This window comes from Arthrobacter sp. Cza30, from assembly GCF_059090765.1.
Map to the genome: position 1 here is coordinate 518,425 of NZ_JBNHGA010000001.1, position 56,526 is coordinate 574,950.

The following is a 56,526-nucleotide window of genomic DNA, read 5'->3' on the forward strand; positions in this document are numbered from 1 at the left end:
CCGACTCTTCGCGTGGATCGGCCGAGCCCTCGGTAGCCTGAGCGCATGATCAGGCAGCGACAGCATCCGGACGCCACCCAGGCGACCACGCGGCTGGAAGCGTTCACCGACGGCGTCTTCGCGATCGCGGCGACGCTGCTCGTTCTCGACCTGACGACGCACGAGCTCGGAAAGGTCGATTCCGACGCGCAGCTGTGGAGCAGGCTCGGCGGGATGGGCGAGCTCTTCCTCAACTTCGCGCTGAGCTTCGTGCTGCTGTGCCTGCTGTGGATGGTGCATGTGCAGCAGTTCGCGCACATCGCCCGGGTGGACGCGACGCTGACATGGCTGAACAGCGCGCGGCTGCTGTTCATCGTGCTGGTGCCGTTCGCGACCGGCCTGACGACGCAGTACTCCGAGTACGTCGCGGGGCGCCTCGCGATGCCGGTGGCCTTCTTCCTCGCGATCCTGTTCAGCTGGGTCCAGTGGCAGTGGGCCCGGGCGCACCGCGAGACGCTGATGCCCGACATGGGCGAGGCGGAAGCCGTGGCATCCGGTCGGGGGGCGCTCAGCGCGCTGCTGATCGCCGGCGTCGTCGTCGTGCTGGCCCCGTGGGTGGGGTCCGTGGCGTTCCTGCTGTTCGCCCTCGACGGCCTGCTCACCCGCGCCCTGCAGGGGAAGAGCGCCTAGCCTCCGCGACGGGTCTTCCGCGCGTCTGCGGCCGGTCGTATGTTGGCGGCATGTGCCGGAACATCCACACGCTCCACAACTTCGAGCCCGCCGCGACCTCGGATGAGGTCCACGCCGCCGCGCTCCAGTACGTGCGCAAGATCGCGGGCACGACGAAGCCCTCGAAGGCCAACGAGGAGGCGTTCAACCGTGCAGTGCATGACATCGCGCACGCCACGCAGCACCTCCTCGCCGACCTCGTGACGACGGCGCCGCCGAAGAACCGCGAGGAGGAGGCGGCGAAGGCCCGCGAGCGCGCCATCAAGTCCGGCCGCTACGCCGTCGCCTGATCCCGCGTTCCGGGAACCCGGATTCGGATCACCGCCTCGGATTCGGATTCCCCGCGCTGAGGCATCCGAATCCAGACATCCCATCCGAATCCGTGACCCCGATCCGGATCCGCGCCGGTGACCCTGTCGCTGAGGACAAGCGCGGCGACGAGAGGTCGCTCGCGCCTGACCCGCCCGACCCGCTAGTCTGGTCGGCTCCCTCGGCGACCCCGCCAGTGAGCAGACAGGGATCACCGTGGGGTACATCGACATCGCCGCCGTCTCGTTCGTGCTTCCGGACGGGCGGCCACTCCTCGACGACGTCTCGTTCCGCGTCGGCGAGGGCACCACGACGGCGCTCATCGGCCAGAACGGCGCCGGCAAGACGACGCTGCTGCGCATCATCCGCGGCGAGATCGCGGCGCACGGCGGCGTCGTGTCGATCGACGGCGGGCTCGGCGTCATGGACCAGTTCGTCGGTCACGGCGAGGCGGGACAGACCGTCCACGACCTGCTCATCTCCGTCGCGCCGGAGCGCGTCCGCCGGGCCGCTCGCGAGCTGGAGGATGCCGAGGCGGCGATCATCGAGCACGACGACCTCGATACGCAGATGCGCTACGCCGGCGCGATCGCCGACTACGCCGAGGCGGGCGGATACGAGTACGAGACCGTCTGGGACACGTGCACGACCGCGGCGCTCGGCATCCCGTTCTCGCGAGCCCGCTTCCGGGAGCTGACGAGCCTGTCCGGCGGCGAGCAGAAGCGTCTCGCCCTCGAGGCGCTGCTGCGCGGACCGGACGAGGTGCTGCTGCTGGACGAGCCGGACAACTACCTGGATGTGCCCGGCAAGCGCTGGCTCGAGGAGCGTCTGCGGGAGACGCCGAAGACGGTGCTGCTGGTCTCTCACGACCGCGAGCTGTTGGCGCGGACGGCGGACCGCATCGTGACGCTCGAAGCGGGTGGGGCCGGCAGCACGGCGTGGGTGCACGGCGGCGGCTTCGCGACGTATCACCGAGCGCGGGACGAGCGGATGGCGCGCCTTGACGAGCTGCGCCGGCGCTGGGACGAGCAGCACGCCAAGCTCAAGGCGCTCGTCGCCGACCTCAAGGTCAAGGCGGCCGCCAACGACGGATTCGCGTCCCGGTACCGCGCGGCGCAGACGCGACTGCGGATGTTCGAGGAGGCCGGTCCGCCTCTCGAGCGGCCGAAGGAGCAGGAGCTGGACGTGCGTCTGCGAGGCGCTCGCACCGGACGCCGCGCTGTCGTCGCCGAGCAGCTCGAGCTGACGGGGCTCATGCGACCGTTCGACCTCGAGGTCTGGTTCGGCGATCGCGTGGCCGTGCTCGGCTCCAACGGCTCCGGCAAGTCGCACTTCCTGCGGCTCCTCGCGCGAGGTGGAACCGACCCCGACGGCCGCCTCGGGCACGTCACGACCACAGGAGCGGGGCTCGAACCCGTGACGCACTCCGGCCGGGCGGTCCTGGGAGCGCGCGTCGTGCCGGGATGGTTCGCCCAGACGCACCGGCATCCCGAGTTCGCCGGGCGGACTCTCCTGGACATCCTGCACCGCGGCGAGGACGCGCGGCAAGGACTGCCGCGGGATGCCGCCAGCAGCGCCCTGGACCGCTACGGACTCGTCGCGCAGGCCGAGCAGGTGTTCGACAGCCTGTCCGGAGGGCAGCAGGCGCGGTTCCAGATCCTGCTGCTGGAGCTGTCGGGAGCGACGCTGCTGCTGCTCGACGAGCCGACCGACAACCTCGATCTGGTGTCGGCCGAGGCGCTGCAGGACGCGCTCGCCCGGTTCGAGGGCACGGTGCTCGCCGTGACCCACGACCGGTGGCTCGCCCGATCCTTCGACCGGTTCCTCGTGTTCGGCTCCGACGGCCGGGTGTTCGAGTCGGATCAGCCGGTCTGGGACGAGGCGCGCGTCGTGCGCCAGCGGTGACCCCTGCTCGCCTGATCCCGCGTGAGTCGCGCGCGCGTCCCGCCCACTCCGGGGTTCGGATCACCGCCTCGGATTCGGATGCCCCGCGCTGAGGCATCCGAATCCACGCATCGCATCCGAATCCGAGTGCGCTCACTGGGCGCCGTACCAGCGCCGCCGCGCCGCCGCGCCGTCGCGCCGTCGCGCCGCGGCCCAGTCCTGGATTCGGATCATGGCCTCGGATGCGGATGCTGCACGCCGGTCTGTCCGAATGCGCGGACCGGGTCCGAATCCGTGTGGAGGAGGGCGCACGGACGCGCCGCGGCATCCGAAACCCCGGCCGGTAGGCTGGGGACGTGAGCATGGACATCGAACTCGGTCGCGCCAAGCGCGCGCGTCGCGCCTACACGTTCGACGACATCGCGGTGGTGCCGTCGCGGCGCACGCGCAACCCCGAGGATGTCTCCACCACGTGGACGATCGACGCGTTCAGCTTCGACATCCCGGTGCTGGGCGCCCCGATGGATTCCGTCGTAAGCCCTCGCACCGCCATCATGCTCGGTCAGCTCGGCGGCCTGGGCGTCCTCGACCTCGAAGGTCTGTGGACGCGCTACGACGACCCCGAGCCGCTCCTGGACGAGATCGCCCGTCTCGACAAGGGCGACGCGACGCGACGCATGCAGGAGCTCTACGCCGAGCCGATCAAGCCCGAGCTCGTGCGCGACCGGCTCGCCGAGATCCGCGCGGCGGGCGTCACGGTCGCCGGCGCGCTCACCCCCCAACGCACGCAGGAGCTGTACGAGACGGTCGTCGCGGCGGGCGTGGACCTGTTCGTCATCCGCGGCACGACGGTCTCGGCCGAGCACGTCTCGAGCGTCGACCAGCCCCTCAACCTCAAGAAGTTCATCTACGACCTCGACGTGCCGGTCATCGTCGGCGGCGCCGCGACGTACACCGCCGCGCTGCACCTCATGCGCACCGGCGCCGCCGGGGTCCTGGTGGGCTTCGGCGGAGGAGCGGCCTCGACCACCCGCGCCACGCTCGGCATCCACGCGCCCATGGCGACCGCGGTGGCCGACGTCGCCGCGGCGCGCCGCGACTACCTCGACGAGTCGGGCGGGCGGTACGTGCACGTCATCGCCGACGGCGGCGTCGGCACCTCCGGTGAACTCGTCAAGGCGCTCGCGATGGGCGCCGACGCGGTCATGCTCGGCGTGGCGCTCGCGCGCGCGACGGATGCCCCGGGCCAGGGCTACCACTGGGGACCCGAAGCCCACCACGCCAAGCTCCCGCGGGGACGCCGCGTGAAGGTCGACCAGGTCGCGCCGCTCGAGGAGATCCTCTACGGCCCCGCGCCTGTCGCGGACGGCACCGCGAACCTCATCGGAGCCCTCCGCAAGTCGATGGCGACGACCGGGTATTCCGACCTCAAGGAGTTCCAGCGCGTCGAGGTCGTCGTCGCGCCGTACTCCGCGGGATGACGCAGCCGTGACCGACCCTTCCCCCGGCAGCGGCGGCGGACTCGCCGAACCCGAGGTCTTCCCGCCGACGCTGCGCGAGGTGATGCTCCGGCCGCAGTGGATCGGGCTGCTGCTGCTGTGCCTGGTGGTGGCAGGAGTCTTCGCGTGGCTGGGGCAATGGCAGCTGTCGCGGGCGATCGACACGAACCCCCCGCCTGCCGGCGCGACGGAGGAGGTGCGCCGGCTCGCCGACGTCGTGGAGCCGGGAGCGTATCTCCCCGGCCCCCTGGTCGGGCAGCGGGTCGAGGCATCCGGCTCGTGGGTGCCCGGCGACTTCCTCATCGTGGCGTCGCGGTTCAACGACGGCGTCGAGGGCTACTGGGTCACCGGCCAGCTCCGGCTCGCGGGCACCGACCGGCCGATCTCGCTCGCGGTCGCCCTCGGCTGGGCGGCCAGCGAGGCCGAGGCGCGTGCGGCGGTCGAGCGATTGGATGTCGAAGATGGCGGCGTCGTGGAGGTCACCGGGCGGCTGATCTCCGACGAAGGCCCGCAGCCGCCGCCGGCCGGCGCCGATCCGCAGACCATGACGCGGATGTCACCGGCGGCGCTGCTCGGCCGCTGGCATGACGTCGAGGGCCTCGAGGTGTACCGGCCGTACCTGGCCTCGACGGAGCCGTTCGGCGGGCTCACCGCGATCTCGTCTCCCGCGCCCGAGGAGCAGTCGAACGTCAACTGGCTGAACATCTTCTACGCCGCCGAGTGGGCGGTGTTCGCCGGCTTCGCGTTCTATCTCTGGTACCGCCTGGCGCGGGATGCCTGGGAGAAGGAGGTCGAAGACCTCGAGGACCTCGCGCGCGGCGACGAGCTCGAACCCGGCGAGGAGCCCCGTCCCGAGGCATCCTGACCCGGCGCCGCAGCCGCGGCGAGGGCATCCCGACGGGAAGGCGCCCGGAATCCCGCGGGTAGACTGGTCGCATGCCCCGCGAACCCAAGCTCGCCTCGTTCCCGGCGATCCGCGGAGCCCTGAAGTTCTACCAGATCTGCTCGATCATCACCGGCATCGGTCTGCTGCTGCTCGTCGCCGAGATGATCCTCAAGTACACGCCGCTGCACGTCGAGCTGTTCGCCGGCGGATCGGGCGGCATCCTCTGGCTCGCGCCGGTCATCGCCGGACCCACGTGCGAGTGGTGGTCGCTGTTCGCGCCGATGACCAATGACTGCGAGATGATCTCCACCGGCGACGGGTTCAACATCTCGCTGTTCATCCTCGTCGCGCACGGCTGGTTCTACGTCGTCTACCTCTTCTCGTGCTTCCGGGTCTGGAGCCTCATGCGGTGGCCCTTCGGCCGCTTCCTGCTGCTCGCACTCGGCGGCATCGTCCCGCTGCTGTCGTTCTTCATGGAGGCCCGCGTCGCCCGCGACGTCCGCGGCTACCTCCAGCGCCGCGAGGCCGACCGCGTCGGCCGCGGTGCCCCCACCGACACCCCCGCCCCCCCTATCCCGACGGAGACCCCGCGTTGACCGAACAGACCGAGACCTCCCAGCGCCCCGTCCTGGTCGTGGACTTCGGCGCCCAGTACGCGCAGCTGATCGCCCGACGCGTGCGTGAAGCCGGCGTCTACAGCGAGATCGTGCCGCACACCGCCAGCGCCGAGGAGATCGCCGCCAAGAGCCCGGTGGGCATCATCCTGTCCGGTGGCCCGTCGTCGGTGTACGAGGACGGCGCCCCGTCGCTGGACACCGGCGTGTTCGACCTCGGCGTGCCCACGCTGGGCATCTGCTACGGCTTCCAGTACATGGCTCAGCACCTGGGCGGCGAGGTCGCACACACCGGGCTTCGCGAGTACGGCGCGACCGACGCGACCATCGTCACCGAGGGAACGCTGCTGGAGGGGCAGCCGGCCGAGCAGAACGTGTGGATGAGCCACGGCGACCAGGTCGCGCGCGCCCCCGAGGGGTTCGACGTGCTGGCCCGCACGGCCGCCACCCCCGTCGCCGCGTTCGCCAACGATTCCCGCCGGCTCTACGGGGTGCAGTGGCATCCGGAGGTCAAGCACTCCGACTACGGCCAGCGCGTGCTCGAGAACTTCCTGCACAAGGCCGCGGGTCTTCCCGCGGACTGGAACAGCGGCAACGTCATCGCCGAGCAGGTCGAGCGCATCCGCGCGCAGATCGGCAGCGGCCGCGTGATCTCGGCGCTGTCGGGCGGCGTGGACTCCGCTGTGTCGACCGCGCTGGTGCACAAGGCGGTCGGCGACCAGCTGACGGCGATCTTCGTCGACCACGGCCTGCTGCGGAAGGGCGAGCGCGAGCAGGTCGAGAACGACTACGTCGCCTCGACCGGCGTGCGCCTGATCACGATCGACGCGCGCGAGCAGTTCCTCAACGCTCTCGAGGGGGTCAGCGACCCCGAGCAGAAGCGCAAGATCATCGGACGCGAGTTCATCCGCGCGTTCGAGGCCGCAGAGCGCGAGCTCGTCGCGGAGGCCGAAGCCGACGGCGAGCCGATCCGGTTCCTCGTGCAGGGCACCCTGTACCCCGACGTCGTCGAGTCCGGCGGCGGTGCCGGCACCGCGAACATCAAGAGCCACCACAACGTCGGCGGCCTCCCCGAGGACCTGCAGTTCGAGCTCGTCGAGCCGCTGCGCACCCTGTTCAAGGACGAGGTGCGCGCGATCGGCCGCGAGTTGGGCCTGCCCGAGGCGATCGTCGGCCGCCAGCCGTTTCCGGGCCCCGGCCTCGGCATCCGGATCGTGGGTGAGGTCACCGCTGACCGCCTCGAGATTCTGCGTGAGGCCGACGCCATCGCCCGGGCCGAGCTGACGAAGGCGGGACTGGACGCCGAGATCTGGCAGTGCCCCGTCGTGCTCCTGGCCGACGTGCGATCGGTCGGCGTCCAGGGCGACGGCCGCACGTACGGCCACCCGATCGTGCTGCGCCCCGTGTCGTCCGAGGACGCCATGACAGCGGACTGGACGCGACTGCCGTACGACGTCCTCGCTCGCATCTCCAACCGCATCACCAACGAGGTGCGCGAGGTCAACCGGGTCGTTCTCGACGTCACGTCGAAGCCACCGGGCACCATCGAGTGGGAGTGAACGTGAGGGATGCCTCGGACCGTCGTCCGAGGCATCCGTCGTTCCCGCTCCCTTCGGTCTTCGGCATCGGGGAAGCAGCGACCGGAGGCTCAGCAACGCGCGCAGCAAGGTGTACGGGAGGATGGGAGGCGTGACGCAGTTTCCGGATGCCGAGTACCTGATCCTCTCGAGCCGGCTCATCCCCGATCATGACGGGGGCTACGGCCTCGCCGTGCTCGCGCGGGCCCGCCAGATGGCGGCCGCGGGTGCCCACGACGGGCGCGGGCCGCTCATCCTCACCTTCGATCCGGGCTCGGCGGCGGACCACGCCCGTCACCGCAGGGCCTTCTTCGAGCGCGAGCTCATCGTCGATCCGGAGCGCATGCGGAACCTCTTCGACGAGGCGGCGGCGCCCGGCGGCGGTGCCGCGGACTGGCTGCGCGCCGCGGCGGCACCCGGAACGCCCGACCCCGCGCTGGAGTATCGTCGCGTCGACGATGCGGACGGCCGACCGGTCGTGGGCATCCCGGTCATCCACGGCGATCCCGACTGGCACATCACGACGGCCCCCGTCGCGGTGTACGACGCGGGCGGCGGCGTCGTCGGCGTTGTGGCCGGGTTCGGGGCGCTGTACCGGGCGTGGCTCGAGCACGTGGTGGCCGAGCTGCATGCGGCGAACGGCGACAAGCCCGTCGTCGTGGTCTGCGAGTCGCGGCAGCTCGGCGAGCTGATCGCGGGCTGGAGCGATCCCGGTGTGCGGCTGATCCACGCGATCCACACGATCCACCTCGAGCCGCCGTACACGCCGGATGCCCCGGTGAACGCCCTGTGGGATCGCTGGTTCAGCATGGCCGAGCGCTTCGACGCCGTGCTGTGGCTCAGCGAATCGCAGCGGACCGATGTGGTGCAGCGCTTCGGCGGCGAAGGCGTCCACCTCGTGATCCCGGCGGGCGTGCCGGCGGCCTCGTCGGTGACGCCGAGCTCGGAACGGGACCGCGGGCGGGTCGTCATGCTCAATCGCCTCGCGCCCGGCAAGCGCGTCGACCACGCGATCCGTGCGTTCAAGACGGTCCTCGAATCGGTGCCGGAGGCGACGCTCGACATCTACGGCGGCGGCGCCGAGCACGACCGCCTGCAGGCCCTCATCGACGAGGAGCACCTCGGGGCGCACGTGGTGCTCCGCGGGATCACCGACACCCCCGGGAAGGTGCTCGACGAGGCATCCGCGTTCCTCACCACGTCCGCGTTCGAGGGCCAGGCGCTCGCGATCGTCGAGGCGATGGTGCACGGGTGCCCGGTCATCGCGTACGACGTGCGCTATGGGCCGCGAGACCACCTGGCAAATGGCGGCGGGGTGCTCGTCCCCGACGGCGACATCGACGCGCTCGCCGCGGCGATCGTGCGGGTGATCCAGGACCCCGAGGAGCACGCGCGCCTCTCGCGCGAGGCCGCCCAGATGGCGCGGCGAGTCGACCCGGACCGCGTCACCGAGTCGCTCGCACAGGCCGTGCGGGACGTCCTCGCCGCGCCGTCCCGGCGGGCCTAGGCCCGGGGCGCGGCTCGGGAACCGGCGGCCGTGCATAACGCAGGCTCGGGGCGGCATATCGGCGGCGTGCCGCGCGTGACGGCTCGATCTGCCTGAGTTGCGCGCACCCGAGGTCGGCGAGGACGGCGCGCTCCGCTGAGGGCGGAGCCGCCCGGAGCGGAAGCGGATGCGGCCGCACGGCAGGCGGCGCAGGCTGGGCGCATGGCAGAAGAAGGTAAGATCCCCCAGTTCGGCGCCGAGGAGCGCCGCGAGCTCTTCCGGCAGCGGGTCCTCGTGCTCGATGGGCCGCTGGACGACGACAACGGCACGCTGATCGCGACCCAGCTGCTGGCGCTGGCGGCCGAGGACGAGGCATCCGACATCGCGCTGTGGATCCACTCGCCGGGCGGCTCGGTGCCGTCGATGCTCGCGATCCGCGACATCATGCGACTGATTCCCAACGACGTCGCGACCCTCGCCCTGGGCCTCGCCTGCAGCGCCGGGCAGTTCCTGCTATCGGCGGGCACGAAAGGAAAGCGGCGGGCGCTGCCGCACGCCCGCATCCTCATGCACCAGGGGTCGTCCGGCATCGCCGGTTCCGCCGTGGACGTCGAGGTGCAGGCCGACGACCTCCGGTACACACGCGACACCGTCCTCGGGCTCGTCGCCGAGGACACCGGCCAGAGCATCGACCGGATCTTCGAGGACTCGCTGCACGACCGCTGGTACACCGCAGCGCAGGCGCTCGACTACGGCTTCATCGACGGCATCGTCGACGACTTCGCGCAGGTCGTGCCCCGCCGCCGGCGTCCTGCGGGGCTCGGCGTTCCGGCCGAGCGCACCAGCGAGGTGGCGGCATGAGCTCGTACACGATCCCCAACGTCGTCGCGCAGCATCCGCGCGGCGAACGAATCATGGATGTCTACTCGCATCTTCTCGCCGAGCGGGTGGTGTACCTCGGCACCGCCATCGACGCCGGCGTCGCGAACGCCCTCATCGCCCAGCTGCTGCATCTGGATGCCGACAGCCCCGAGCGCGACATCCAGCTCTACATCAACTGCGAGGGCGGCGACCCGGCGGCGATGCTGGCCGTGTACGACACGATGCAGCACGTGCGCCCGGATGTCGCGACGACGTGCGTCGGGCAGGCGATCGGTGTCGGCGCGGTGCTGCTGGCGAGCGGGGCCGCGGGCAAGCGGTCGGTGCTGCCGCATGCGCGCGTCGTGCTGCATCAGCCTGCCGGGCAGGGGCGGGGAGCCATTCCCGACCTGATCCTGCAGGCCGACGAGCTGGTGCGCGTGCGAGGGGACGTGGAGGCGATCCTGGCACGGCACACCGGACAGGATGCCGCGAAGCTGCGGGCCGACACCGACCGCGATCGAATCTTCACCGCTGCCGACGCGGTCGCATACGGCCTGGCGGACCACGTGCTCACCGCGCGCTGAGCCGGCGCCGCTGCGCACAACTCAGGCTGGATGCCGCACGTGGCCGCATCCGCGACACGCCGGGACCGTTCTGCCTGAGTGATGCGCACGTGCCCGCGGGTGATCCGGCGAGGGTCCGTGCCGCGGCTCAGCCTTCGCGGTGGCGGGGACGCGGCAGCCGCCTGCGACTGCGGCGTCGCCGCCTCGTCGGCCGCCGCTTCGGCCGAGTTCGGGCATTCGGTTCACGCGTGAGCGGCGGCGCGCACGGCGGCGGCGACCTCGGCGGGCGAGCCGCGCCAGGGTGCGCCGTGGCCGGGCAGCACCCACTCGGCATCGAGGTTGCCGAGCCGGTCGAGCGACGCGAGAGCCTCGTCCGGCTCGTCGGTGAACGGCGCCGGCTGCAGCCCCTGCCGTCCGGTGAGCACGTGGCGCGTGGTCAGTGCGTCGCCGACGAACACCGCCCGCGCGACCGGCAGGTGCACCGCGATGCTGCCGGGGGAGTGGCCGGGAAGAGCGATGACCCGGGGCGCCCCCGGAAGGTCGAGCACATCCCCGTCGCCGGTCTCGACGACCTCGGAGAGATACCGCGGACGCATCCCGCCCTTGCGCAGCGCGTACGCGAAGAACCGGGCGGTCGCCCCGAACCGCATGGGGCCGATCGCCGTCTTCGGCTTGTCGCCGCCCCGTGCTCGATCCGCGTCGGCGGCGTGCACGTACACCGGGATGCCACGCTCGAGACGCAGTCGCTCGGCGAAGCCGATGTGGTCGCTGTCGCCGTGGGTGAGGACGATGCCCTTGACGTCGTCGAGCGGGCGGCCCAGCTCCGCGAGCTCTCGTTCCAGCTCGCGCCAGTGGCCCGGCAGGCCGGCGTCGATGATCGTGATGCCCTCGGGCAGCACGACGAGATACGCCGCCACGATGTCGTTGCCGATGCGGTGCAGGTGCGGTCCGAGTCGCATGTGGTTCCCTCCGGTTGTGCATGGCTATGCTACGTAGCTATGATGGCTTACGTCAATAGCCATCGGAGGGACTCGGATGCCGACGCCAGAGCGCACCACCCTGCCCGAGATCGTCGCCGCCGGTCGGGCGCTGCTGGAGTCGGGCGGTCTCGGGCGGATCACCATGCAGGCGGTCGCCGAGCGCGTGGGCGTCCGTGCGCCGTCGCTCTACAAGCGGGTGCGCGACCGGGACGCCCTCGTGCTCTTGGTCGCGGAGGCGACGGCGGACGACCTCGCCGGCCGGCTGGCGGCATCCGATCGCTCGCTCGCGTCGCTCGCGCGGGCGTACCGGGCCTTCGCGCATGAGTTCCCGGAGGGGTTCCGCCTGCTGTTCGCCGTGGACGGCGCCGCCGATGCGATGGGCCGCGCGGCTGCTCCGGTGCTCGAGGCGGCACGCACGCTCGTCGGCGAGGAGCGTGCGCTGGATGCCGCGCGCCTGGTGACGGCGTGGGCGACGGGGTTCCTCAACATGGAGCTGGCAGGCGCGTTCCGTCTGGGCGGCGACGTCGACGAGGCCTTCGAGTACGGGCTGGAACGGCTCGAGGCGGGCCTGCGCGGCTGACGAGCGCCGGCCGCAGCCCGGTCAGCGCGCTCCCGGCCACTCCCGCCCCGCCCATGGGTCGTAGTCCGCGATGAGCTCCTCCTGCGGTGGGCGCTTCGACTCCGGCACGTGCTGCAGGTTCACGCGAACCCGGTACCAGAGGGAGCTCGACCCGCGCATGCCGTCCACCAGCACATCGGCGGGATGCAGCTGCTCGGCGACCGCGCGGTGACGTGACTTCCACTCCTCGAGGGCGTCGAGCGCCTCGGGCTTCGTCTTCGTTCGGGCGACCTCGATGAGCGGCATCGTCGATCGGCGCCGGCCATCGCCGGCGCCCTCCCCGCGCGGCGGCTTCTCGGCGGGACCGAGCTCATCCGCGAGCCGGAGCAGCCCCTCGAGCGTGCCGACCGCCTCGTTGATCCCGGCATGCGGGTCGCCCACGTCGGCGAAGCGCTCGGGCACGGTCAGCACCGTGAACTCCTCCGGGTGACGCAAGCGCACCTCGTCCCAGTCGAGCGGAGTCGATACGCGGGCGTCCGGCAAGGGGCGGATCGAGTACGCGGATGCCACGGTCCGGTCCTTCGCGTTCTGGTTGAAGTCGACGAACACGCTCTCGCCGCGCTCCTCCTTCCACCACCGCGCAGTCGCCAGCCCCGGGGCGCGGTTCTCGACTTCGCGCGCCAGTGTCTCGGCCGCCAGGCGCACCTGCTTGTAGTCCCAGTGCGGCGCGATGCGGACGAGGATGTGGAGCCCGCGCGATCCGCTCGTCTTCGGCCAGCCGACGAGCCCGACATCGTCGAGCACCTCGCGCGCGACGAAGGCGACGTCGACGATCTGCGACCAATCGACACCGGGCATCGGGTCCAGGTCGATGCGCAGCTCGTCAGGGTGATCGAGGTCCTCGGCGCGCACGGGGTGCGGGTTGAGGTCGAGGCATCCGAGGTTGACGACCCACGCCAGGCCCGCCGCATCCCGGATGACGGCTTCCTCGGCGGAGGTGCCGGAGGCGTAGTGCAGCGTCGCGGTGTCGATGAAGTCGGGGTGGTTCTCGGGCACGCGCTTCTGGAAGAAGGGCTCGGCGTCGATGCCCTTCGGGAAGCGCTTGAGCACCATGGGGCGACCGCCGGCGCCGCGCAGCGCGCCGTCGGCGACCGAGAGGTAGTACCGGACGACGTCGAGCTTGGTGATGCCGGGCTCGGGGAACACGACCTTGTCGGGGCTCGAGATGCGCACCTCGTGCCCGCCGATGTCGAGCGTCTCGGCCGGAGTCTTGGATGGGCTCATGGCGCCGAGGCTAGCCGCGCGGTCCGCACGGCTGCCAGAGCTTGATCCGAAGTGAGGATCGTGTCAGGACGCCAGTGCGTACACGTTCGTGGCCTCGGCCCGCGGCGCTGCGGCCGGTGCCGCGACCGGCTGAGACGTGACCGACGTCAGCTCGACGGAGCCACGGAGATCCTCGGCGACCGCCACGGTCAGATCGACCAGCGTCACGCCGAGGGCGCCGGCGATGGCGGCGATCATCTCACTCGAGGGCTCCTTGAGGCCCCGCTCCACCTCGGAGAGGTACTGCGGCGAGACGCCGGCGCGGCGAGCGGTATCGGCCAGGCGTTCGCGCCGCTCATGCCGGAGTCGCCGCAGCACGTCGCCGAGCGCGTCGCGCCAGAGCGGCTCGGGGTCGCGCGCGGGACGGGACGGCAGGGGGATCAGCTCGGCCATGCGCTCACGCTAGAGCGGATGCCGCCGCATCCGCCACGCGTTCCGCCCACAGCAGAACGGATGCCGCACGTCACCGGGTGAGGTCGGCGAAGTCGGCGAGCGGCACGATCCCCTCCGCCACCCGACGAATCGCCGGATCGGAGGCGACGAGCGCGTCGGCCTGCAGCTTCGCCACCGCCAAGTACTCGGCATCCGCCGTGTCGTCCCACCCGAGCTGGTCGGCGAGCTGCCACGCCACGGCACGCGAGACGCGGTCGCCGAGCAGACGGATCTTCAGCCCGGCGAGGCGTTCGAGCAGCAGGCGCCCCTGCTCGCGGGAGCGTTCGCCGGAGCGCACACTGCGGTACAGCGCCGACAGCGCCTGCGACCGCAGCAGGTTCGGGCCGACGAGGCTGTGCTCGTCGGCGATCCGGATGTCGTCTTCGAGCAGGCGCATCGCCACAGGCAGGTCGATCGCGAACCGGGTCATGCAGCGATGGTGGCACCGGCCGCCGACATCGCACACCTGCATCCCGGAAACGGAAAGGCCGCCCGGCGAGCCGGACGGCCTTTCTGCGGTTCTTCGCGTCAGTCGCTGCCGCGCAGGATGGCGAGGATGCGGAGGATCTCGATGTACAGCCAGACGACCGTCACCATGATGCCGAACGCGCCCAGCCAGCCGTATGCGCGGGGAGCGCCGTTGCGCACGCCCTGCTGAATCTGGTCGAAGTCGAGCACCAGCGAGTACGCCGCCATGATGACGACGAGAACGCCGATGATGACACCCAGCGGGATGCCCATGAACTTCTGGCTCAGCAGGCCGAAGGCGCCGCCGGCGATCGGCGCGTTGAAGAGCATCAGACCGACGTTCACGAGCGAGAACACCAGGTAGCCGACCATCGCGATCATGAAGATCTTGGTCGCACGCGCCGAGGCGCGGATCTTGCCGCTGGCGAAGAGCGCCAGGGTCACACCGACGACCGACAGGGTTCCCAGGGTCGCCTGGAAGACGATGCCGGGCCAGATGAACTCGAAGAAGGCCGAGATGCCACCGACGAAGAGACCCTCGAACGCCGCGTAGGCGAAGATCAGCGCGGGGCGGACCTTCTTGCGCGACGTGAAGATCACGGCGAGGGACAGGACGAAGCCGCCGAGCGCGCCGAGGAGCCACGGAACGATCGAGGGGTTCGGGTTGGCGGCGGTGACGCCGGCCATCGTCCACACCCAGCCGACGCCGGCGGTCACTAGCAGGATGGCGAAGAGGGAGACGGTCTTCCAGACCGAGTCCTCCACCGTCATGCGGTCGGTCTCGATGGCGCCGGCCGGCGGGGCGGCGTACATGCCTTCCAGGTGCGCCTGCGTCGCGGCATCCGTTCCGGCGTGCTGCGCTGCCGCGAACTGCGTCGGCGCAGCGGGCGGAGTCAGCCCGGCAGCCTGCCGACCGCCCGGGTAGGTCTGAACGGCCTTCGGGTCTTGGAAGGCCGGGTTGCTGAACGCGGGGTTGTTGAGGGCCACTGCTCTCACACTCCAAAGTCACGGAAATCCCAGCACGGTGCTGTAAACCCACGATATCGGACCGCCGTGCCGGACGAGAGAGTCTCCTGCTGTGAGACGTCTATGGATTCGTTCGCGCGGGCGGTCAGCACCCCGGATGCCTGCATCCCCGCGGCTACCCTGAGACGGTGCCGCGCCGATCTCCGCTCGTCATCGGGCATCGCGGTGCGCCCGGATATCGCCCCGAGCATTCGCGGTCGTCGTACGAGCTCGCCTTCGCCATGGGCGTGGACGCGGTCGAGCCGGACGTGGTCGTGTCGCGGGACGGCGTGCTCGTCGTGCGGCACGAGAACGAGATCTCGGGGACGACCGATGTCGCGGAGCGGCCGGAGTTCGCCGAGCGCCGCACGACCAAGACGGTCGACGGGGTCTCGATCACGGGGTGGTTCACCGAGGACTTCAGCTGGGCCGAGCTCGCATCGCTGCGGTGCCGCGAGCGCCTGCCCGAGATCAGGCCCGCCAGCGCGAGCTTCGACGATCAGCAGCCGGTGATGCGACTGCGCGAGGTGCTCGATGCGGTGCGCGAGGCGTCGCTCGAGCACGGACGTGAGATCGGCGTCGTGCTCGAGATCAAGCACGCGACCTACTTCGGCTCGCTGGGCTGGGACGTCGCCGCGCTCGTCGAGGCCGAGCTCCGGGAGGCCGGGTGGGCTTCGGGAGAGCTGCCGCTGACCGTCGAGTCGTTCGAGTCCACGGTGCTGTTCGCCCTGCAGGAGCGCGGCATCCCGGCGACCTACGTCTATCTGCTCGAGGCGAAGGGGCGCCCGTCCGATCTCGTCGCGCAGCGGGGCAAGGCCGCGCCGACGTATCGACGGATCGTCTCGCCTGCCGGCCTCGACGACCTCGCCGGCCGGATCGACGGGATCAGCGTCGACAAGCGCATGATCCTCGCGCCCGACCGCCTCGGCCGCCTCACCGGTCCGTCGTCGCTCGTCGCCGATGCGCACGGGCGGGGCCTCGCCGTCTACACATGGACCGCGCGGCCCGAGAACCACTTCCTCATCGGGCAGTTCCGTGGCCGTGGCGGCCCGTCGGCGTTCGGCGACTGGGAGGGGGAGTGGTCGGTGCTCCAGGAGTGCGGCCTCGACGCCGTCTTCGTCGACCACCCCGATCTCGGCGTCGAGTTCTTCCGCAGGTGAACGGCGGGTGACAGCCCGGCGCGCCGTAGGAAGGAAGTCGGGCCGCCCCCTAGGGTGAGGCGTGTGACCGCGCAGAGCCTGATCACCGCCGGAATCGTCGCCGACGGCGTCCGTCGCTCGTTCGGGAACGTGCACGCGGTGCGGAACGTGACGCTGCGAGCGCAGGCCGGACGTGTCACGGGACTGGTCGGACCCAACGGCTCGGGCAAGACGACCCTGCTGCTGATGCTCGGGTCGCTTCTTGCGCCCGACGCGGGCACGATCCGCATCGAGGGCGTCGACCCGGTCGCCGAGCCGCAGGCGGCCCGCGCCCTGCTCGGCTGGATGCCCGACGCGCTCGGCGCATGGGGCAGCCTCACCTCGCGCGAGACCCTGATCGTCACGGGACGCCTGTACGGGATACCCAAGCCCGAGGCATCCGCTCGGGCCGACGCGCTGCTGGCCGAAGTGGGCCTCGCCGACCTGGCGGGAGCGCCGGCCCGGGTGCTCTCGCGCGGGCAGAAGCAGCGGCTGGGGCTCGCCCGCGCGCTCGTCCACGACCCGCGCGTGCTGCTGCTCGACGAGCCGGCATCCGGTCTGGATCCGCAGGCGCGCATCGATCTGCGGCGACTGCTGCGACGCCTCGCGGCCGAGGGGCGCACGGTTCTGGTGTCGAGTCACATCCTGTCGGAGCTCGAGGAGGTCGTCGACGACGCGGTCTTCCTCATGGCCGGTCAGACGGTCGATCCCGCCCGCGTCGAAGCCGCCGCGCGCCGAGCGCGTCCGTGGCGCGTCCGGGTGGCGGGAGCAGAGCCGGCCGACGCCCGCGGCCGCGTGGCACAGGTGCTCGCCATTCCGGCCGACACCGTCGGCATCGATCGCCGGGACCTCGTCGTGTCGTTCGATGATGAGGATGACGCCGCCCGCGCGCTGCGCGCCCTGGTGTCCGCGGACGTCGAGGTTGTGGAATTCGCCGCGGCGCAGGGCACGCTCGAGCGGGCGTTCCTCGATCTGGGTGAGGGCAGACCTCCGCAGGCGCCGGCCCCACCGGATGCCACCCCGCCCGGCGCCTCGCCGGCGGCTCCCGGAAGCGAGGGTGCATCGTGAACACGCAGCGTCTCGGCACGATCGTCGGCCTCGAGCTGACGCAGCGCACCCGCAGCATCGCCTGGTACGTCCTGCTCGGCGTCTTCGCCCTGCTGCTGGTGATCATCACACTGCTGTCGTTCGTCGCGTGGGGCTTCGCCGACGAGCCCGGTGCCGCCATCTACTCGACCATCGTCTACATCACGCTGCTGCTGGTGGTGCTCGTCTCGCCCACCTTGAGCGGCAACGCCATCAACGGCGACCGGGATGCCGCGACCCTCGCGCCTGTGCAGGTCACCCTCGCCACCACCGGCGAGATCCTGATCGGCAAGTTCCTCGCCGCGTGGGTGACAGGGCTGGCCTTCCTCGCGGTCGCGGTGCCGTTCCTCCTTCTCGGGACGATCGCCGGCGGTGGGAACCCGGCGACCATCGGGGTGTCCCTCCTCGTCCTGATCTTCGAGGTCGGCGTCATCGCGGCGATCGGCGTCGCACTCAGTGGCATCCTGTCGCGCCCGCTGTTCTCCGTGGCGACGACGTATCTCGTCGTCGCCGCGCTGGCCGTCGGCACCCTTATCGCGTTCGGGCTCGGCGGAATGACGGTGCGCTCGGAGGCGACCAGCCATCACCGCGCCTACGACTACGACGACTATCGGGGCGACACGTTCCCGTGTCTGCCCGGCGAGGAGCCGACCGGCGATTACCCGTGCGACGAGGATGCCGAGATCTCGTGCGGCCCGTGGCAGGTGACGACGTACGAGGTTCCGCGGTTCGACCGGGTGTGGTGGCTGCTCGCCGCCAACCCGTTCGTGATCCTCGCGGACGCCACGCCCACGACGTTCGACCGCAACGGCTACCCGGTCGACCTGTTCGGTCAGATCAAGACCGGCGTCCGGATGGCCCAACAGCCCCCGCCGCTCGAGCAGCGCTGGGACGACTGTTCCCGAATGCCGATCGTGGACCAGCCGACACCCGAGGAGATCACGGCGCGGACGGCGCCGAGCTGGTTCGTCGGCATGGCACTGCAGGCGCTGCTCGCCGCGGGACTGCTGTGGTGGGCATGGGCGCGCACGCGTACGCCCGCCGGTCGTCTGCCGTCGGGGACCCGCATCGCCTGATCAGATGCGCGCCGCCGCCCTCGGCTCCAGGCGCTGCGGCCAGGTGGCGATGGCCGCGTGCAATTGCTCGATCGCCGCACGGGACAGTGGTGAGTGAGGCGGTCTCACGTCACCGACGTCGGTCCCCGCCGCGCGGAACAGCTCCTTCAGCACGGCGACGTTGAACTTCCCATTGCCGTCGGCCCTCAGCCGCTCCACCGGCTCGATGAGTGCGAGCATGTCGGCGAGCGCCGCGGCATCCCTGTCCACCAGTGCCCGGTGCACGGCCAGCGAGAGGTCGGGACGGACGTTGGCGATCCCGGACGTGAAGCCGGTGATGCCGAGCGGCAGGAACTGGGTGCCTCGCATCTCGGCCGCTCCGTTCACCCAGATGCAGGCGTCGACGGCTTCCGTGCCCAGCAGGCGCGACAGCGTGTCGAGATCGGCGCGGGCGTACTTCACTCCGACGATCGAGGGCTCGGATGCCAGGGATCGAAGGGCGTCGAGATCGAGCCGCTCGGTACGCAGGTAGAGCACGATCGGCAGCGCCGACCGCCCGGCGACGTACCGGTAATAGGAGAGGAGTCCCTCGCTGTCGCCGAAGGGATCGGCGGGCTCGTGGAGCATCGCCAGCTCGAAGCCGAGATCCGCGGCTCGCTCGATCTCGTCCAGCACGGATCTCGCTGCCCCGGAGAACCCGGCGATGCGCAGGGCCGGGATGTCGGCGTGTGAGACGGCGCGCAGGTAGGACCGCTGCTCTTCCGGTGTCAGCTGGAACACCTCGGCCGTGTTGCCGAGGGCGGCGACGGCGTGGACTCCGGAGGTCCCCACCGTGCGAGCGATCTTCTCCGCAGACGACGCATCGAGATGACCATCGCGGTAGGGCGTCACCATGACGGCGATGACACCGCGGAGTCCTTCCGTGATGCGGGTCGTCCCGGCGGGAGTCATCGGCCCGCTCGTTCCGCGGCGTCGATCACGATCTCGGCGGACGCCTGGCGTGCCTGGGCGGTGAGTCCACCGTCGATGGTCAGAACATGCCCGGTGATGTACGAGGCTTCATCGGAGGCGAGGAACGACACCGCTGCAGCGATCTCCGCTCCCGTCCCGGCGCGGCCCAAGGGGATCGACTGCACCTCGTCGCGCTGGGTCGACGGTGCGAGAGCCTCATAGCGGTCGTTGGAGATCGCGCCGGGCGCGATGGCGTTGACGCGGACATCAGGAGCGAGTTCGAGCGCCAGTGCCCGGGTGAACGACTCGATCGCACCCTTGGTGGCGTCATAGGCCACGGCGGAGCGATGCGCCTTGGAAGCCCCGATCGACGAGATGTTCACGATCGATCCGCCACGCCGGCGCAGCAGCGGCGCCGCCGCCGCCGCGCACAGGAATGTCCCCCGCGCGTTGACGGCGAAGATGCGGTCCCAGTCCTGGAGCGTGAGCCTGTCGAACGGCACGCGGCCCTGCATGGTGAGCGCGGCGTTGTTCACGAGGACGTCGACGCCACCGAACCGGTCGACGATCGCGCTGAACATCGCCTCCACTTGCTGCGGCTCCGAGACGTCCGCGTCGAAGCCGCTCGCATCGAGTCCCTCTTCCCGCAGGGCGGCGGCGACCTGCTCGGCCTCGCCGGGAACCACCCCGTTGACGGCGACGCGGGCGCCGTTCTCGGCGAAGCGCCGACAGATGGCCAGCCCGATGTTGCGGCTGCCTCCGGTCACGATGATCGTGCGCCCCCGCCATCGTCCTTCGCTCGAGATGGTCACGTCGGGCTCCCCGTTCGATCGACGACAGCGGTGGTGTCGACGGCGTCCCAGCGCAGCGGCTCGGCCGCCGCGCGCAGCAGATCGGGCGAGATCGTCAGACCGACTCCGTCGCCGTCGGGCGGAAGAAGCGACGACGCCCGGAATTCCAGGGGACGGGCAACGACATCCCGTCGGTACAGCAACGGGCCCACGGGGTCACTGGCCAGCACCTCGGCCGAAGTGGAGACGCCGACGTGGGCGGCAGCAGCCGTCCCGATCGACAGTTCCTGCGTCGTCCCGATGACGACCGACAGGCCCGCCGACTCCGCGATCGCGAGCACGCGTTGTGCGGGCGTGATGCCGCCGAGGACGAAGAGCCCGACGTTGACGATGTCTACCGCTCCGTGGGCGGCGAGGGCCAGCGCCGCGCGAGGGCTGGTGGCGTGCTCGCTCACCGGCACGAGAGTGCGCTCCCGGACGAATCTCAGCCCGTCGAGATCGCCCGCCTTTGCCGGCGCCTCCACGAAGTCGTAGCCGAGATCGCGTGTGGCCTCGATGAAACGGGCGGCTGCGCGGGCGTCGAGGAGGTTGGAGAAGTCCAGGGACTTGATGGAGACCGTCTCTCCGAACTCCTCGCGGGCTCGCACGAGGAAGTCCTCGTCCAGCGCCAGGTTCCGCCCGACATAGACCCGGAAGCGGTCGAAGCCCCGGTCGACCATGCGTCGAACCAGCGCCAGGTTCTCGTCCACGTCCTCGGGGGACTGCTGCCGGAAGATCGGGAACGCGATGGGGAGCGCCGGGCGGACCCGCCCGCCGAGCATGTCAGCGAGATTCAGCCCCAGCGCCTTGGCACGCAGATCCCACAGAGCGATATCCACGCCGCAGCGGATGACGCCCGCCTTGTCGTACAGATAGTCGGAGGAGGGGAAGCTGCGCTCCAGAAGGCCCGTCAGCGCCGTCGCCTCGCGCGGGTCACGGCCGACGAGCAGTCCGCGCAGCGTGGCCTCGAGCCCGGCGACATCGACGTGGTACATCGGCAGGTGCTGGAAGTCCGACATCTCGCCGATGCCGATCGCGCCGTCGTCAGAGACGAGCTCCACGATGACGTGGCCGCACACGATGCCGGCCCGGGCCGACGAGACAGGCGTGAGACGGACGTCCGAGATACGCGGACTCACGCGTTCTGCCCGTGCTGGGGCACCGCGTCGCCCTCCTGTTCGAGAGACGAAAGGAGGGCTCGGGAGGCGCCGTGGATATGCGCCTGCAGCAGATCGCGCGCGCGGTCGGCGTCGCCCGCTTCGACGGCTTCGAGGATCTCGGTGTGCTCGGCAGCCTCGCCGGCGAACGCCGGCTCGACCTTCCAGCCGGCCGTCGCGATGAAGGTAGCGAGCACCTGCAGCTTGTCGAGGAAGCTGATCAGCCACTCGTTCCCGCTCAGAACATAGAGCTCCCGGTGGAATCTCCGGTTGGCCAGCCCCAGCTGCGCAGGCTGCTCGCCGTCGAGGAGGGCGGCGGCCGCCTCGAGGGCGCGGCGGGCCGAGGGAAGCGCGCCGGCGCCCCGGAGCTGGACTCCGAGATGCACCGCCTGCGGCTCGACGGCGTAGCGGGCCTCGTCGATGGCGCGCACCGTCGCCTCATCCAGCCGACGCACGCTCACGCGCTGGTACGAGCTGGCCACGACCAAGCCGCTCGACTGCAGCTGCTTGAGCGCCTCACGTACTGGCGTCTTGGAAACGCCGAGCATCTCGGCGATGTCTCGTTCGACCAGCGGGGCCCCTTGAGGGAGGACGCCGTCCAGAATGGCCTGCTGCAGAGCATCCCTCACGCGGTCACCGCGAGAAGCAGGCTCCTGCATGATCAGCGTTCTGAACGCGTCAGCGGATGCATCCAACGACATGATGCCATCGTAGTATCTTGGTATACCAAAAGCAATCACCTCTGCACGCCTGTCTTGCCGGGTCTTCGATGGCCGGATGGCTCCGGCGGTGTCGGTTCGAGAAATACTGGTGCATTGGTATACCACGATGCTAGAGTGCCAACGTCGGGCTCGAATGAGGACGGAACGCCTCCACTTCGACCGCGTGGGACGCGATGCGGCGTCGGGGCCGATACGAGGTCCGAGTGAGGAGCCTCGTCACGCATCAACTGTGAAGGGAAATGCTCAATGAGGACTTTTTCTGCCCGTGCGAGAACGGCTGCCGGTGTGACCGCGGTCGTCGCGCTGGGGGCGTCGCTCGCGGCCTGCAGCAGCGGCTCGGGGAACGCCGAATCCGACGAGGTGACCCTCCGTGTCGCCTGGTGGGGCTCACAGGAGCGCCACGACAACTTCCTCTCGCTGATCGAGGAGTACGAAGCGGACAACCCCAACGTGACCATCGAGGCGGAGTACTCCGACTCCGGCGGGCACTGGGACCGGCTGGCCACGACGACCGCCGGCGGCGACGCGCCGGACGTCATCTCCTTCGACAAGGAGCACCTCTTCCAGTACGGCGGCCGCGGCGCCCTTCTGGATCTGAACACGCTGGACATCGACATCTCGAACTTCCCGAAGGCCTCCATCGAGCAGGGCAGCCTCGACGGCGAGCTGTACGGCCTGCCGTTCTCGCAGAACGCCTACACCGTGATCGCGAACGAGGATCTCTTCGCGCAGGCGGGCGTGGAGCTGCCTGACGACACCAGCTGGACGTGGGAGGACTTCTACGAGGTCTCCGGTCAGGTCGCGACCGCCCTCGGCGGAGACGTGCGTGGAAGCGACTACGGCGAGGCCGGCAATGCGACCCTCGAGATGTGGCTCGGGCAGCACGGCGAGTCGCTGTACGCCAGCGACGGGTCCGCGGAGATCGGCTACGACCCGGCCACCGCCGCCTCCTGGTTCGCCCACCTCGAGCACATCCGCGACGCGGCCAACGGGCCGAGCCCCGACGAGTTCATCGAGGAGATGTCCGGGGTCTTCGAGGAGGGGCGGTTCCTCACCAACCGCTCGGCGCTGGCCTTCTACTACGCCAGTCAGCTGCCGGCGCTGGAGACCGCGTCGGGAAGCAAGATGGAGCTGCTCCGGCCGCCGTCGCCGGACGGTGACGTGAGCGAGAACGGACTGGCCCTGATCCCCTCGTGGTTCTGGGGCATCTCGAGCCGGACCGAGCACCCCGAAGCGGCGGCGAAGCTCGTGGACTTCCTCAGCAACGACGAGCGAGTCGCAGAGACGATGCTCGTATCGCTGGGCGTGCCGGCCAGCAGCGCGAACCAGAAGGTCATCCTGCCGTCGCTGGATGAGACAGGGCAGGAAGTGGTGTCGTTCATCAGCGAGACCGAGCCCGAGGTGACGTTCGTGCCGGCGCCCGCGCCGCCCGGTTCCGGCGCGGTGGGCGAGGTCGTCATCCGCTACATGGAGGAAGTGCTGTTCGACCGCCTGACGCCCGAGGAAGCAGCCGAGCAGATGACCACCGAGATCGAGGATCAGCTGGCGCGCGGCTGACATCCCCTCCGACGGCCGAGCGCCCCGCGGCGCTCGGCCGTCGCCACGCCGAACCCCGCACCCCAAGGAGCCCCGCATGACTCCCCGCCCGACGATTCAGCCCGCCACCGCGCACCGACCGCAGCTCGGCCTGCAAGGTCCGGTCATGGCGTGGCAGGACCCGTGGGCGGGGCAGTCGTCCGATGCGATCAAGCGCACCGGAACGGGCGTCCTGCTCGCGTCGCAGGACGGCCGCTCCACGGCTGAAGGCTTCACCACGGCACTGCGACGGTTCGGCGCGGACTTCTACGTGCACCACGCCTTCCCGGGCGATCCGAACGATCACGTCCTGCTGAGCGACATCGCCCGTGCGGGATTGGGCCTCGTGCTCGGGAACGAGTACGGCAACATCAACGGGCCTCACCGGCCCGGCACCAACCGCTGGGATGTGCCGGCATCGCTGGTCGCCGAAGCCGCTGCGAGAGTGGATCTGCGCGGTGTGCTCTACGACGAGCCCGAGCACCTGCAGATCAACGCCGACCAGTACCGCAAGGACGGCTTCCATCCGCACTTCGGGTCCGTCGACGGGATGCCCCCCGACGCAGCCGTCGAGACGATCGCGTCGCGCGTCGGCGCGATCGTCGGCGGCATCCGCGAGGCCTCCGACGCATCGACCCCCGTGCTCAGCGAACAGGTCTTCCCGGTGCTGTTCCACACCCTCGCCCGCGGCGGGATGAGCCCGTGCCCGAAGGTGATGAAGGAGTCCTTCCAGCCCCTTCAACTGGGCACCGCGCTCGGCGCGGCGCTGCAGTACCGACGGGATTTCTGGATCTGCGTGGACCTGTGGGGCCCCGACATCGGGCCCTGGTTCACGCGTGCCCCCGGGTATCCCGGCCACTCGCCCGAGGAGTATGCGTCGGCGCTGCGCCTGGCGTACTTCTTCGGCCCGAGCCATCTGTTCACCGAGGGCATCGACGTCCTGATGCAGCTGACCGACTCGCAGTTCCGCGCCACCGCGTTCGGCGAGGTGTGGCTCGAGTTCGTGTCGTCGTTCGTTCCGTCGCACCCCTTGCCGTGGACCTTCCGTGAAGCGCGCCCGCACATCGCCTTCATCCACGCGGAGGACAGCGACTACGGCCAGTCCGAACGCCCCTTCGGCAAGAGGGGGAACCGCGCGCCCGAACGGTCCGCGTCCGTCTTCGAGGTCTGGCATCTCCTCAGCCACGGCACGATCCCGCGTCACGGCAGCTGCATGCACATTCCCGGGTACGACTTCCCCCGCCATCGGCTGAACCCGCTGGACCGCTCGGCGTATCCCTTCCCCGACGGCGCTCCCGGCGTGGACGCGCCGACGCGGACCCACGGGCTGTTCCAGCCGATGAACAGCGTGCTCGTCTTCGACGAGACGGTGGGCGGGGATGACCTCGCCGACGCGAGCCTCATCGTGGTGGCCGGCACCCGGCTGCCCGCTCCCACGCGGGATCTGCTCCGTGTGCGGGCCGCGGCGGGCGCCACCGTGGTGCTCGCGGCGTGGCTCGACCCCGACCACCCTGCGGGCGTGCACCGTGTCGGCGAGGGCGCCTGGGTCGTGACGGAGGACTTCCTCTCGGACGAGGTGGCTGAGGTCGTCGCACCGCACCTGGGTGCAACCGACCGCTGGACGCAGCGCTTCGGAGACCACGAGCTGCGCATCACGCCGCGCGACGCCGACGGCGTCGAACTCGAGTTCGAGGTGGTGCCCGCGTGACGGCATCCGCTCGATTCCCCGACGACCCGCCCACGCCCGCAAGGAGCCGACACGTGCCCGACGTCCTCATCGTCCACCCCGAGCAGCCAGGCGCTCGACTGCGGTTCGGCCTCGACATCCTGAGCCGCGCGCTCGCCGACCTCGGGTACGCCGTCACCCGATCGACGCAGCCCCTCGGCCCGAACGTCGGGGGAGCGGCGCGCATCGTCGTCGGGGTACGGGGCGCATCCGCCGACCTCGCGGCCCTCGAGGAGCAGGAGATCCTGCTCTACAACACCGGCGCACCCGCCCGCGACGGCTTCTATCTGGCGTCGCTGCCGGACCGGCTGACGGCGGTCGTCGGCGAGAGCGAGTCCGGGACTCTCTACGGGTGTCAGGAGCTCGCGCGAGAGCTCGCGCGATACGGGGACATCCCGCGCGATCTCGACCGGGGCGAAAGCCCCGACCTCGTACTGCGCGGCCCGGCGATCGGGCTGCAGAAGACCACCGTCGAGGCGCCGCGCCAGGTCTACGAGTATCCGATCAACCGGGCGCGTTTCCCCTGGTTCTACGACAGGCAGACCTGGCTCGACCTCCTGGACCTGATGCTCTCGGAGCGGGCCAACGTGATCTACCTGTGGAGCGGTCACCCGTTCTCGTCTTTCGTGCGGCTCGCGGACTATCCCGAAGCGCAGGAGGTCACTGACGCCGAGCTGGCGGAGAACCGCGAGCTGCTCACCTGGCTTGCGGCCGAGGCCGACAAGCGGGGCATCTGGGTCGTCGTGAAGTTCTACAACATCCACATCCCGCTGCCTTTCGCACAGCACCACGGCATCCCGCTCCATCAGCCGGCGCCCACGCCGCTGACCAGCGACTACACGCGCAAGTCCATCGCCGCCTTCGTCGACGAGTTCCCGAACGTGGGGCTGTACGTGTGCCTCGGGGAGGTCCTGCAAGGCGACATCTACGGCACCGAATGGTTCGTGGACACGATCCTGGCAGGCGTGAAGGACGGCGTCGCACGGTCGCAGCGCGACGAGGTCCCGCCCGTCATCGTGCGTGCGCACGCGATCGATCTGCAGCCGGTGCTGGCCAAGGCGCTGGAGGTCTACCCTCGACTGTTCACCGAGGCGAAGTTCAACGGCGAGTCGCTGACGACCTGGAATCCCCGCGGCAAGTGGCAGGGCATCCACCAGGAGCTCGCGGCCCAGGGAAGCCTGCACATCGTCAACATCCACATCCTCGCGAACCTCGAGCCGTTCCGGTTCGGCGCGGTGTCGTTCATCCGGAAGAGCGTCCTTTCGATCACCCATCGCCTCCAGTCGCACGGGCTGCACCTCTACCCGCTCTTCTATTGGGAGTGGCCGCTGTCTCCGGACAACACCGAACCGCGCCTGCGGCAGATCGACCGTGACTGGATCTGGTACGCGGCGTGGCTGCGGTACGCGTGGCGGGGCGATCGCGACCCCCTGGCAGAACGCGACCACTGGATCGGACTGCTCGCCGGCCGGTTCGGAACACGGGAGGCCGGGGCGGCGGCGCTCGACGCGTACGAGGCGATGGGCCAGATCGCGCCCCTGCTCGTGCGGCGTCTGGGCATCACGGAGGGCAATCGTCAGACGCTGAGCCTGGGGATGACGATGAGCCAGCTCACCAACGCGGCGCGGCACCGGCCCTGGGCCGACCTGTGGGAGTCGCATGCCCCCGCCGGGGAGCGACTGGAGGAGTACGCGCGGCGGGAAGCACACGGCGAGCCGCACCATGGCGAGACACCCGTGAGCGTGGTCGAGGACACGTGCTTCTTCGCACGGCGCGCGCTGGATGCGATCGCTCGGGGGCGGGAGCAGGTGCGCGCCGACGCGGACGAGTACGACCGTCTGGGCTCGGACGTCGAAGCGGTCGCCCTCATGGCCGAGTTCTACCGACTGCGGGTCCTCGCGGCGGTCGAGATCGTCGTCTACCGGGAGCGGGCCGCCGCCCACCCCGGCGAGCCGGTCGCGCGCCTCCGGAAGGCCGCGGACCTGATCGACGAGAGCGTGACGGTCTACGAGCGGCTGACCGAGCTCACCGATCGCACCTATCTCTACGCCAACAGCATGCAGACGCCCCAGCGCAAGGTGCCGTTCCCCGATGGACGCGAGTTCGGCCATTGGCGCCAGTGCCTGCCGCTCTACGCCGAGGAGGCGCGGAACTTCCGCGCGAATCTCGCGCGCGTGGAGTCGGGGGATGCCGGCGCGCAGGCGGTCTCGGACGCACCCTCGCCCTTCCAGCCCGCGCGATTCGAGCTGCTGTCCGGCGACGCAGAGACCTTCACGGTCCGCGCAGGCCAGTCGGTGTTCGCAGACGCCGACAGCAACATGCGCGAGGTCGCACCCGAGCTCGAAGGACTGACCGGCATCCGCGTGCAGCGCGACGGCGCGTTCGACGGGCAGGTCCCCCTGCGGATCCGTCTGGATGAACCGGGTCACGTGCTGGTCGGCTACTTCCAGAGCCCGGATGCCGTCTGGCTGCAGGTGCCCGACCTCGAAGTGGACACCCATGCCGATGCCCGCGGCGGGCTCGAACCCGTGCTGCGGTCGGCGGTCGCCGTCGACTTCCTTCCGGACGTGAACGTGCACGCGTTCGCGTACGAGCCGGGCGAGCACACCATCGCACTGGGTACGGGTGCGTACGTGGTCCTCGGCGTCGTGCCGGCAGGGCAGGAGTTCAGCGGACGGACCGTCCTCGGAGAAGCCGATGACCGGGCGTCGCTGGACTGGCTCTATGAAGCACCCTGACGCAATGCTAGTATCGCGGTATACCAGGATCCCGGCGATGTGGTCGGGGTGTGCGAGATCGACGGAGATGGATCACGTGGTCAGGACGGATCGCCCGCGGAGCGGGTCCCCCGGTTGCCGGACTCGGATGGTGCGCCGATGAGCGCGATGACCGAGCTGGTCAACATCCGCAAGGTGAAGGTCCGACGGACCGGCAAGCCGAGCAAGGCGGAGCGCCGCGAGGGTCGTGCCGCCTACCTCTTCCTGCTGCCCTGGATGATCGGCATGGTGCTGCTCACCATCGGCCCGATGGCGGTCTCGCTGTACCTGTCCTTCACCGACTACAACCTGCTGCAGGCTCCCGAGTGGATCGGCCTGGACAACTTCACCCGGATGCTGGACGACGCTCGTCTGCACAACTCGTTCGGGGTGACGTTCCGCTTCGTCTTCATCTCGGTGCCGCTGCAGCTGATCGCCGCGCTGCTGCTGGCGGTGGTGCTCGATCGCGGTCTCCGAGGGCTGGCGATCTATCGCTCGATCTTCTACCTCCCGTCGCTCCTGGGCGGATCCGTCGCCATCGCGGTGCTGTGGCGGCAGATCTTCGGCATCGAGGGTCTGGTCAACCAGGTGCTGGCACTGCTCGGGATCGAAGGTCAGGGCTGGGTGTCCTCGCCCGACACCGCTCTGGACACGCTGGTGATCCTCAGCGTGTGGACCTTCGGCGCGCCGATGATCATCTTCCTGGCCGGCCTCCGGCAGATCCCGACGATGTACTACGAGGCCGCCTCGGTGGACGGCGCGAGCCGCATGCGGCAGTTCTTCAGGATCACCCTGCCGCTGCTGACGCCGATCATCTTCTTCAACTTCGTGCTGCAGATCATCGGCGCCTTCCAGTCCTTCACGCAGGCCTTCGTGGTCTCGAACGGCTCCGGCGGACCCGCCGACTCGACGATGTTCTACACGCTGTACCTGTACCAGACCGGTTTCAACAACTTCGACATGGGCTACGCATCCGCGATGGCCTGGGTCCTGCTGGTGATCATCGCGATGTTCACGGTCGTGAACTTCGTGGCGTCGAAATATTGGGTGTTCTATGACGACTGAGCTCGCTCCTGCCACGACCGATGCCCGCGAGCCCGCGACCACCGGACCGGATGCGCTGTCGGATTCGCGCCGGCGACTGCTGAGGTCCATGGCGATGCGCCGCCTGGTCAAGCACGCGATCCTGATCGCCTGCGGCCTGGTGATGATGTATCCGCTGCTGTGGATGGTCGTCAGCTCGCTGCGACCCAACGAGGAGATCTTCCGGTCTCCGGGGCTGCTGCTGGACAGCTTCGAGATCTCGAACTACATCGACGGCTGGGACGCGCTGAGCGAGCCCTTCGGGCACTACATGGTCAACTCGGCGATCATCGTGCTCGGCTCGATCGTCGGCAACCTGCTGTCGTGCTCGATGGCCGCGTACGCCTTCGCGCGCCTGCGCTTCCGGGGCCGCGCGCTGATGTTCGCCGCCATGCTGGCCACCATCATGCTGCCCGTGCACGTCGTGATCGTGCCGCAGTACGTCATCTTCTCCCAGCTGGGGTGGGTGAACACCTTCCTGCCGCTCATCGTGCCCAAGTTCCTGGCCACCGAGGCGTTCTTCATCTTCCTGATGGTGCAGTTCATCCGCGGCATCCCGCGTGAGCTCGACGAGGCGGCGCGCATCGACGGCTGCGGTCACTTCGGCATCTACTTCCGGATCATCCTGCCCCTGATGGTGCCCGCGCTCGCCACGACGGCGATCTTCACGTTCATCTGGACCTGGAACGACTTCTTCGGGCAGCTCATCTATCTGACCAAGCCCGACATGTACACCGTGCCGGTCGCGCTCCGCGCCTTCGTGGACGCCAGCTCGGACTCCTCGTGGGGTTCGCTGTTCGCCATGTCGATCGTGTCTCTGCTCCCGGTGTTCCTGATCTTCCTGTTCGGTCAGCGATTCCTGCTCAAGGGCATCGCGACGACCGGCGGCAAGTGACGGGCCCGCGAATGCCCTCGGACCGCATCGACGAGGTCGAGCTGTCGCTCCTCTCGGTGCCGCTCGCCCGGCCGATGAGCGACGCGAAGGTGCTCACCGGGCGGCAGCGTCCGATGGGGGAGATCAGCGTCGTGACGGCCGAGGTCCGCACGGCGGACGGCCTGCACGGACTCGGGTTCACCTACTCGACGCGCGCAGGCGGTCCAGCGCAGTACGCGCATGCGAGAGAGGTCGTCCACGAGGTGATCGGCGACGACCCGAATGACATCTCGCGCATCCACGACAAGCTGCTCTGGGCAGGCGCGGCGGCCGGGCGAGGCGGGATCGCCGTGCAGGCCATCGCGGCGATCGACATCGCGCTGTTCGACGTGAAGGCGCGACGCGCCGGGGTGTCGCTGGCCAGGCTGCTGGGCGCATACCGCGACTCGGTGCGGGTCTACAACACCTCCGGCGGATACCTCAATGCTCCGCTCGACGAGGTGCTCGACAACGTCGAGCGCTCCCTCTCGTCGGGACTGGGCGGCATCAAGATCAAGGTCGGCCAGCCCGACGTCGCTCGCGACCTCGAGCGGGTCCGCGCGGTGCACGAGCACATCGGCGGGAGGGTGCCGCTGATGGTGGATGCCAATCAGCAGTGGGACCGTGCGACGGCGCTCAGGACCGGGCGGCTGCTCGAGGAGTTCGACCTGGCGTGGATCGAAGAACCGCTCGATGCGCACGACTTCGACGGCCTCGCCGACCTCGCCGCGCGGCTGGACACGCCCGTCGCCTCGGGCGAGATGCTCACGGGCGTCGGCGACATCGCGACGCTCATCGACCGTCGGGGCGCCGACATCGTGCAGGCCGATGCCCCTCGCCTCGGCGGCGTGACGGGATACCTGCGGGCGGCCGCGCTCGCCGATCAGGCCCACCTCGACATGGCGCCGCACTTCGTGATGGAGCTGCACGTGCACCTCGCGGCGGCCTATCCGCGCGAGCCCTGGGTCGAGCACTTCGATTGGCTGACGCCGCTGTTCGATGAGCGGCTCGAGATCCGGGACGGACGGATGCTCGTGCCCGAGCGACCCGGGCTCGGGCTGACCTTGAGCGAGCAGGCGCGCGGGTGGGTCTCGGAGCGACTCGTCGTGTCCTGATCGCGCCTCGCGCCGCCGTCAGATCGGGCGTCGCCCGGAGTGCAGCACCCCGGTGATCGCACCGAGGACGGCGCCGGCCATCGTGTCGATGATCCGCTCGGAGGCGATGGCGGGGGAGTCCACGGTGGCGGTCACCGCGCCGGTCAGCAGCAGGACCAGCGGCGTGATGAACGTCAGCGCGAGCGCGTAGTGCCGCACGACGACGATCTCGATGGCGAACTGCAGCACGCCGAGGATCAGTGCCAGCCACAGCCCGACGGGCGACAGCGGCGCGAGGAGCAGGAAGAGCCCCGCGCCGGCGACCGTGCCCGTCATGCGATGGATGCCGCGGCTGAACGCCGCCCGGCGGTCCGCCGCGATCCCGATCACCGCGACGGCCGAGCCGACGACCCAGTAGGCGCGCTCGGGATCGAGCCACGCTCCCACGGCGGCGCCCACCACCGCGACGAGCGCGACGCGCAGCAGCAGGATGCGGGCGGCCGGTGGCCACGCGGGACCGGGCAGGAGCGTGCGCAGCGTGTGTCGCGGCATCCGTCTCGCACGTCGGCGCAGGAGCGGCGCCGCGGTGAGCAGCCACGCGAACACGATGCCCGCCGTCAGCGCCGACAGGTACACCAGGACGTCGGCGCCGGCGGCGGAGATGTGGGCGGTGAGCCCGAAGGTCAGAACGAAGAAGAGCGGTCCCGGCGGACCCAGCGAGAAGCCGAAAGCGAGCGCCGCGCTTCCGATCGCCACGACGACGAGGCCGATGATGGTGGCGACGGGCGAGGAGCCGGCAAGCGCGCCGAGCACCGCGGCGGTCAGGAGGCCGACGCCGACGAGCGGCACGACTCTCACCCGGTCGATCGCCGCGAGGTGCGACGCGAACAGGGCGGCGAACGCGCCCGAGGCCGCCTGATACCCCAGCTCGGGCCGTCCGAGCAGGGTCATCACGGCGATGGGGACGGCAACGGCGAGGGCGGCCTGGGTGGCGAGCGGCCAGCGCGGGGCCGGTGCAGCGCCGAACCGGATCAGACTGGCGAACCCGTGCCGGAGGTCGGACAGCCAGTGGTGTTCGGGGTGGTCAGCGGTTGGCTGGGATCCGGTCGACATCCCTTCCATTGTCGTCGCCGGCCTGCCCGACCTCGGTCACGATGCCGCGTGCGCTCCGCGGCGCCGCGTTTCAGGCTGCAGGTGCGGTGGAAGGCCGTCCCTCGTCCGCCGTGGGACGTATCGCCGCCAGGCGGTGCGGTAGCCGTGATATCCCCGCAGCGACGACAGGAACACGACGGCCAGGGCCGCGACCACGGCCAGCACGATGGCCCACGCCAGCGCAGCGCCCGCCACCACGCTCACGCCGCCGACGAAGAGTCCGACGACACAGCCGTTCACGACCGCGATCAGAAAGGCCGAGCTGCCGAGCACCTGCGACGAGTCGCTGCGCCACCGCAGGAACGAGTAGGTGATCTGCATGCCGAGCTGGTCGTCGGTGGTCGACTGCAGGAAGTACTCCTCGACGGCCGGGTCGAGGTCGACGTAGGCGCCGCGCAGCCGGTTCATCGCGACGACGAACATCATGTCCTCTTCGGCGACGTTGAACACGCGGATCTGCGTCAGCAGACCGACCGTGATGAGGAACCCGAGGATCGTCAGGGATGCCGGCGCGAAGCCGTCGCCGAAGTCGGTCGCCTGCCCGAGCAGGCCGATGGTCACCAGGCCCGCCGAGACGAGCGTCAGGAAGATCGTGATGCGCGTGAGCACCTCGTTCTGCGCCGTGCCGCGCGCGGCGAGAAGGCCCCAGTGCTCGGTCGCGAGGATCTGCGCGCGGCGTGCGAGCGCGGCGTCGGACTCCCGATCGGGTGCCGGGCTCACGGGCTGGTCGGCAGCGCCGGCCGCATCGGCCGCCATGGCGTCATTGTCCACCCGGGCCTCGCCGGGCGGTAGATGCACCGAGCGAGAGCGCTCCGGATCGAGGGATGCGGGCGCGCGGCTCAGCCGCGCGACAGGATGCCGCCCGCCGGTGACACTGCGCCGAAGCGGGCACAGGCCGCCGCGAAGCGTTCGGCGATGAGGGCAGCGACGCGCTCGTCGGGCGCGAGCGGCGAGGTCGCGACATCGCCTCCCGCGCGGGCGATGACGTCGGCGAAGTGTCCGGGGGCGAGCACGTAGCTCGCCACCACCACCCGGTCTGCACCGTGTGCTCGCGCCGCGGCGACCGTGCGGTCGATCCGCGGACCCGCACCCGCGGCGAACCCCACGTCCACGCGCGTGCCGAGCCGCGCGGCGAGGTGGTCCGCCATCGCGCGCACGTCCGTCTCGGCCGCGGGGTCGCTCGAACCGGCAGCGGCCAGGACGACGGCATCCGCGGGTGAGAGGCCCACGTCGTCGAGGCGGGAGTGCAGCACCTCGGCGAGGAGCTCGTGGGGTCCGAGCGCCGGCGCGGCCACCGCGCGACCGGCATGCGCGGCCACGGCGCGGGCGATGTCGACCTGGGTGTGGTAGCCGGTCGAGAGCAGCAGCGGCACCACGACGGCCGGCCGCGTGGGCGCGCACGCCGCGAGAACATCGGCCACATACGGCGACTGCACATCGACGAAGGCTTCGAGCACCTCGGTGTCCGGCAGCACGGCGCGCACGCGGTCCACGAGCTCGGTGATCGCGGCGCGGCCGGCGGCCGAGCTGGTGCCGTGCGAACAGGCGACGAGTGTGGGAGTCACGCCGGACCCTCCTTCTGTTCGAGGACGTCGAGACGGTAGCCCCGCTTGACGATCGTGCGGATGACGTCGGGGCCGAGGGCCTCCCGCAGCCGGGCGACCGCCATCTCGACCGCGTGAGCGCTGTCGCCCGAGCGGGGGAGCGCGGTCTGCAATTGCTGCCGCGGCACCACGGCGCCGGCAGCGACGAAGAGCTCGCGCAGGACCGCGACGCCGGTCCGCGAGAGCGGGATGAGCCGGTCGTCGAGCACGGCGCCGCCGCTGCGCAGCTCCAGCCGTCCCGCCGCCGTCTGCGCCGACGGGGCGCGGCCGCCGCCGAAGTGCGTGACGACGGCGCGGACGAGCGAGCCGAGTCGTCCGCGTTCGGCGATGAGCGGCTCGATGCCGACGTCGACCAGCGGGCCCGCGGTGATGGGGCCGACCGCCGCCATGAGCACCTGACCGGATGCCGCGCCCGCGACGATGCGATCGAGCGCGCCCTCGCGCGCGGCGGCGGCGAGCCACTCGGCCGCCCCGGGTGCCGACGTGAACAGCACCGCGTCGACCTCGCCCGCCGCGGCAGCCGCGGCCGATCGCGACACCGCGGCCGGGTCCGGCGGCGGCCCCCACCGGTAGACCGTGAGGCTCACGACTTCGGCGCCCGCGCGCGTGAACAGCTCGTCGAGCCCGTCGGCGCCCGACCCGTGGTGCTGCACCGCCACCCGGCGCCCGGCGACGCCTTCGGCCAGCAGGAACTCGCCGAGCTCTGCCGACGTCTCGGATTCAGCGACCCAGTCGGCCGTGAGGCCCGCCTGCTGGATCGCTCCCCGGGCCTTCGGGCCGCGCGCGACGATCTGGGCCCGCCTGAGCGCCGTGAGCAGGTCTTCGGCGAGACCGGCCTCGTCGGCCGCTTCGATCCACCCGCGGAAGCCCACGCCCGTCGTCGCGACCACCACATCCGGTGGCTCGGCGATCAGCCGGCGGGTCGCCGAGATGAGCGCCTCATCGTCGATGTGCGGGACGATCGTGAGCGCCGGCGCATGCCGCACCACCGCGCCGTGCCGCTCCAGGGCGGCCGCCAGCTCCGAGGATCGGCGATCCACGGCGATGACGATCGTGCAGCCGTCGAGGGCCGCCGACAGGGTGGGGCGGGCGGGAGAGGTCAACGCGACGCATCACCTGCCAGGGCGTGCGCGGGCAGGAGCAGCCCGGCGCGTGCCACGTCGCCGATCACGATCACGGCGGGGTTGCGGACGCCCGCGGCTGCGGCATCCGCCACGATGCGGCCCAGTGTCGAGCGGGTCGTGCGCTGCTCAGGCGTGTGGCCGCGCTCGATGATCGCGACCGGACGATCCTCCGGCGCACCGGCCGAGCGCGCCGCCGCGACCAGCCGGGGGAGCGCCGCGACGCCCATCAGCACGACCGTGGTCACGGAGTCATCCGCGAGGGCAGCGAGCGTCGAGGGCGACAGCTCGCCCTGTCCGTTCGCGACGTGCACGCCGACCGACGTGCCGCGGTGGGTGACCGGGATGCCCGCCGCCTGCGGCACGGACACGACGCTGGTGAGACCCGGGGTGACGTCGACCGGGATGCCGGCGGCCAGGCACGCGGCGACCTCTTCGCCGCCGCGGCCGTAGACGAACGGGTCGCCGCCCTTGAGGCGGACCACCCGCTTGCCCTGCCGGGCGAGGTCGACCAGCAGGTCGTTGATCTCGTCCTGCGGCACCGGATGGTGACCGGGCCGCTTGCCGACGTCGATGACCTCGACGTCGGGCTCGAGCTCGCTCAGCACGTCGGTCGGGCCGAGGCGGTCGGCGACGACGACATCCGCCTCGGCGAGCAGACGCCGCCCGCGCACCGTGAGCAGGTCCGCGGGTCCGGGACCGCCGCCCACGAGGTCGACACGCCCCGCGCCACCGGCCCGGCGTCGCCGCAGCGGAAGCCTGCCGTCGCGCAGCAGGGATGCCACGGCGTCGCGCAGCCGCGCCGCCCGGCGCGGGTCGACGCCGGTGTCCGACACCACGCCGACCACGACGTCCCCCGACCGGCTCTCGGCCGCGAGACGGGTGGTGCTGTGGGCGCCGTCGGACGCGTTGACGCACAGCGTCCGGCGTCGTTCGCACCAGGCGGCGACTCGGGCGTCGACGCGGTTGTCGCCGGTCGCGGTGTGCACGAGCCACGCGTCGGTGATGTCGGCGGCCCGCACCGGCCGCGGCATCCATGAGAGGGCGTGCCGTTCGACCAGTTCACGCACGCCATCGCTCAGTTCCGGGGCGACCACCACGATGTCGGCGCCCTCGTCGAGGAACCGCGGCAGGCGGCGGGCGGTGACCGATCCGCCGCCGACCATGACGACACGGCGTCCGGTCAGCGAGATTCCCAGCAGCGTCGTCATGAGCCTTCTCCCCATCGCACGAGCACCTGGCCGTCGTCGACCGCGACCGGCCACACGCGCAGCGACTTCGGCTCCTTGCCCTGCGTGTCCAGGCACGCTCCGGTGCGCAGGTCGAAGACCTGCTTGTACATCGGCGAGGCCACGGTCGGGGCATCCTGCCGGGTTCCGACGATGCCGCGCGAGATGACGTTGGCGCCGCTGTACGGATCGCGGTTCGACACGGCGTGCACGCGGCCCCCGCCCTCGACAGCAGAGTGCAGGAGGAACAGCGCGAGCTGCGTGCCGTCGACGAGCGCCGCGCGGCCGCGCTCGACCTCGAGGTCGGCGAGGGCGCACACGCGGACCCAGCCGGGCGGCACAGTGCGATGCGCCGTCGCGGTGGGCAGTTCGACGATCGTCATCGGCGCACCTCCAAGGTCGTGCCGGCGATGAGCACCCGCGGGTCCGCGCGCTCGGCGTCGGTGGCGGGGCGCGGCTGGCCGCGCTCGGCCGTGTACGCGAGGTCGGGGTCGGGCGTCGCAGGGGCGTTCACGAACGAGGCGAACCGCCGCAGCTTGTCGGGGTCCTCGAGGGTGGCCTTCCACTCGTCCTCGTACCCGTCGACGTGGCGGGACATCGCCTCATCGAGGTCGGCGCAGATGCCCAGGCTGTCGTCGAAGATGACCGCGCGCAGGCCCTCGATGCCGCCCTCGAGCTCCTCGAACCAGGGCGCCGTCCGCTGCAGCCGGTCGGCGGTGAAGATGTAGTACATGAGGAACCGGTCGATCGCGGTGAGGAGCTCGTCGTCGCTCAGCCCCTCGGCGAGGAGCACCGCGTGGCGCGGGGTGAAGCCGCCGTTGCCGCCGACGTACATGTTCCAGCCGGCCTCGGTGGCGATGACGCCGACGTCCTTGCCGCGCGCCTCGGCGCACTCGCGGGCGCAGCCCGAGACGCCGAGCTTGATCTTGTGCGGGGAGCGCAGACCGCGGTAGCGCAGCTCGAGCTGGACGGCCATGCCGACGGAGTCCTGCACGCCGTACCGGCACCACGTCGAGCCCACGCACGACTTCACCGTGCGCAGCGACTTGCCGTAGGCGTGGCCCGACTCGAACCCGGCATCCACGAGGCGCTTCCAGATGTCGGGCAGCTGCTCCAGGCGCGCGCCGAACATGTCGATGCGCTGGCCGCCGGTGATCTTCGTGTACAGCCCGAAGTCGCGCGCGACCTCGCCGATCACCACGAGCCCCTCGGGCGTGATCTCGCCGCCCGGGATGCGGGGCACCACCGAGTAGCTGCCGTCCTTCTGCAGGTTGGCCATGACGTGGTCGTTGGTGTCCTGCAGGGCGGCGTTCTCGCCGTCGAGCACGTGCGTGCCGGTGAGGGTCGACAGGATGCTGGCGAGCGCGGGCTTGCAGATGTCGCAGCCGCGCCCCGAGCCGAACCGCTCGATGACGGCGCTGAAGGTGCGCAGCCCCGACACGCGCACCGCGTCGAAGAGCTGGCGGCGCGACATCGCGAAGTGCTCGCACAGGGCCGAGCTGAGCGCGGCCCCGGTCTTCGCGAGCTCCGCGCCGACGATCTTCTTGACCATCATCACGCACGAACCGCACGCCGCTCCGGCCTTCGTGCATGCCTTCACGCCGGCGACATCCGTGCAGCCGTCCTCGTGGACGGCGTGACGGATGGCGCCCGCCGAGACGCTGTTGCACGAGCAGACCAGGGCTTCGTCGGGCAGCTCGCCGGTCGGCGCGGGGGTGCCGCCCTCGGGCAGGAGGTAGGCGGCCGGATCGCCGCCGAGCGCGCCGCCCACGAGCGGACGCAATGCTCCGTACGCCGATGCGTCGCCGACCAGGATGCCGCCGAGCAGGGTTTTCGCGTCGTCGGAGAGCACCAGCTTCTTGTAGACGCCGGCGGCCGGGTCGGCGTAGACGACGTCGAGCGCACCGGGCGTCTCGGCGAACGCGTCGCCGAAGCTGGCGACATCCACGCCGGAGAGCTTGAGCTTCGTGGACAGGTCGTAGCCGGGGAACGACGCCTCGCCGCCGAGCAGCCGGGTCGCCGCGACCTCGGCCATCGCGTAGCCGGGAGCCACGAGGCCCGCGCACATCCCGTCGAAGCTCGCGACCTCGCCGACCGCCAGGATGGACGGGTCGCTCGTCACGCAGCCCGCGTCGATGACGACGCCGCCGCGGGGATGGACGTCGAGGCCCGTCTCGCGCGCGAGTTCGTCGCGGGGGCGGACGCCGACGGTGAACACGACGACGTCGGTGCGCTCGTACGTGCCGTCGCGGAACTCCAGGCCCGTCACCTGGCCCGACCGGTCGGGGTCGAGCCGGGTGGTGATCGACTCGGTCCGCACCCGGATGCCGCGCTTCTCGATGAGGCGGCGCAGCGCATCGCCCGCGGGCCGGTCCAGCTGTGCCGACATCAGCCGGTCGGAGGACTGCACGACCGTGCACGCGACACCGAGGCCGTCGAGTGCGCCGGCGGCTTCGAGTCCGAGCAGGCCGCCGCCGATCACGGTGCCGACGAGCGGCCGGCCGAGCTCCGCGGAGCGGCGGGCGACGAAGTCGCGCAGACGCTCGACGTCGTCGAGCGTGCGGTAGACGAAGCATCCGTCGAGGGCGAAGCCGTCCACCGCGAGCTTCGCGGCGTACGAGCCGGTCGCCAGCACGAGGCGGTCGTACGCGATCTTCGCGCCGCTGCGGGTGACGACGACGCGCTCGTCGCGGTGGATCCGCACCACCGGGTCGCCCGCGAGGAAGCGCACGCGTTCGTCGTCGAGGTGGGCGGTGTCGAGGGTGAGGTCGTCGGTCGTCGACCCCTGGAAGAACGAGGTGAGCGCCACGCGATCGTAGGGGCGGCGGTTCTCCTCGCCGATGACCGTGACCCGGAGGTTCTCCTCGGTGCGGCTGAGCAGGCTCTCGAGGAAGCGGTGGGCGACCATTCCGGCTCCCACGACCACCACGCGCGAGGTGGGGCCGGTGGAGCTCATGACTTCACGGTAGGTGTCCGGTGTTGCGCCCGCGTCAGCGTCATGTTTCGGGCTCTTGACGATGCGTGCCATGACGTCTCCTTCGGTTCCGGTGCTCAGACGCCGGCGGGCGCGGTCTCGCGCGGCTCGGATGCGGCGGCCGGCGCCGGTGCGGAGGCATCCGTCGCGGTCGGCTCGGCGGTTCGGCCGGCGATGCCGCGGCGCGAGAGGCGGGGCGTGCGGGGCGACGTGGCGCGGGCGTAGGTGAGGTAGAGCGGGATCGCGGTGAAGACCAGGCCGCCGACGAGGTTGCCGACCACCGTCGGGATCTCGTTCCAGATCAGGTAGTCCATGATCGTGAAGTCGCCGCCGAGCAGCAGGCCCGAGGGGAACAGGAACATGTTCACGATCGAGTGCTCGAAGCCCATGAAGAAGAACAGCATGATCGGCATCCACATCGCGATGACCTTGCCGGGCACATCCTTGGCGACCATCGACAGCACCACGCCGGTCGAGACCATCCAGTTGCACAGCACGCCGCGGATGAAGAGCGTCAGCATGCCGGCGGCGCCGTGCTCGGCGTAGCCGACGGTGCGGCCCTCGCCGATGTGGCCGATCGCCTCGCCGACCTCGTTCGGCGGTGTGGCGAAGCCGTTCGTGACGACGATCGCCATGAGCACCGCGACGGTGAACGCGCCGATGAAGTTGCCGACGAAGACGAGCCCCCAGTTGCGCAGGATGCCGCCGATCGTCACGCCCGGCCGCCGGTCGAGCCAGGCCAGCGGTGCGAGCACGAAGACCCCCGTGAGCAGGTCGTAGCCGAGCAGATACAGCATGATGAAGCCGACCGGGAACAGCAGCGCGCCCAGCAGCGGGATGCCGGTCTGCACCGAGACGGTCACCGCGAACGCCGCGGCGATCGTGAGGACCGCGCCGCCCATGATCGAGCGGACGAGGGTGTCGCGCGTGGACAGCATCACCTTCGACGCGCCGGCGTCGATGATCGTTCCGACGAGTTCTGCGGGCTTGACGTACGTCATGAGGGGGTCCTCTCCTCCGTGGACGGATGCCGGGAGTGGCCGACGCTTCGAAGCTAGGTCGGCGATGTTTCCCGGGGACGACCCCGCAAGGGACGGTCTCGTTACCTCTCCCTCTCAACGGGAAGGGGCGGGAAGTGAGGAAGACCGTGCGCTGTGACCGCGGGCGCGTCGGAGCGACCGGGATGCCTCGCGCGTGTGGGAGGCGCCGCTCCGCTCGGCTGCTCCGCGGCGGGCGACTGTCAGACCTGGGAGACCGGCGAGATCACGAGCTCGTCGATGCGCACGTGGGAGGGGGCATCCATCGCGAACATCGCCGCGCGGGCGACATCGCCGGGGGTCAGCATCCGCCGGCGATGCTCCGCCGTGGGCACGGACGGGCGCATCTCGAGGAAGTCGGTGTCGACGTCGCCGGGGCACAGATGGCACGCCCGGACGCCGTTCGCGGCCTCGTCGGTGTTGATCGTCCGCACGACGGAGGCGAGCGCCGTCTTGCTCGCCGAGTAGGCCGCGCCGGCGCCGGGGGAGTGCGTCCACCCCGCGTAAGACGACACGATGACGACGACACCGCCGGCGCGGCGAAGTGCGGGAAGCGCGGCATCGACGACGCGCAGCACGCCGACGAGGTTGGTCTCGATCACGCGGTGCACGTCGTCGATGTCGTGATCGGTCCAGCGGCGTCGCGGGTTGTTCGTTCCGCTGGCGACGACCAGCGCGTCGAGGCCCGCGTCGGCCCGAAGGATCTCGGCGATACGGTCGCGCGGATCCTCCGCGACGACATCCAAGGGGAGGGTCGCCACCGACGCCGGGTCGGATGCCGTCGCCTGCGTCTGCGCGAGGGCCTCTCCGCGCCGGCCCGATACCGTCACCCGCCAGCCGGCGTCCACAGCGGCGTGGGCGACGGCGCGTCCGATCCCGGAGCCGCCACCGACGATCCAGGCGCGACGCGTGCGTGTAGCTTCCGTCATATCAGTAATACTATTTCGCCATGCACCTCGACTTCCACGACAGGACCGTTCTCGTGACCGGTGCCAGCGCCGGCATCGGCCGGGTGATCGCCGACCGCTTCGCCGGCGAAGGCGCGCACGTCTACGGGTTCGATGTGGTTCCGCCCGCGGATGCCGTCGGATGGGCGGGATCGGCCGTGTGCGACGTGACCGACGAGAGCGCCGTGGCGCGCGAGGTCGCGGCCATCGAGAAGGAGCACGGGGCGGTCGACGTGCTGATCAACAACGCGGGCGTCAACGTCGTCGGTCCGGTGGACGAGCTGACAGCGGCGCAGTGGCGCCGGTGCCTCGACGTGAACGTCGTCGGCGTCGCCGTCATGTGCGCCGCCGTCATCCCAGGCATGAAGCGCGCCGGTGCGGGGTCGATCCTGAACGCCGCCTCGTTCGCCGCGATCAATCCGCCCGTGGGTGCGGCGGCCTACGCGGCGTCCAAGGCGGCCGTCGTGCAGATGACGCGGGTGATCGCCGGAGAGCTCGGCCCGTGGGGCATCACGGTCAACGCCTACGCGCCCGGGATGGTGCCGACGGCGATGAACGGCTTCGCCGACATGCCGGATGCCACCAAGAACGAGCTGCTCGACACGCTGACCCTGCGGCGGTGGGAGTCGCCCGACGATGTGGCGGATCTTCTGTGCTTCCTCGCGAGCGACCGGGCGCGCTACATCACCGGCACGCTCGTGGACGTCAGCGGCGGCAAGCTCGCGACGCAGATCCCGCGGCGCGCCTACGACTGGCGGGAGTCGCGCGAGTGAGCCTGCAGCAGGATCTCGTGGACGCGCTCGGCAGCGCGATCGCGTCGGGAGCCTGGCCGACAGGAACCGCCATCTCGGTCGACGAGATCGGTGCGCGCCACGGCGTCTCGCGGACGGTGGCGCGCGAGTCGGTCCGCTCGCTGGAGGCGCGCGGCATGGTCCGCGGTCGGCCGCGCGTCGGCACGGTGGTCCAGCCTGAGGAGAGCTGGGACCTGCTCGATCCCGACGTGATCCGCTGGCGCACGGGCACCCCGGACTCTTCGGCTCAGCTCGAGGAGCTTCTCGACCTGCGCGCGGCGATCGAGCCGGTCGCGGCGCGGCTGGCCGCGGAGCGGGCGACCGGAGCCGAGCATGAGGAGCTGGACTCGCACCTCGAGCGCATGCGCGAGGCGTTCGAGCATGGCGATGTCGCAGACTTCACGCGAGCCGACCTCGACTTCCACCGGACGCTCGTGCTCGCCTCCGGCAACCGACTGTTCCGACAGCTGTGGGGCACGGTGCACGCGGCGCTCGGGGCGCGCTATCACTCCGAGGTGCCGGCGTTCTCCGAGCACACGCCGCACGCGCTCGACCGGCACGAGCAGATCCTCCGGGCAGTGCGAGCCGGCGATGCCGACAGTGCGGAAGCGGCAGCCTCGGTTCTCATCCGGGGGACGCGGGAGCAGGTCGGTTTGATCCGTTAGGCGACGCTACGGGGCAGGGGTCAGCAGCAGGATGTTCATCCAGGGGCAGACGATGCGGAAGTCGCCGGTCGAGAAGTCGAAGTCGACGGAACCGCCGTCCTCCTCGATTCCCACAGGAAACGACACCGCCACCTCCAGCACCACAGTTTCACGAGGCGGGATGGTGATGTACTCCGCTCCCGACTCGAGGCGCTCCACGCGGTTGACGCGTTCGCCGTGCACCTGCCCGAGCACCCCGTTCTCGAGCGTCACGCCCGTCACCGTCAGGTTCTGCAGCTCGGTGCGCACCTGTGGCTGCTGCCACCAGCGCCACCAGCTGAGCGATGCGCGGAGCCACATGTTGGTCACCCACGGACCCGCCAGCACGATGTTCCATGCGCTGCCGTTGGCGCCGACCCGGATGTAGCCGTTGAGGGCGATGTACGTGTGGGCGCTGATCACCGCGAAGAAGTCGCTGTCGTTCTGCCACGTGAACCAGAAGCTGACCCGGCGTTCACCGGCCTGGGTCGGCGGGCCTTCGTCGTCGTCCTCATCCAGGTAGACGTGGACCTTTGCCCAGCTGTCGTCGTCGTCGATGAAGGTGTCGTCGAGGATCGCGCTGCTGTGCTTGCCCGCCCAGATCATGAACGGCTTCCGCACCGTGATGGTCGTGAAGTTGCCGGGTGGCAGTGCGTTCAGCTGCTGCACGCCCGCCATCCGGATCTGCATCGCCTCGGTCAGGTTGCGCAACGACGCGCCCGCCTCGGCTCTGGCGGCGGCCTCTTCTTCGTCCGCCGCGCGGGTCAGCTCAGCCAGATGGCGCTCTCGCACCGCGCGCACGCGCCCGTCATCTCCGCGCCCGCCCACCTGCTCCGCGAGCAGATCGGCGACTTCGCGCCTCGCGACGGCACGGCGGGCCGGATCTCGCTGCGGGCGGCGACCGGTGGTGGTCTCGGCATCCGTCACCACCCGCATGACGTCCGTCTGCCAGTCCTCGTTGTCACGGTCGTCAGGCATGGCCGCCCCCTCCCTCGTCGGACGTGCGCAGCACCATAGTGGCGCAGCCCGCGCGCGCCGACAATGGCCCTTCGCTACAGGATGCTCAACGACCAGCGCCCGGGGGAGCGACCGACTCCCGGGGGACCAGCCGCTGCTCGAGCACCCGTGTCACCGGCGGGGCGCCGTCCCCGCGGATCCGCCGGATCAGCAGCCGCGCCGCCTCGGCGCCGATCTCGTGAATCGGCTGCGACATGACCGTGATGGTCGGGGTGCTGACGCCGGTCCAGTCGGCGTCATCGAAGGCGACGAGCGAAAGGTCGTCGGGGATGCGGCGGCCCAGCGTCAGCGCGGTTCGGTAGACGCCGAGCGCGATGAGGCTGTCCGAGCTCACGATCGCGGTGATGCCGAGGTCGGCATCCTGCAGGAGCCGGCGCGTGAGCGCCTCGACCCCGTCCCGGCGGGCGTTCAGGTGCACGAACGACGCGGGATCCGGTACGCCGGCATCCGTGAGCGCGCCGACGAAGCCGTCGACACGATCGGCGACCGACGTCGCCAGGATCTGATCGCCGAGCCGATAGTCCCCGGGATGGTCGATCGTCGAGATGAAGGCGATGCGGCGGTGTCCGGCATCCAGCAGCAGCTGGGTGAGGGTACGCGCACCGGTGCGATTCGCCGCGATGACCGTGTCGACCTCGAGGTCTGCGACCGCGCGGTCGAAGAGGACGACCGGTCGGCCGGCGTCGAGGACGGGGCGGAGGTTGCCGGGGTCGACCGATGAGGCGGGGGCGACGAGGAGGCCGTCGACGCGCTTGGCGAGCTGCACGCTCAGGGCCTTGGCCTCGGTCTCGGGGTCTTCGTCGGAGTTGGAGAGGATGAGGTCGAGACCGGCGGCAGCGGCGACATCCGATGCTCCCCGCGTCGCCTGCGCGAAGAACGGGTTCTCGATGTCGCCGACGACGATGCCGATGGTGTTGGAGCGGCCGGTGCTCATCGTCCTCGCCAGCGCGTTGGGGCGGTAGCCGAGCTCCTCGGCGGCCGCCTGCACCCGGTCACGCACCGATTCGCTCACCGCGCCGTAGTCGCCGAGGGCTCTGGCCGCCGTCGCTTTAGAGACGCCGGCCGCTCGGGCGACATCGGTGACCGTCACCTCGCGCCGGCCGTGGCCGTTCCCGGTGCCGTTGTCGGCGCTCACATGTCCTCCCGGACTTTTTCCTTGACTTCGCTCCAGAGTGTCACGTACTGTCCCTGGAAACGGATTGAGACCGGTCTCAATGTAACCACTTGAGACCGGTCTCACCAAGGAAAACTCCCCGAAACATCCGTGTAACCGACCACCGACTGCAGCACCCTTCCGGAAGGACTCCCGTGAAGCTCCACACCCTCCGCCGCGCCGTCATCGGCACCGTCGCCGCCGCGGCCACCGCCCTGGCGCTCACCGCCTGCGCATCCGGCGCCGCCAATTCCGGCGCGACCGGCAGCGCCGACGACAACCCCTACGGGCTCATCACGCCCGGCCAGATCCGCGTCGCCAGCCTCGGCGACTCCAAGCCCTACACCTTCACCGACGAGAGCGGCGAGTTCACCGGCTTCGACGTCGAGCTCTTCACCGATGTCGCCCACCGCATCGGCATCGACGACGTCGTCTTCACCGGCCAGGACTTCTCGGGCCTTCTCGCGGCCGTCGCGAACGGTCAGTTCGACGTCGGCGTCGCCGCGATCGGCATCACCGAGGAGCGCAAGCAGACCGTCGACTTCTCGGACGGCTACCTCGCCGGATACCTCACGGTGATGGCGAGCCCGGATGCCGACATCGCCGATGAGGGCGACCTCGACGGCAAGCGCCTCGGCGTCGTGCAGGGAACGCTGCAGGAGGCGTACGCGGTGAAGAACTTCACCGACACCGAGCTCGTCCGCTTCCCCGACAACAACGCCGCGATCTCGGCCGTGGTGAGCGGTGCGGTCGACGCGCACTTCCTCGACTACGAGGCGGCCAAGGAGTACGCCGAGCAGTACGGGCTCGAGAACGCCATCGACATCCCGTCGTTCGATGCCCCGGCCGGCTTCGCGATCGCCAAGGGCAACGACGCGTTCAAGGACGCACTGAACGAGGCGCTCCACGAGGCCATGGAGGACGGCACCTGGAAGGAGCTGTACCAGAAGTGGTTCCCGGGCTCCCCGATGCCCGACCAGTACCTCCCGTCGGACGAGCAGACCCCGACCCCGTCGGAGTCCCCGACGGAGTAAGGACCCGCCGGTGCGAGCCCGCCGCAGAACGGCTCGCACCGGCATCCCTCCTCTCTTAGGAAACCGACCATGGACAACTGGCTCGACAACCTCGCCAAGACCTTCTTGGACTTCGAGGCGATGGCGCAGGTCTTCCCGCAGCTGCTGACCATCGGCCTGGTCAACACCTTGGTGATCTCGGTGGCCGCCACCGTCATCGGCATCGTGCTCGGCATGGTCGTCGCGATCATGGGCATCTCGCCCGCGCGGTGGCTGCGCGTTCCCGCCCGCATCTACACGGACATCTTCCGGGGCCTCCCGGCCATCCTCACCATCCTCCTCATCGGGCAGGGCTTCGCCCGGGTCAGCCAGCAGATCTTCGGACCGTCGCCGTACCCGCTCGGCATCCTCGCCCTCTCGCTCATCGCGTCGGCGTATATCGGAGAGATCTTCCGCGCCGGCATCCAGTCGGTCGAACGCGGTCAGCTCGAAGCGTGCCGCGCCCTGGGCATGAGCTACGGCAAGGCGATGGCGCTCGTCGTCGTGCCGCAGGGCATCCGGCGGGTGCTGCCGGCGCTCGTGAACCAGTTCATCGCGATCGTGAAGGACTCCTCGCTGGTGTACTTCCTGGGCCTCCTGGTCTCGGAGCGCGAGCTGTTCCGCGTCGGTCAGGATGCCGCCGTGCTCACCGGCAACCTCTCGCCGCTGGTGCTCGCCGGCATGTTCTACCTCGTCATCACGGTGCCGCTGACCCACCTCGTCAACTACTTCGACAACAAGTTCCGCACCGGACGCCGCAAGGCGACACCGCCCAAGAGCGGCCTGGACGAGGTCGAGGAGACCCGCACTCCGAGCCCCGCGCTGACCTACGGAGAGAACACATGACCTACACCTCACCGGTGCCTGTCACCGACGGGCGGTTCTACGCCGGCTCCAGCCTCGAGCTGCGGAACCTCACCATGGCCTACGGCGAGATCGACGTCCTCCGCGACGTGAGCCTCGAGGTCGCCCCCGGCACGACGACGTGCATCATCGGCCCCTCCGGCTCCGGCAAGTCCACGCTGCTGCGCGGCGTGAACCGGCTGCACGAGCCGAAGTCCGGCGACGTGCTGCTGGCGGGGGAGTCGATCCTCGGCAAGAAGCCGGATGCCGTCCGCAAGCGCATCGGCCTCGTCTTCCAGCACTTCAACCTCTTCTCCGACCACACCGCGCTCGAGAACGTCGCGCTCGCGGTGCGGCACGTGAAGGGGCTGTCGAAGGGCGAGTCCCGCAGGATCGCGCACCAGCGGCTCGCCGAAGTGGGGCTCGCCGAGCGCACCGACCACCGGCCGCGCGACCTCTCCGGCGGGCAGCAGCAGCGCGTCGCGATCGCCCGGGCCCTTGCCATGGAGCCGGAGGTCATGCTCTTCGACGAGGCCACCAGCGCCCTCGACCCCGAGCTCGTCAAGGGCGTCCTCAACCTCATGGCAGGCCTTGCCCAGCGCGGCATGACGATGCTCGTCGTGACCCACGAGATGGGCTTCGCCCGCAAGGTCGCCGACCAGGTCGTCTTCATGGACGAGGGCCGCGTCGTCGAGGCCGGCCACCCGGACGACCTCTTCGAGCGCCCGCAGAGCCCGCGGTTGCAGCGCTTCCTCTCGGAGGTGCTGTGATGACGGATGCCACGGCTCCGCGTGCGCGCATCCGCACGGCGGTCGTCGGGTTCGGCACCGCCGGGCGCGTCTTCCACGCGCCGTTCCTCGAGGCGGACCCCGCGTACTCGCTCGACGTCGTCGTGACCTCGAACCCGGAGCGTCGGGCGGAGGCCGCGGTGCGGCATCCCGCCGCTCGCGTCGTCGACCGTCCTTCGGATGTGTGGGACCTCGCTGAGGAGCTCGACCTCGTCGTGATCGGATCGCCGAGCGGCACGCACGCGGCGCTCGCCGCCGCGGCGCTGGATGCCGGACTCGACGTCGTCGTCGACAAGCCCTTCGCCGTCACGGCCGAGGAGGGGCGTGCGCTGATCGCCCAGGCCGAGCGGCTGGGGCGGAAGCTGACGGTGTTCCAGAATCGGCGGTGGGACGGCGACTTCCGAACCGTCCGGTCGCTCGTCGCCGAGGGGCGGCTGGGGGAGGTGAACCGGTTCGAGTCGCGGTTCGAGTGGTTCAAGCCCTCCGTGCCGGCATCCTGGAAGACCGAGGCGACCGTGGCAGAAGGCGGCGGCATCCTGTACGACCTCGGCACGCACCTCATCGACCAGGCCGTGCAGCTGTTCGGGCCCGTCGCTGACCTGTACGCGGAGGTCGGGCGACGCCGGGCCGGTGCGGTCGCCGATGACGACGTGTTCCTTGCGCTGCAGCACCGGTCGGGCGTGACGTCGCACCTGTGGATGAACGGCCTGGCGCCCGTCCCCGGCCCGCGCTTCCACCTCGTCGGCTCACGCGCCGGGTACACCAGCTGGGGTCTCGACGGACAGGAACCGGCGCTCAAGTCCGGGGCGCTCCCCACCGACCCGGGCTTCGGCGAGACGCCCGAGGAGCGCTGGGGCGTGCTCGGCGCCGGCGACGACGTCACGCGGGTGCCCACGCTGCGCGGCGACTACGGCGGCTTCTATCGGCTGCTCGCCGACGCGCTCCGCGGCGACGGACCGCTTCCGGTCGACCCGGCCGACGCCGTCGGCGTGCTCGAGCTGATCGAGCGGGCGCATGCCGAGGCATCCGCCCGCGTCTGAACCATACGAAACGAGAGAGACACTTCGCATGACCACCTCCCCGTCCCCGTCCGTCGTCGTGATCGGCGGCGGCATCCTCGGCGCCTCGACCGCCGCGCACCTCTCCCGCAGCGGCGCACAGGTGACGCTCGTCACCGCCGGCGCGCTCGCCGACGGCGCGTCCGGACGCTCGATCGCGTGGCTCAACTCGTCGGGCGCGCGCACCCGCGAGTACCACTACCTGCGCCTCATCGCGATGGAGCGCTACCGCACGTGGCGCCTGCGCCGGCCGGAAAGCGCGTCGTACCTGCGCTTCGACGGCGCGCTGAAATGGGCCGGTCCCGACGAGAGCTTCCGCGAGACCTTCGCGTTCGAGCGCTCCGGCGGCTACGACGCGCTCTGGCTCTCGCGTGAGGACGTGGCGCGCTTCGCGCCGGACGTGGACGAGGATGCCGTCGCCGACGAGGGCGCGATCTACAACCCCGCCGAGGGCTGGGTGAATCTGCCCGACCTCATCGCGGCTCTGATCGCGGAGGCGGAATCGGCGGGGGCTCGCGTCCTGACCGGCGTCGGCGAGGCGCGAGTGGACGTTCAGGACGGGGTCGCCATGGGGGTCGTGCTCGCCGACGGTACGCGTCTGGCCGCCGACCGCGTGGTGCTGGCGACCGGTCCGGCCGTGCCGGCGCACCTCGCTGCGCTCGGCGTGACGGTTCCGGATGCCACGCCCGCCGCGTTCGTCCTCTTCACCGACCCGGTCGATCTCGAGGTGCGCACCGTGCTCAACACCCCGCGCGTCGCGGTGCGGCCGACGCCGGACGGACGGCTCGTGCTCGACGCCGACTGGGCCGAGAAGTCCGTGCTCGTCGGCGACGACGGCTCCATCACCGTGCCCGAGGAGTCGGTGCAGGGGCTGCTCGACGAGGCCTCGCGCGTCCTCGCGGGAAACCCCACGTTGACCGCATCACGCGTCGGCGCCGGCTTCAAACCGATCCCCGGGGATGGCGAGCCGGTGGTGGGCGCCGTGCCTGGTATCGACGGACTCTCGGTGCTCTTCACGCATTCGGGCGCGACGCTCGGCCTCATCCTCGGCGAGCTCGTAGCCGAGGAGATCATCACCGGCGCGCCGTCGCCCGTGCTGTCCGCGTTCCGCCTCGACCGCTTCGCGGCCGAGACGGAGGGCAGGTCGGACGGCGTCGCGACCGGCGCGTGGGAGCCCGTCGCGCAGCAGTAGCCGGTGTGCCGAGACGCCGGGGCGCGGTGTGTGACGCGCTGCGGCGTCTCGGTGCCTCTGGCCGTTCCTCGTGGCTTCTCGACGGGCGTGAAGGCGTTCCGTCTCGCTTCGCTCGCTCAGCGACCGGCGAGCGGTGCGGTGGAGCGGCGGGGGATCAGGGTGGGCATGAAGCGGCGCAGGTTCGCGCGCTCGCCGGGCGTCGGGTGGAAGAGCTGATCCATCGCGGAGGCGGCGATCTGGTCGAATGGCACCTTCACCGACGTGAGCGGCACGGGCAGCTGCGCCGCGAGCGGGATGTCGTTGTACCCGACGACGGAGAGATCGTGGCCGACGCTGAGGCCGAGCTTCGTCGCGACGCTCACGACCCCGATGGCGAGGTTGTCGTTGGCAGCGAAGATCGCGGTCGGCCGGTCGTCGGTGTCGAGGAGGGCGTGACCTGCGCCGACGCCGGCTTCGACGCCGTAGCCGGTCGACAGGATCCGGTCGGGCCGCAGCGACGCACCCTGTTCCGTCACGGCCCGTGTGGCGCCCGCGAGACGATCCAGCGCGCTCGACGTGAACGACGGACCGGTGACGACGGCGATATCGCGGTGGCCGAGGTCGAGGAGGTGGCGGGCGGCGAAATATCCGCCCGCGTTGTCATCGCCGAGCGATGAGGGGCTCACCCCGTCGGTGCGCAGGACGAGAGCGTGACGGATGCCGCGCTCGCGCAGCGATGCCGGCAGCGCATCGTCGAGGCGGGCGGTTGCGAGGATGAGGCCGTCGACCCCACGATCGAGGAGGCGCTCAGTCGCCTGGCGCTCCTCCTCCGGGTCGTCCCCGCACGTCGCGACGACGGCGAAATAGCCGCGCGCGCGGGCAGTCCGCTCGATGGCCTCGAACATGAGCGCCATGACGGTGTCGGCGAGACGCGGAACGAGCGCGCCGATGGTCGCAGTCTCCCCGCGACGGAGGCTCGACGCGAAGACATTGCGACGGTAGCCGAGCTCGTCGGCGATCCGCCGCACCTTCTCGGCGGTGGCGGAGCGCGACGGGCGCGTCCTCTCGTCGAGCACCCGGCTGACGGTCGAGATGCTGACGCCGGCGGCGACGGCGACATCGCGAAGCGTCACCACCGACGCATCGATGCGATCGCTCACGGCCACCTCCCTCCGTGCGAGTCAATCTAGCCCCGCCTACGCGATTGCTTGACAGCATCCGCTCCGGCAAGCATACTTGCAATCGTTCTTGCAAACGTTCCCGACAACGTTTCCGCAAGGTATCGATTCAACTGAGGAGCCAACGATGTCCCTGGACCTGCGCGGACTGAACCCCGCCCCCGTCACCCCGTTCACCACCGATGGCGACGTCGACTACGACGCCATCGAGCGCCTGGGCTCGTGGCTCGGCTCGATCGACGGCGTCAAGAGCCTCGTCGTCCTCGGTCACGCAGGCGAGGGCACCTTCCTCACCGAGGAGGAGCAGCTCGACGTCATCCGCGCGTTCGTCGCGTCCACCGAGGGCCGTGTTCCGGTCATCGCGGGCATCACCAAGGAAGGCAACAAGACCGCCGCGCTCGAGGCCAAGAAGGCGGTCGAGGCGGGCGCCGCCGCCGGTCTCGTCTACCCTTCGCACGGGTGGCTGCGCTTCGGCTTCCAGGACGGCGCACCGCAGTCGCGGTACCGCGAGATCTACGAGGAGTCCGGTCTTCCGCTCATCCTCTTCCAGTACCCCGACAACACCAAGGCGTCGTACGACCTCGACACCCAGCTCGAGATCGCGGGGCAGGAGGGCGTGTTCGCCACGAAGAACGGCGTGCGCAACATGCGCCGCTGGTACACCGAGATCCCCGCGCTCCGCGCCGCGTACCCCGACCTGCAGATCCTGTCGTGCCACGACGAGTACCTGCTCCCGACGATGTTCGATGTCGACGGCCTGCTCGTCGGCTACGGGAACATCGCCCCGGAGGCGCTCGTGGAGCTCATCGAGGCCGGCAAGGCGCAGGACTACCCCCGCGCGCACGAGATCCACGAGCGGCTGCTGCCGGTGACGAAGAACGTCTACCACCGCGGCTCGCACATGGAGGGCACCGTCGCGCTCAAGTGGGGCCTGGTCAACCGCGGCATCCTCGAGCACGCGACCGTGCGCACGCCGCTGCTGCCGCTTCCCGACGGCGCGGATGCCGAGATCGCCGCCGCGTTCGCCTCCGCCGGTCTGGGCAAGGTCACCGTCTCGGCCTGACCCTCCTGAGGGGCGGCGGTCCGCCCGATCGCCGCCCCTCACCCCGACCTCACCCCTGAGCACCCAGTCAACGACGACTTCGCGGCAACGACGCCGCCCAGCGACGAAGGATCGACGATGAGCAATCGCACCACCGACCGCCACACCTCCACGACGCCCGGAACGGGCTACGGCCGCGTCTCGACTGACACGATGAGAAGCATCGTGAACGCCCGCAGCACGCGTCGCTCCTTCTGGCAGCAGCTCGCCCTCATCGGCCCCGCCTTCGTGGCGGGTGCGTGGCAGTTCGGGCCCGGCAACCTCACCACCGCCGTCCAGGCGGGCAGCGGCTACCAGTACGCGCTGATCTGGGTGATCGTCGTCTCGACGATCCTGATGATCTTCCTCACCGACATGAGCGTCCGTCTCGGCATCAAGTCCCCGGTGTCGCTCATCGCCTCGATCAAAGAGCACCTCGGCACCTGGGTCGGCGTCGTCGCCGGCATCGGCATCTTCCTCATCACCCTCTGCTTCTCCGTGGGCAATGCCGTCGGCTCGGGCCTGGGGCTTTCGATGCTGTTCGGCGGCAACCCCGTGATGTGGACCGTCATCTGCACGGTCGCCGTCGCCGCGCTCCTTCTCCTGCGCAACGTCTACCGCGTCATCGAGAAGGTGCTCGTCGCCATCGTCGCGCTCATGGCGGTCGCCTTCGTCGTGTCGGCGTTCGTGTCCAATCCGGATTGGGCGGCAGCCGGGGCGGGACTGCTTCCCGCCGTGCCCGACGGCTCCTGGCTGCTCATCGTCGCCCTGGTCGGCACGAACTTCTCGATCAACGCGGCGTTCTACACGTCCTACGGCACCAAGGAGCGGGGTCGCACCGAGGCGGACTACCGTGACGTCACGATCGTCGACACCATCCCCGGCATCGTCGCCCCCGGCGTCATGACCGCCCTGGTCATCGTGGTCGCCGCGGCCGTCCTCGGCAAGACCGGCGAAGCGGCGCCCACGATCGTCGCACTTGCCGGCATCTTCGAGCCGCTCGCCGGCCCCATCGGATCGGCCGTCTTCGCGCTTGGGTTCTTCGGCGCCGCGTTCTCATCGATGATCGCGAACGCCACTGCCGGCGGAACCATGCTCTCCGATGGCCTCGGCCGCGGTGCGTCGTCGAGCTCCCGGTCCGCGAAGATCATCAGCGGCAGCATCCTCGCCTTCGGCGTCATCGTCGCACTCATCTTCCAGACGTCGCCCGTGCAGCTGATCGTCATCGCACAGGCCTTCACGATCTTCGTCGCGCCCGTGCTCGCTGCGCTCATCATCGTCATGGCGAACCGGCGTTCGCTGATGGGCGACATGCGCAACCGCTGGTGGCAGAACTTGCTGGGCGTCATCGGTCTGGTTGCGGTGCTCGCCCTATCGGTGCGACTGCTGGTCACGCTGATCGGCGGGTGAGCTTCAAGAGGAGGCGGGTTCGTTGCGGCGGACCCGCCTCTCGCATGTGGACGCGACGGCGGGAGTCGAACCCGCAACGCACCCCGGGTATGAGCCGGTGCCCGGGACCGCCCGGATCGCCGCGATGTCACCCACGGTAGAGGCCCAGGCGTAGCGGCGCATCAGCGTGAACAATGGTTTCGCTATGGGTCTGTGCGTGACAGGCGGGGTGGCGGCGGCGTTTCGTCTCGCTTCGCTCGCTCAACGAACGGGGGGCCGGCGGCGTGGCGAGGCGTTTCGTCTCGCTTCGCTCGCTCAACGACCGGGGCAAGCGGCGGGGGTGTTTCCTCTCGCCCGGTGGCGCTCGCTGGCCGATCGGTGCGCCGCTCATGCGATGTGGGGAGCGGTAGGAGTCCGGCACCGGTTCCTCCACAGAATCGCTCGTTGTTAGGTTGTCCACAGAAGCGCCCGTGACCTGGGCTTTACGCTGAGGGAATGTCGGACCCCCTGGCCAGGATGAGGGTATGAACTTCCCGCTCGCCGACCTTCAGGGCATCGCAGATCGCCTCCGCGACGTGCTCGAGCCGGCGCTGACCGGCCAGGCGCAGCAGGGTCTTTCGCACCGGGAGTTGATCGACGCGCTGGGCGTCGTCGAGCGGCTGGGGCGGGTGGCGGATGCTGCGCGTCAGACTCTCGCGGGGGAGGTGGGGCGTCGCGCGGATGCAGGGTTCGGCGACGAGGCCATCACGACGCAGTTCGGGTGCGGGTCCGCTGCGGAAGTGCTGGAGCGGACGACGCTGGTGTCGCCGGCGACGGCCCGCGCGCGGTTGCGGGATGGCCAGGCGATCACCGGCCGGATGACGCTGACGGGGCAGTCCCGTCCGGCACCGCTGGAGCATGCCCGCGTGGCGCTGGCGTCGGGGCGACTCAGTGCCGACGCGCTGACCACGATCGGCGACGCGCTCCGCCCGCTGCTCGGACGGTGCTCGGTCGACGACCTCGAGGCCGCGGAGTTCGAGCTCGTCCGGGCTGCCGTAGGTGGGGATGACGCGCCGGCGTGCGGCATCCACGAGTTGAAGGTGATGGCGACCACCTGGGCGCTGTTCCTCGACCCCGACGGCACTCTGCCCGACGAAGAGCACGCGGAGCGCATGAGAGGGATCCGGATCAGTCGTCGGTCACGCCGGGGGCTTCGTCGGATCTACGGCGATGTCACCGAAGACGTCGCGGCACAGTTCGACCGGCTCGTCGACGCGCACCTCAATCCGCGGGCGCAGGACCGTCGCCCGCGGTTCGTCGACCGCGGCGCTGACGGCGCACCGGACGAGTGCGTGCCCGACCCTCGCACCATCGAACAGAAACGGCACGACGCCTTCGCGTCCATCCTGTCCGCCGCGGTCGGCGCGGCCGAGACGCCGACATTGGGCGGGGCGGCGCCGACCCTGATCGTCACCACGACCGCCGACGACCTGAATCGGCCGGACGGGGTCGCGTTCATCGAGAGCGCCGACGGCCCCGTGCCGGTGCCTGCCGCGTTCGCCCGTCACGTCGGCTGTCACGGGACGATTCACCGGCTCACGCTTGGCGCCAACGGCGCGATCAAGGAACTGCGCGTCGAGGATCGGGTGTTCAACCACTGGCAGCGGAAGGCGATCGGCGCCCGCGACGGTGGCTGCATCATCCCGGGTTGCACGGTTCCCGCTGCTTGGTGCGAAGTGCACCATGTCGTGGACTGGGCGAAGGGCGGCCCGACCTCCGTCGACAACGGGGTGCTGCTGTGCTGGCATCACCATCGCGGCATCGAGAGCAGCGGGTGGGAGATCCGCATGGTCGACGGCTCGCCACAGGTGCGACCACCCGGCTGGGTCGACCCACAACGACCCTGGCGCGAACCGAACCGGCTCCTGCTCAGCGAACTCAGACGCGCCCGATCCGCGTAGGCCGGGCCATCGCGCTCCGCCGAGCGCATTGCGCTCACCGGCCGAAGCGCTGGCGCATCTCCTCGAGCGGCAGGGTCATCACGGCGTCCGCGTCGTCTGCGGGCGCACCCAGGCCGTTGACGCGTCGCCGCCCAGGCGCGCCTGCCAGAACCTCGCGAGCCCAGTGAGCGGTTTCGTCTCGTTCGTCGGGGCTCGCACGAGCTCAGCGACGGATGAAGCGGGGTGTCTCTCGCCCGCTCAACGACCGAGGACGATCAGAGCAGCCCCCGCCGCACCGCGACGACCACGGCCTCGATCGTCGTCTCGACGCCGAACGCCTCACGCGCGACACGCAGCCGGCGACGCACGGATCGCTCCGAAAGGAACATGCTCGACGCGATCTCGTTCAACGAACGTCCGCGCGCGTACTCGGCGAGGACGCGCAGCTCCGCCTGCGTCAATGGAGCCGGCGCATCACCCCGACGAGATGCCCCCGCGTCCATGTCAGACGAACCCTCCTCGGTCCTCGCACATCAGGCCCGGCTTCCGCCCGGCCGTGCCGTCGAATCCCGCACCACCAGCCGGGTGGGCAACGTCACCGCGGGCGCGTCGGCGCCCGGTCGGAACCCGAGCGCCGCGCGCACCGCCTCACGGCCCAGCTGCGTCCAGTCCTCCGCGATGGTCGTCAGGGGCGGCGCATACATCGCGGCCTCCGCGACATCGTCGAAGCCGACCACCGAAATGTCGGCGGGCACACGCAAACCCGCCTCCTGGATCGCGCGGTAGCCGCCGAGGGCCATCTGATCGTTCGCGACGAAGACCGCAGACGGACGTTCCCGCTCCAAAAGCACCTGCAAGGCGCGGTAGCCGGATGCCGGCGTCCAGTCCCCGCGGGGCGCATCCGGCACCGGCCGACCGCGCTCGCGCAGAATCACCTGCCACTCCGACAGTCGGCTCTCCGCCGCGTACGACCCCGGCGGTCCGCCGATGTGGTGCACGGTGTCGTGACCCAGCGCGAGCAAGTGCTCCACCGCCATCCGCGCGCCCAGCCGCTGGTCG

At 70.6% G+C, this 56,526-nt stretch carries 53 protein-coding genes and 1 tRNA gene (1 of these 54 only partly in view); 30 read left to right on the top strand and 24 right to left on the bottom strand.

What is annotated here, in order from left to right; translation table 11 throughout:
* Positions 1-45 precede the first annotated feature (45 nt).
* From AC5RVZ_RS02225 to AC5RVZ_RS02270, 10 genes are all read left to right on the top strand, one after another.
* A complete protein-coding gene (locus AC5RVZ_RS02225) occupies positions 46-669 on the top strand; it encodes a TMEM175 family protein (RefSeq protein ID WP_494064148.1) in 624 nt (207 codons plus the stop codon).
* A gap of 50 nt (positions 670-719) precedes the next feature.
* Positions 720-998 (top strand): DUF2277 domain-containing protein, encoded by a 279-nt coding sequence (locus AC5RVZ_RS02230; RefSeq protein WP_494064149.1) that lies wholly within the window; start codon positions 720-722, stop codon positions 996-998.
* Between the two features lie 235 nt (positions 999-1,233).
* Positions 1,234-2,922 (top strand): ABC-F family ATP-binding cassette domain-containing protein, encoded by a 1,689-nt coding sequence (locus AC5RVZ_RS02235; protein ID WP_494064150.1) that lies wholly within the window; start codon positions 1,234-1,236, stop codon positions 2,920-2,922.
* Positions 2,923-3,263: 341 nt separating this feature from the next.
* Positions 3,264-4,382: a GuaB3 family IMP dehydrogenase-related protein gene (locus tag AC5RVZ_RS02240; protein ID WP_494064712.1), complete on the top strand. Its 1,119-nt coding sequence runs from the start codon at positions 3,264-3,266 to the stop codon at positions 4,380-4,382.
* Between the two features lie 82 nt (positions 4,383-4,464).
* Positions 4,465-5,265, top strand: coding sequence for an SURF1 family protein (locus AC5RVZ_RS02245; protein ID WP_494064713.1), 801 nt, complete (start codon positions 4,465-4,467; stop codon positions 5,263-5,265).
* Between the two features lie 71 nt (positions 5,266-5,336).
* On the top strand, positions 5,337-5,882 hold the full coding sequence (locus AC5RVZ_RS02250; RefSeq protein WP_494064151.1) for a DUF3817 domain-containing protein: 546 nt from the start codon (positions 5,337-5,339) through the stop codon (positions 5,880-5,882).
* Complete coding sequence (gene guaA / locus AC5RVZ_RS02255; RefSeq protein ID WP_494064152.1) at positions 5,879-7,459, top strand: glutamine-hydrolyzing GMP synthase; 1,581 nt, start codon at positions 5,879-5,881, stop codon at positions 7,457-7,459. The genes AC5RVZ_RS02250 and guaA overlap by 4 nt, the downstream gene beginning before the upstream one ends.
* 121 nt (positions 7,460-7,580) lie before the next feature.
* Positions 7,581-8,984, top strand: a complete 1,404-nt coding sequence (locus AC5RVZ_RS02260) for a glycosyltransferase (protein WP_494064153.1) — start codon at positions 7,581-7,583, stop codon at positions 8,982-8,984.
* A 201-nt stretch (positions 8,985-9,185) separates the two neighbouring features.
* Positions 9,186-9,824, top strand: a complete 639-nt coding sequence (locus tag AC5RVZ_RS02265) for a ClpP family protease (RefSeq protein ID WP_494064154.1) — start codon at positions 9,186-9,188, stop codon at positions 9,822-9,824.
* The gene (locus AC5RVZ_RS02270; RefSeq protein ID WP_494064155.1) at positions 9,821-10,408 is read left to right on the top strand and encodes a ClpP family protease; all 588 of its coding nucleotides are present in this window, start codon (positions 9,821-9,823) and stop codon (positions 10,406-10,408) included. Before AC5RVZ_RS02265 ends, AC5RVZ_RS02270 begins: the two co-directional genes overlap by 4 nt.
* A gap of 221 nt (positions 10,409-10,629) precedes the next feature.
* On the opposite strand, the gene AC5RVZ_RS02275 is transcribed toward AC5RVZ_RS02270, so the two are convergent.
* Positions 10,630-11,346, bottom strand: a complete 717-nt coding sequence (locus AC5RVZ_RS02275; protein WP_494064156.1) for an MBL fold metallo-hydrolase — start codon at positions 11,344-11,346, stop codon at positions 10,630-10,632.
* A gap of 76 nt (positions 11,347-11,422) precedes the next feature.
* Between AC5RVZ_RS02275 and AC5RVZ_RS02280 the strand changes: the two genes are divergently transcribed.
* Complete coding sequence (locus AC5RVZ_RS02280) at positions 11,423-11,947, top strand: TetR/AcrR family transcriptional regulator (protein ID WP_494064157.1); 525 nt, start codon at positions 11,423-11,425, stop codon at positions 11,945-11,947.
* 21 nt (positions 11,948-11,968) lie between these two features.
* Here the strand turns inward: AC5RVZ_RS02280 and ligD are convergent, their stop codons facing one another.
* From ligD to AC5RVZ_RS02300, 4 genes are all read right to left on the bottom strand, one after another.
* Positions 11,969-13,210 (bottom strand): non-homologous end-joining DNA ligase, encoded by a 1,242-nt coding sequence (ligD, locus tag AC5RVZ_RS02285; RefSeq protein WP_494064158.1) that lies wholly within the window; start codon positions 13,208-13,210, stop codon positions 11,969-11,971.
* A 63-nt stretch (positions 13,211-13,273) separates the two neighbouring features.
* A complete protein-coding gene (locus AC5RVZ_RS02290; protein WP_494064159.1) occupies positions 13,274-13,642 on the bottom strand; it encodes a helix-turn-helix domain-containing protein in 369 nt (122 codons plus the stop codon).
* Between the two features lie 70 nt (positions 13,643-13,712).
* Positions 13,713-14,111 carry a type II toxin-antitoxin system VapC family toxin gene (locus AC5RVZ_RS02295; protein WP_494064160.1) on the bottom strand — a complete coding sequence of 133 codons (399 nt, stop codon included), beginning with the start codon at positions 14,109-14,111 and terminating at the stop codon, positions 13,713-13,715.
* 98 nt (positions 14,112-14,209) lie between these two features.
* Positions 14,210-15,136, bottom strand: a complete 927-nt coding sequence (locus AC5RVZ_RS02300; RefSeq protein WP_494064714.1) for a Bax inhibitor-1/YccA family protein — start codon at positions 15,134-15,136, stop codon at positions 14,210-14,212.
* 167 nt (positions 15,137-15,303) lie between these two features.
* Here AC5RVZ_RS02300 and AC5RVZ_RS02305 point away from each other — a divergent pair, with 167 nt between their 5' ends.
* The 3 genes from AC5RVZ_RS02305 (at position 15,304) to AC5RVZ_RS02315 (ending at position 18,494) form a co-directional block, all read left to right on the top strand.
* Complete coding sequence (locus AC5RVZ_RS02305; protein WP_494064161.1) at positions 15,304-16,314, top strand: glycerophosphodiester phosphodiesterase family protein; 1,011 nt, start codon at positions 15,304-15,306, stop codon at positions 16,312-16,314.
* A gap of 78 nt (positions 16,315-16,392) precedes the next feature.
* Positions 16,393-17,400 carry an ABC transporter ATP-binding protein gene (locus AC5RVZ_RS02310; protein ID WP_494064715.1) on the top strand — a complete coding sequence of 336 codons (1,008 nt, stop codon included), beginning with the start codon at positions 16,393-16,395 and terminating at the stop codon, positions 17,398-17,400.
* Complete coding sequence (locus AC5RVZ_RS02315) at positions 17,397-18,494, top strand: ABC transporter permease (protein WP_494064162.1); 1,098 nt, start codon at positions 17,397-17,399, stop codon at positions 18,492-18,494. The genes AC5RVZ_RS02310 and AC5RVZ_RS02315 overlap by 4 nt, the downstream gene beginning before the upstream one ends.
* Here the strand turns inward: AC5RVZ_RS02315 and AC5RVZ_RS02320 are convergent, their stop codons facing one another.
* From AC5RVZ_RS02320 to AC5RVZ_RS02335, 4 genes are read right to left on the bottom strand one after another with little or no spacing between them, the layout of a single operon-like run.
* A complete protein-coding gene (locus AC5RVZ_RS02320; protein WP_494064163.1) occupies positions 18,495-19,424 on the bottom strand; it encodes a dihydrodipicolinate synthase family protein in 930 nt (309 codons plus the stop codon).
* A complete protein-coding gene (locus tag AC5RVZ_RS02325) occupies positions 19,421-20,236 on the bottom strand; it encodes an SDR family NAD(P)-dependent oxidoreductase (RefSeq protein WP_494064164.1) in 816 nt (271 codons plus the stop codon). The genes AC5RVZ_RS02320 and AC5RVZ_RS02325 overlap by 4 nt, the downstream gene beginning before the upstream one ends.
* Positions 20,233-21,393 (bottom strand): mandelate racemase/muconate lactonizing enzyme family protein, encoded by a 1,161-nt coding sequence (locus AC5RVZ_RS02330; protein WP_494064165.1) that lies wholly within the window; start codon positions 21,391-21,393, stop codon positions 20,233-20,235. The genes AC5RVZ_RS02325 and AC5RVZ_RS02330 overlap by 4 nt, the downstream gene beginning before the upstream one ends.
* Positions 21,390-22,112 carry a GntR family transcriptional regulator gene (locus AC5RVZ_RS02335; RefSeq protein WP_494064166.1) on the bottom strand — a complete coding sequence of 241 codons (723 nt, stop codon included), beginning with the start codon at positions 22,110-22,112 and terminating at the stop codon, positions 21,390-21,392. The genes AC5RVZ_RS02330 and AC5RVZ_RS02335 overlap by 4 nt, the downstream gene beginning before the upstream one ends.
* Positions 22,113-22,418: 306 nt before the next feature.
* On the opposite strand from AC5RVZ_RS02335, the gene AC5RVZ_RS02340 reads away from it, so the two are divergent.
* From AC5RVZ_RS02340 to AC5RVZ_RS02365, 6 genes are all read left to right on the top strand, one after another.
* The gene (locus AC5RVZ_RS02340) at positions 22,419-23,690 is read left to right on the top strand and encodes an ABC transporter substrate-binding protein (protein WP_494064167.1); all 1,272 of its coding nucleotides are present in this window, start codon (positions 22,419-22,421) and stop codon (positions 23,688-23,690) included.
* Positions 23,691-23,766: 76 nt separating this feature from the next.
* Positions 23,767-25,416 carry a hypothetical protein gene (locus AC5RVZ_RS02345; protein WP_494064168.1) on the top strand — a complete coding sequence of 550 codons (1,650 nt, stop codon included), beginning with the start codon at positions 23,767-23,769 and terminating at the stop codon, positions 25,414-25,416.
* Positions 25,417-25,469: 53 nt separating this feature from the next.
* Positions 25,470-28,172, top strand: a complete 2,703-nt coding sequence (locus AC5RVZ_RS02350) for a hypothetical protein (protein WP_494064169.1) — start codon at positions 25,470-25,472, stop codon at positions 28,170-28,172.
* 138 nt (positions 28,173-28,310) lie between these two features.
* Positions 28,311-29,255: a carbohydrate ABC transporter permease gene (locus AC5RVZ_RS02355; RefSeq protein WP_494064170.1), complete on the top strand. Its 945-nt coding sequence runs from the start codon at positions 28,311-28,313 to the stop codon at positions 29,253-29,255.
* Positions 29,245-30,168 (top strand): carbohydrate ABC transporter permease, encoded by a 924-nt coding sequence (locus AC5RVZ_RS02360; RefSeq protein ID WP_494064171.1) that lies wholly within the window; start codon positions 29,245-29,247, stop codon positions 30,166-30,168. Before AC5RVZ_RS02355 ends, AC5RVZ_RS02360 begins: the two co-directional genes overlap by 11 nt.
* A gap of 11 nt (positions 30,169-30,179) precedes the next feature.
* Positions 30,180-31,301, top strand: coding sequence for an L-talarate/galactarate dehydratase (locus AC5RVZ_RS02365; protein ID WP_494064172.1), 1,122 nt, complete (start codon positions 30,180-30,182; stop codon positions 31,299-31,301).
* 18 nt (positions 31,302-31,319) lie between these two features.
* Here the strand turns inward: AC5RVZ_RS02365 and AC5RVZ_RS02370 are convergent, their stop codons facing one another.
* From AC5RVZ_RS02370 to AC5RVZ_RS02410, 9 genes are all read right to left on the bottom strand, one after another.
* Positions 31,320-32,393, bottom strand: a complete 1,074-nt coding sequence (locus AC5RVZ_RS02370; RefSeq protein WP_494064173.1) for an FUSC family protein — start codon at positions 32,391-32,393, stop codon at positions 31,320-31,322.
* 36 nt (positions 32,394-32,429) lie between these two features.
* On the bottom strand, positions 32,430-33,188 hold the full coding sequence (locus tag AC5RVZ_RS02375) for a hypothetical protein (RefSeq protein ID WP_494064174.1): 759 nt from the start codon (positions 33,186-33,188) through the stop codon (positions 32,430-32,432).
* 83 nt (positions 33,189-33,271) lie between these two features.
* Positions 33,272-33,997 carry a sirohydrochlorin chelatase gene (locus AC5RVZ_RS02380; protein ID WP_494064175.1) on the bottom strand — a complete coding sequence of 242 codons (726 nt, stop codon included), beginning with the start codon at positions 33,995-33,997 and terminating at the stop codon, positions 33,272-33,274.
* Positions 33,994-35,139 (bottom strand): uroporphyrinogen-III synthase, encoded by a 1,146-nt coding sequence (locus AC5RVZ_RS02385; protein ID WP_494064176.1) that lies wholly within the window; start codon positions 35,137-35,139, stop codon positions 33,994-33,996. Before AC5RVZ_RS02385 ends, AC5RVZ_RS02380 begins: the two co-directional genes overlap by 4 nt.
* On the bottom strand, positions 35,136-36,368 hold the full coding sequence (cobA, locus tag AC5RVZ_RS02390) for a uroporphyrinogen-III C-methyltransferase (protein WP_494064177.1): 1,233 nt from the start codon (positions 36,366-36,368) through the stop codon (positions 35,136-35,138). Before cobA ends, AC5RVZ_RS02385 begins: the two co-directional genes overlap by 4 nt.
* Positions 36,365-36,769 (bottom strand): nitrite reductase small subunit NirD, encoded by a 405-nt coding sequence (gene nirD, locus AC5RVZ_RS02395; RefSeq protein ID WP_494064178.1) that lies wholly within the window; start codon positions 36,767-36,769, stop codon positions 36,365-36,367. The genes cobA and nirD overlap by 4 nt, the downstream gene beginning before the upstream one ends.
* Positions 36,766-39,342, bottom strand: a complete 2,577-nt coding sequence (nirB, locus tag AC5RVZ_RS02400; protein WP_494064716.1) for a nitrite reductase large subunit NirB — start codon at positions 39,340-39,342, stop codon at positions 36,766-36,768. Before nirB ends, nirD begins: the two co-directional genes overlap by 4 nt.
* Before the next feature lie 95 nt (positions 39,343-39,437).
* Entirely contained in the window at positions 39,438-40,361 is a 924-nt protein-coding gene (locus tag AC5RVZ_RS02405) for a formate/nitrite transporter family protein (protein ID WP_494064179.1), read from the bottom strand.
* Positions 40,362-40,600: 239 nt separating this feature from the next.
* Entirely contained in the window at positions 40,601-41,326 is a 726-nt protein-coding gene (locus tag AC5RVZ_RS02410; protein ID WP_494064180.1) for an SDR family oxidoreductase, read from the bottom strand.
* A gap of 20 nt (positions 41,327-41,346) precedes the next feature.
* Here AC5RVZ_RS02410 and AC5RVZ_RS02415 point away from each other — a divergent pair, with 20 nt between their 5' ends.
* Together AC5RVZ_RS02415 and AC5RVZ_RS02420 are read left to right on the top strand one after the other, a co-directional pair.
* Positions 41,347-42,117 (top strand): SDR family NAD(P)-dependent oxidoreductase, encoded by a 771-nt coding sequence (locus AC5RVZ_RS02415; protein WP_494064181.1) that lies wholly within the window; start codon positions 41,347-41,349, stop codon positions 42,115-42,117.
* Positions 42,114-42,800 carry a FadR/GntR family transcriptional regulator gene (locus AC5RVZ_RS02420; protein ID WP_494064182.1) on the top strand — a complete coding sequence of 229 codons (687 nt, stop codon included), beginning with the start codon at positions 42,114-42,116 and terminating at the stop codon, positions 42,798-42,800. The genes AC5RVZ_RS02415 and AC5RVZ_RS02420 overlap by 4 nt, the downstream gene beginning before the upstream one ends.
* A 6-nt stretch (positions 42,801-42,806) precedes the next feature.
* On the opposite strand, the gene AC5RVZ_RS02425 is transcribed toward AC5RVZ_RS02420, so the two are convergent.
* Both AC5RVZ_RS02425 and AC5RVZ_RS02430 read right to left on the bottom strand, forming a co-directional pair.
* The gene (locus AC5RVZ_RS02425) at positions 42,807-43,796 is read right to left on the bottom strand and encodes a hypothetical protein (protein ID WP_494064183.1); all 990 of its coding nucleotides are present in this window, start codon (positions 43,794-43,796) and stop codon (positions 42,807-42,809) included.
* Positions 43,797-43,881: 85 nt separating this feature from the next.
* The gene (locus AC5RVZ_RS02430) at positions 43,882-44,970 is read right to left on the bottom strand and encodes a LacI family DNA-binding transcriptional regulator (protein ID WP_494064184.1); all 1,089 of its coding nucleotides are present in this window, start codon (positions 44,968-44,970) and stop codon (positions 43,882-43,884) included.
* Positions 44,971-45,143: 173 nt separating this feature from the next.
* Between AC5RVZ_RS02430 and AC5RVZ_RS02435 the strand changes: the two genes are divergently transcribed.
* The 5 genes from AC5RVZ_RS02435 (at position 45,144) to AC5RVZ_RS02455 (ending at position 49,921) form a co-directional block, all read left to right on the top strand.
* Entirely contained in the window at positions 45,144-46,022 is an 879-nt protein-coding gene (locus tag AC5RVZ_RS02435; RefSeq protein WP_494064185.1) for an ABC transporter substrate-binding protein, read from the top strand.
* A 69-nt stretch (positions 46,023-46,091) separates the two neighbouring features.
* The gene (locus AC5RVZ_RS02440) at positions 46,092-46,886 is read left to right on the top strand and encodes an amino acid ABC transporter permease (protein ID WP_494064186.1); all 795 of its coding nucleotides are present in this window, start codon (positions 46,092-46,094) and stop codon (positions 46,884-46,886) included.
* Entirely contained in the window at positions 46,883-47,653 is a 771-nt protein-coding gene (locus tag AC5RVZ_RS02445; protein ID WP_494064187.1) for an amino acid ABC transporter ATP-binding protein, read from the top strand. Before AC5RVZ_RS02440 ends, AC5RVZ_RS02445 begins: the two co-directional genes overlap by 4 nt.
* Positions 47,653-48,711: a Gfo/Idh/MocA family protein gene (locus AC5RVZ_RS02450; RefSeq protein WP_494064188.1), complete on the top strand. Its 1,059-nt coding sequence runs from the start codon at positions 47,653-47,655 to the stop codon at positions 48,709-48,711. Before AC5RVZ_RS02445 ends, AC5RVZ_RS02450 begins: the two co-directional genes overlap by 1 nt.
* Positions 48,712-48,739: 28 nt before the next feature.
* Positions 48,740-49,921 (top strand): NAD(P)/FAD-dependent oxidoreductase, encoded by a 1,182-nt coding sequence (locus AC5RVZ_RS02455; protein ID WP_494064189.1) that lies wholly within the window; start codon positions 48,740-48,742, stop codon positions 49,919-49,921.
* Positions 49,922-50,037: 116 nt separating this feature from the next.
* Here the strand turns inward: AC5RVZ_RS02455 and AC5RVZ_RS02460 are convergent, their stop codons facing one another.
* Positions 50,038-51,060 (bottom strand): LacI family DNA-binding transcriptional regulator, encoded by a 1,023-nt coding sequence (locus AC5RVZ_RS02460; protein WP_494064190.1) that lies wholly within the window; start codon positions 51,058-51,060, stop codon positions 50,038-50,040.
* 145 nt (positions 51,061-51,205) lie between these two features.
* On the opposite strand from AC5RVZ_RS02460, the gene AC5RVZ_RS02465 reads away from it, so the two are divergent.
* Entirely contained in the window at positions 51,206-52,141 is a 936-nt protein-coding gene (locus tag AC5RVZ_RS02465) for a dihydrodipicolinate synthase family protein (RefSeq protein ID WP_494064191.1), read from the top strand.
* 117 nt (positions 52,142-52,258) lie between these two features.
* A complete protein-coding gene (locus tag AC5RVZ_RS02470; protein ID WP_494064192.1) occupies positions 52,259-53,569 on the top strand; it encodes an Nramp family divalent metal transporter in 1,311 nt (436 codons plus the stop codon).
* A gap of 47 nt (positions 53,570-53,616) precedes the next feature.
* Here AC5RVZ_RS02470 and AC5RVZ_RS02475 read toward each other — a convergent pair.
* A tRNA-Met gene (locus AC5RVZ_RS02475) sits at positions 53,617-53,693 on the bottom strand.
* A 379-nt stretch (positions 53,694-54,072) separates the two neighbouring features.
* On the opposite strand from AC5RVZ_RS02475, the gene AC5RVZ_RS02480 reads away from it, so the two are divergent.
* Positions 54,073-55,488: an HNH endonuclease signature motif containing protein gene (locus AC5RVZ_RS02480; RefSeq protein WP_494064193.1), complete on the top strand. Its 1,416-nt coding sequence runs from the start codon at positions 54,073-54,075 to the stop codon at positions 55,486-55,488.
* Between the two features lie 254 nt (positions 55,489-55,742).
* Here AC5RVZ_RS02480 and AC5RVZ_RS02485 read toward each other — a convergent pair whose 3' ends face one another.
* On the bottom strand, positions 55,743-55,928 hold the full coding sequence (locus AC5RVZ_RS02485; RefSeq protein WP_494064194.1) for a LuxR C-terminal-related transcriptional regulator: 186 nt from the start codon (positions 55,926-55,928) through the stop codon (positions 55,743-55,745).
* A gap of 72 nt (positions 55,929-56,000) precedes the next feature.
* Positions 56,001-56,526 carry the 3' portion of a LacI family DNA-binding transcriptional regulator gene (locus AC5RVZ_RS02490; RefSeq protein ID WP_494064195.1) on the bottom strand. It continues 488 nt past the right edge of the window, so 526 of the gene's 1,014 nt are visible here — the last part of the coding sequence; its start codon lies off the right edge, out of view; it ends in the stop codon at positions 56,001-56,003.

Coding starts and splice junctions, on each gene's coding strand:
- AC5RVZ_RS02465 (WP_494064191.1), top strand. CDS start 51,206: ATGTCCCTGGACCTGCGCGGACTGAACCCCGCCCCCGTCACCCCGTTC.
- ligD (WP_494064158.1), bottom strand. CDS start 13,210: ATGAGCCCATCCAAGACTCCGGCCGAGACGCTCGACATCGGCGGGCAC.
- AC5RVZ_RS02265 (WP_494064154.1), top strand. CDS start 9,186: ATGGCAGAAGAAGGTAAGATCCCCCAGTTCGGCGCCGAGGAGCGCCGC.
- AC5RVZ_RS02370 (WP_494064173.1), bottom strand. CDS start 32,393: ATGTCGACCGGATCCCAGCCAACCGCTGACCACCCCGAACACCACTGG.
- AC5RVZ_RS02270 (WP_494064155.1), top strand. CDS start 9,821: ATGAGCTCGTACACGATCCCCAACGTCGTCGCGCAGCATCCGCGCGGC.
- AC5RVZ_RS02440 (WP_494064186.1), top strand. CDS start 46,092: ATGGACAACTGGCTCGACAACCTCGCCAAGACCTTCTTGGACTTCGAG.
- nirB (WP_494064716.1), bottom strand. CDS start 39,342: ATGAGCTCCACCGGCCCCACCTCGCGCGTGGTGGTCGTGGGAGCCGGA.
- AC5RVZ_RS02290 (WP_494064159.1), bottom strand. CDS start 13,642: ATGGCCGAGCTGATCCCCCTGCCGTCCCGTCCCGCGCGCGACCCCGAG.
- AC5RVZ_RS02250 (WP_494064151.1), top strand. CDS start 5,337: ATGCCCCGCGAACCCAAGCTCGCCTCGTTCCCGGCGATCCGCGGAGCC.
- AC5RVZ_RS02240 (WP_494064712.1), top strand. CDS start 3,264: ATGGACATCGAACTCGGTCGCGCCAAGCGCGCGCGTCGCGCCTACACG.
- AC5RVZ_RS02280 (WP_494064157.1), top strand. CDS start 11,423: ATGCCGACGCCAGAGCGCACCACCCTGCCCGAGATCGTCGCCGCCGGT.
- AC5RVZ_RS02445 (WP_494064187.1), top strand. CDS start 46,883: ATGACCTACACCTCACCGGTGCCTGTCACCGACGGGCGGTTCTACGCC.
- AC5RVZ_RS02415 (WP_494064181.1), top strand. CDS start 41,347: ATGCACCTCGACTTCCACGACAGGACCGTTCTCGTGACCGGTGCCAGC.
- AC5RVZ_RS02405 (WP_494064179.1), bottom strand. CDS start 40,361: ATGACGTACGTCAAGCCCGCAGAACTCGTCGGAACGATCATCGACGCC.
- AC5RVZ_RS02225 (WP_494064148.1), top strand. CDS start 46: ATGATCAGGCAGCGACAGCATCCGGACGCCACCCAGGCGACCACGCGG.
- AC5RVZ_RS02355 (WP_494064170.1), top strand. CDS start 28,311: ATGAGCGCGATGACCGAGCTGGTCAACATCCGCAAGGTGAAGGTCCGA.
- AC5RVZ_RS02260 (WP_494064153.1), top strand. CDS start 7,581: ATGGGAGGCGTGACGCAGTTTCCGGATGCCGAGTACCTGATCCTCTCG.
- AC5RVZ_RS02375 (WP_494064174.1), bottom strand. CDS start 33,188: ATGGCGGCCGATGCGGCCGGCGCTGCCGACCAGCCCGTGAGCCCGGCA.
- AC5RVZ_RS02320 (WP_494064163.1), bottom strand. CDS start 19,424: ATGACTCCCGCCGGGACGACCCGCATCACGGAAGGACTCCGCGGTGTC.
- AC5RVZ_RS02245 (WP_494064713.1), top strand. CDS start 4,465: ATGCTCCGGCCGCAGTGGATCGGGCTGCTGCTGCTGTGCCTGGTGGTG.
- AC5RVZ_RS02335 (WP_494064166.1), bottom strand. CDS start 22,112: ATGTCGTTGGATGCATCCGCTGACGCGTTCAGAACGCTGATCATGCAG.
- cobA (WP_494064177.1), bottom strand. CDS start 36,368: ATGACGACGCTGCTGGGAATCTCGCTGACCGGACGCCGTGTCGTCATG.
- AC5RVZ_RS02425 (WP_494064183.1), bottom strand. CDS start 43,796: ATGCCTGACGACCGTGACAACGAGGACTGGCAGACGGACGTCATGCGG.
- AC5RVZ_RS02470 (WP_494064192.1), top strand. CDS start 52,259: ATGAGCAATCGCACCACCGACCGCCACACCTCCACGACGCCCGGAACG.
- AC5RVZ_RS02230 (WP_494064149.1), top strand. CDS start 720: ATGTGCCGGAACATCCACACGCTCCACAACTTCGAGCCCGCCGCGACC.
- AC5RVZ_RS02410 (WP_494064180.1), bottom strand. CDS start 41,326: ATGACGGAAGCTACACGCACGCGTCGCGCCTGGATCGTCGGTGGCGGC.
- AC5RVZ_RS02275 (WP_494064156.1), bottom strand. CDS start 11,346: ATGCGACTCGGACCGCACCTGCACCGCATCGGCAACGACATCGTGGCG.
- AC5RVZ_RS02365 (WP_494064172.1), top strand. CDS start 30,180: ATGCCCTCGGACCGCATCGACGAGGTCGAGCTGTCGCTCCTCTCGGTG.
- AC5RVZ_RS02480 (WP_494064193.1), top strand. CDS start 54,073: ATGAACTTCCCGCTCGCCGACCTTCAGGGCATCGCAGATCGCCTCCGC.
- AC5RVZ_RS02360 (WP_494064171.1), top strand. CDS start 29,245: ATGACGACTGAGCTCGCTCCTGCCACGACCGATGCCCGCGAGCCCGCG.
- AC5RVZ_RS02295 (WP_494064160.1), bottom strand. CDS start 14,111: ATGACCCGGTTCGCGATCGACCTGCCTGTGGCGATGCGCCTGCTCGAA.
- nirD (WP_494064178.1), bottom strand. CDS start 36,769: ATGACGATCGTCGAACTGCCCACCGCGACGGCGCATCGCACTGTGCCG.
- AC5RVZ_RS02455 (WP_494064189.1), top strand. CDS start 48,740: ATGACCACCTCCCCGTCCCCGTCCGTCGTCGTGATCGGCGGCGGCATC.
- AC5RVZ_RS02450 (WP_494064188.1), top strand. CDS start 47,653: ATGACGGATGCCACGGCTCCGCGTGCGCGCATCCGCACGGCGGTCGTC.
- AC5RVZ_RS02345 (WP_494064168.1), top strand. CDS start 23,767: ATGACTCCCCGCCCGACGATTCAGCCCGCCACCGCGCACCGACCGCAG.